Here is a 50,224-nt window from a genome sequence, read left to right as displayed (position 1 = left end):
GCGACGAACATCCCTTAATCGCTTTGACCAGCTTGTGCACCCCGTACTGCGGGTCGACTTCGACGAGAAGGTGAACGTGGTCCGGCATCGTTTCCAGCTCCACCAGCCACGCCCCCTTCTCCTCGACGACTTCCCGGATGAGCTGCTTCAAGCGTTCTTCCATCCGGCCACCGATGACCCGGCGCCGGTATTTCGGGCACCACACGACGTGGAACGCGCACTGAAAGGTGATGTTCGCGTTCGATCGCAGCGTGACGGCCATACCCAGCACTATACAGCGCCGAGCTATCTAACGTTGGCAGGATTACCGCTGGGCACGTCAGCATCGCACTTGACGTGCTAACCCCACGGATAAATCCGGGAGTCTGCGCACTACGTCTACCTGATCACACCTGAGGCATCAGCAGGAGCCAGCGCGCGCCGAAGACGAGGGCGGCCAGGCCGATGAGGACCCAGCAGGCCAGCCACAGCGCGGCGGGTAGCCCCGTGAGCCTCGCGAGCTGGTCGGCGTCGGAGTTCGGTGCGCGGCCGCCGGCGCGCTTGCGGCGCAGCTCGGCGATCGGACGCAGGCCGCCGAACAGCAGGAACCAGCTGAACAGCGCGCAGCACAGCGCCTGCCACGCCGGGGTCGCGAACCAGGACACGGCGAAGATCACGCCACCGGTGACCACGATCGACAGCACGCCGTAGGCGTTGCGGATCGCCAGCAGCATCGCTGCGAGCAGCGCGACGCACGCCCAGAGCATCACCTGGGCCAGGTCCACGGTGACCAGCCACGCGCCGCCGAGCCCCAGCAGCGACACCGCCGGATAACCCGCCACCAGGGTGAACACCATGCCCGGCCCGGTCGGCTTGCCGGTCGAGACGGTCAGCCCCGAAGTGTCGGAGTGCAGCCGGATGCCGTTGAGCTTGCGCCCGCTGAGCAGCGCGACACCCGCGTGGCCGCCCTCGTGGGCGATAGTCACGACGTTGCGCAGCAGCAGCCAGGTGTTCCGGCCGAGCACCAGCACCAGCGAGATCACGCCGGCGATCAGCGCGGCGACGTTGCCGGAATCCAGCAGCTGCGCGGTCCATTCCCGCACTAAATCGTCCACAATAGACATCCAGGGCTTCGGGGACAGGCCGCCGCCAGCCTAGCCGGAGGCGCGCACCACGAGTTCCGGGGCGATGGCGATCCGCCTGGGCACGGTCTCGTCCCCGGAGACGCGGGCGCCCAGCATCCGGACCGCTTCGGCCGCGATCTGCTCCTGCGGCTGCCGCACCGTCGTCAGAGCCGGCTGGGCCAGCTCGGCGTACGGGAGGTCGTCGAAGCCCGTGACCCGGACGTCCTCCGGCACTCGCACCCTGCGCCGCGCCAGTTCGTCCAGCACGCCCAGGGCGATCGTGTCGTTGCCACACACGATGCCCTCCGGCAGCAAGGCCCGTGTCAGCAGCTCCTTCCCGGCCTGCTGGCCCCATTGCTTGCCGACGTCGCCGAGCAGCACATCGCCGCCGTCGCCCGCAGCTCGCCGGTAACCGTCCAGCCGGGCTTGCGCGGACGAGTCCGCCGGCTTCGACCCGACGAACACCAGGCGCCGCGCGCCGCGGCCGAGCAGATGCCGCACGACCTGGCTCATCCCCGCCTCGTTGTCGACCCCGACCCAGCTGCCCGCGAAGCCGTCCACCCGCAGGCCGAGCTGGATGACGGGAACCCGCGCGGCGGCTGCGGCCAGCACTTCGCCGCTGCGCTCGCGGTGGCAGGGGATCACGATCAGCGCATCGACGCGGCGGTCCAGCAGCGCGCGGACCTGGCGCCGCTCGGTCTCCGGCTCGTGGTGCGAGTTGGCCAGCAACAGGCTGCGCTGCCCGTATTGCAGCTGCTTCTCCACCGACTCGACGAGCGTGGCGAACAACGGGTTGCCGATGCGGGGCACGACCATGCCCATGGTGTGCGTGGTGCGGCTGCGCAGGGACGCGGCGACGACGTTCGGCTCGTAGTCGAGCTCGCGGGCCGCCGCGAGCACCTTATCCCGGTTCTCCGCCCGCACGCCGCGCTGACCGGACATCGCGCGTGAGGCGGTCGCCACCGACACCCCGGCCCGCGCCGCCACGTCGTGGATCGTGACGCCCACGCCACCTCCTCCGTCTCCTGCCACCCGAGTGTAATCGTTTTCTAGTACATTTCCGACCTTTGGCGGACTTCTCGCGCCGAATGACGAGCCGAACCGGAAACCGATTACATCGCGGGCGGCTGTCAGTCGAAGTAGGTGGCGACGTCCAGGGCGCCGCCTACGGCCTGGAATTCGGCCCGGACCGCTTGGCGGAGGTCCGCGTCGACCAGGTAGTCCACTGTGGTCAGTGCCAGGCCGATGGCGCCGTCGAGGACCGCTCGGTCACCCGCCGGAGAGCCCGCCGCGGCGGCGAATTCCTCGGTGTGCAACGAGAGGTTCGGGTCGCCGAGGCCGATCATCGGGTGGATGGCCGGGAGCCGGTAGCTGAGGTTGCCGAGGTCCGTCGAGCCGGTGAGGTACTCCGGCACGACTCCGCACGGCAAGGACGTCCGACCCCGGCGGGCCTGGTGCTCGGCCCAGCGGGCCGCCAGCACGTCGTTGTGCCGAATGGGCAGGTAGGCGGGGTTGTTGTCCCAGCACAGCTCCACACCGCAGCCCGTCATCGAGGCCGCGCCGTGCGCGATCGCTTCGATCCGGGCGGCGAGGTCCCGCAACGACCCGGGCTCGGCGGAACGCACGTAGAACAGCGCCGCGGCGCGGGCGGGCACGACGTTGGGGCGCTTGCCTCCGTCGGTGATGATCCCGTGCACGCGGTCCGTTGACGGCATGTGCTGCCGCATCGCCGCAACGCCCTGGTAGGTCGCCACGACCGCGTCGAGCGCGTTGCGGCCCATGAACGGCTGTGCGGCGGCATGCGCGGCCACACCGTGGAAGATCACCTCGACCTGGCGCCGCCCCAGGAACGGGTGGACGGCGATGTCGTGCGAGAACGGGTGCAGCATCACGACCGCGTCGACATCGTCGAAAAGCCCAGCCCTGGCGAGGTGCTCCTTGCCTCCGCCGCCCTCCTCTGCAGGGGTGCCGAACAAGCTCACCCGGCCACCGGTGGCCGACACCACGGTGGCCGCGGCGAGGAACCCGCCGACCGCCGCCGAGCAGATGATGTTGTGCCCGCAGCCGTGCCCGATGCCCGGCAGCGCGTCGTACTCCGCCAGCACCGCGACGTGCGGGCCGTCGCCACCGCTCTCGGCGCGCAACGCCGTGTCCAGCCCGCCGACTCCCACCTCGACATCGTGCCCGTGGGACCGCAGCAGCTCGGCGGCCCGAGCCGCCGAGCGGTGCTCGGCGAACGCCTCCTCCGGGTGCGCGTGCAGATCCCGGCTCAACGCAACGAGGTCCTCGGCGTGACCGTCCACCCACCGCTGCACGTCGGCGCGCAGCGCCTCGTCGGCCCCGGCGAAATCGGAGTGGATCGGCTCGGCCACGGCCACCGCCCGCTCGGTGGCCGCGGAGACGGCACGCAGGTAGGAGTCATCGGGCTGCACTGGCTGTGTCGGCTGTGTCACAACACCGACTCTAGGCCGGACGAGTTACCCCACGGATCACCGCTGCGTAACGCCGTCCTGCCGGGGAACCGGCCCCAACACCCGGTGCGCGAGCAACGTGCCGCCGACCACGGCCGACGGGATCACCACGAGCTGCGCGACCGGGATCAGGCACAGCAGGTAGGTCGGCAGCCCGAACCCGAACACCACGGCCCGGTGCCGCCGCAGCGCCCTGCGCCGGTCGGCGAAGCGCAGGCCGCGCCGCTGGAACACCAGCCCGACCATCTCCAAGGTGACCAGCCACGACCCGAACAGAGCGCCCAGCACCAGAGCCGCGATCTGCCCGACCACCGGGATGAATCCGATGGCGAACAGCACGATCGCGCCGGCCAGCGCGACGCCCACCAGCTTCAGCGAGTCCCGCAGACCGCGGCCGAACTGGCGCGTGAAACCGGCGCCGTCGTCGGAGGTGTCCAACCCGAGCCGCTGCTCCGTCTGCTCGGCGATGTGCTCGTAGAACGGGCCACCGATGAGCAACGTGACTGCGATGAACGAAACCGACGCCAGCAGCCCGGCGGCGGCGACCACCGCCACGCCCACCAGGATGCGCACCGCCTGGCGGACGGCATCGACCCAGCCGTCGGCGAACGGCGTCATCCAGGTGACCAGGTCCGGGCTGAAGTAGATCAGCGATCCCATGCCGCCCAGCAGCAGCACGGCGCTGATCAGCGCCGGCAGCGCGCCGAGGAGCAGCAGCTTCGGGCTGCGCAGGAGGATGCCGAAACCGGTGCCAAGCGTGCGGACTCCGACGAAGAACGAACTCATCAGGATTGGTCTCCCGTGCGGTGGCGATCAACACCCACCGTATCGGCCGCAGCCTCACCACCGGGCGGGAAACCGGCGGATCAGCGCACCACCCGGTACCTGTTGCGCCGCGGATGCGGCACCGACCTGGGCGTCCGCCCGCCGGACGGCCCGCGGTTGCGGCGCTCCTCCTGGCGGTTCGCATGCAGTTCCAGCAGCAGCACGTCCGGGCTCTCCCCGGCGTGGCTGCGCCAGAGCATCCTCAGCAGCTCGTCCTCCGCGAGCACCCAGCGACGGCCGAACACGTCATCGTCACTCATCGCGACTCCAGCATCCCGGCAGCTTGATCACGCATGGTGCCTGTGCGATCTCTCCCGATTCACCATACCCCCGCGAGCGACCGGCGTGATCCGCCTCACGAGGCGCTCGACGTCGTTTGTGCACCTGGAGCCGCGCCGAACCGCTACGGCGCGGCGGGGCTCAAGTCCGCGCCGCAGCGCATCGCCGCGCATCACCGACCATGACGTGCTGCTTCCGCTGGGCGTGATCCCGGCCGCGCTGCTGAACAACCTGCCGGCTGCCAAGCGCGGCGCGCTGGTGCTGCTAGACGACTACGACCTGATCATGGCGCTGGGCTCGGCCACGGTCTCCAGCATCCCGTTCGCGCTAGACCGGCTGACCCGAGCTGGTCGACGCCCCGAGCTGAAGCCGATCCACAGTGGACGGTCGCCTTTGCTGGCCGCCTTCGTGTTCGCCGCGATACCGATATCCCCGGCTGCCGCGCAGGAACGCGCCGGGCGGTGGCTGGCCCACCCCTAGAAGGCCAGCCACCGCGACATCCGTCCGACGCGGTGGAACGGCGATCCGCTCCCGTTTTCCCAGATCTCTTCGCAGCCGCACACGATCGGTGCATGAAGAAGGCCCCCTCCGCGAGAGTCGAGGTCGTCGCGGAAGGGGCCCGAGTCGCCGATCGTCAGGCGATGATGCGGATCGGGTCCTCCAGGAGCCCGGTCAGCAGCTGCAGGAACGCCGCGCCGACCGCGCCGTCCACCGCCCGGTGGTCCGCCGACAGCGTCGCCCGCAGGATCTTGCGCGCCACGAACTCGCCGTCGCGCACCTGCACCTCGTCGCGGGCCGCGCCGACCGCCAAGATCGCCGCCTCCGGCGGGTTGATCACCGCGCTGAACTGCTCGATGCCGAACATGCCCAGGTTGGAGATCGAGAAGGTGCCGCCGGACATCTCGGCAAGCTTCAGCTTGCCCTCGCGGGCCCGCCCGGCCAGCTCCCGGCTCTCCGCGGCGATCTCCGAGACGCTCTTGCGGTCGGCGTCCTTGATCACCGGCACGACCAGGCCGTTGTCGATGGCCACCGCGACGCCGAGGTTGATGCGCTTGTGCTGCAGCATCTTGTCGCCGGCGAACGAGACGTTCACCGCCGGATTGGCACGCAAGGCCGTGGCCACCGCCTTGACGATCAGGTCGTTGACGCTGACCTTCGGGCCGCCCGCGGCCTGCAGGCGCTCGTTGAGGGTCGCCCGGAAGGCCATCAGGTCGGTGACGTCGATGGCGCTGGTCAGGTAGAAGTGCGGGGCCTGCTGCTTGCTCTCCGTGAGGCGCTTCGCGGTCACCTTCCGGATGTTGCTGAGCGGGATCTCCTCGACGTCCTCGCTGGAGACCGCCACCGGGGCAGCCGGAGCGGCGGCAGCCGGAACAGCAGCGGCCGGTGCGGTCGCTGCGGTCGCTGTGGCGGCCTCGATGTCGGCGCGGATGATCCGCCCGCCGGGCCCGGTGCCCTGCACCGTCGACAGGTCGACGCCCTTCTCCTTGGCGACCGCCTTGGCCAGCGGCGACGCCTTCGGCTTCGCACCCGGCTCGGCGGGCGCAGCCACGGCGGCAGGCTCGGGCGCCGGAGCAGCGGGCTCGGCCGGGGCCGGAGCCTCGGCGGCAGCCGGGGCCGGGGCGGCGACGGGCGCAGGGGCCGGGGCGGCTTCCGCCGCGGCGCCGGAGCCGTCGCCGAGGATCGCGATCGGGGTGCCGATCGGCACCGTCGCGCCCGCCTCGACGAGGATCTTCTCCAGCACCCCGTCGTCGTAGGCCTCCAGCTCCATGACGGCCTTGTCGGTCTCGATCTCGGCCATCACTTCGCCGCGGCTGACCTGGTCGCCGACGTTCTTGTGCCAGGTCGATATAACGCCCTCCTCCATCGTGTCGGAGAGCCTCGGCATCTGAATCTCAGTCATGGTCTTCCTCGGGTGAGCACAGGCCTCAGCGGCGACGGCCGACGGCGTCCAGCGTCTGGCGGACCGCAGTCGTAAGGGACTCTGCCGACGGCAGCGCGGCGCGCTCCAGCGGCTTGGCGTAGGGCAGCGGGACCTCGGCGGCCGCGACCCGGCGCACCGGGGCGTCCAGGTAATCGAACGCACCGTCCGAAATGGACGCGGCGATTTCCGCGCCGATGCCATAGGTCAGCCAGTCGTCCTCGGCGATCACGGCGCAGCCGGTCTTGCGCACCGACTGCACGACCGTCTCGCGGTCCAACGGCCGCAGGCTGCGCAGGTCGACGACCTCGGCGTTGATGCCATCTTCCGCCTGCAGCTTCTCCGCGACCTGCTGGGCGACCATCGCCATCCGCGAATAACCGATGATGGTGACGTCGGTGCCTTGCTTGGTCACCTTCGCCTTCCCGATCTCGGCGGGCTCTACGACGTCCGGGACCTCGCCTTTGGTGTTGTACAGCGCGAGGTTCTCCAGGAACAGCACCGGGTCGTTGTCCCGGATGGACGCGAGCAGCAGCGCCTTGGCGTCGGCCGGCGTGCTCGGTGCGACGACCTTCAGGCCCGGCACGAACGCGTAGTACAGCTCGATGTTCTGCGAGTGGGTGGCGCCCAGCTGCTGACCGCCGCCGCCCGGGGTGCGCAGCACCATCGGCACGCTGGTCTGGCCGCCGAACATGCCGTAGATCTTGGCCGCGTGGTTGACGATCTGGTCCAGTGCGATCAACGAGAAGTTGATCGTCATCAGTTCCACGACCGGCCGCAGGCCCAGCATGGCCGCGCCGATCGCGGCACCGACGAAGCCCTCTTCGGCAATCGGGGTGTCGCGCACCCGCTTCTCGCCGAATTCCTTCAGCAGCCCGGCGGTGATCTTGTAGGAGCCTTCGAAGACCCCGATTTCCTCGCCGATGAGGAAGACGTCCTCATCGCGCAGCATTTCGTCACGAAGCGTGTCGTGCAACGCTTGGCGATACGTGATGACGGCCAACGGTGTTTCTCCTGCACAAAAGCATTGGGGGGATCCCGTGGATCTCTCGAATTGGCGTCGCAGAGATCCACGGGCCTCAGTGGCGGGGTGTCGCTAGATCGCGGGCGGGTGCCTCAGAAGACCGGGTCGGCCGGCAGGCGCCGCGAGTCGTTGGCCACCGGGGTGGCGTAGGTGTAGTCGAACAGCGTCGAGGGGTCCGGGTGCGGGCTGTCGTCGGCGAACGCGACCGCCGCGTCGACCTCGGCCTGGGCCTTGCGCTCGATCTCCACGGCGGCGTCCTCGTCCAGGACGCCCGCCTCGATCAACTCGGCCCGGAAGTTCGCCACCGGGTCGGCCTGCTTGGCCTGCTCGACCGACTCCTCGCTGCGGTACTTCGCCGGGTCGACCACCGAGTGGCCCTTCAGCCGCTCGCTGACCGCCTCCAGCAGCGCCGGGCGACCGGTCTCGCGGGCCTGCTCGACCAGCCGGGTCGCCGCGTCGCGGACGGCCAGCACGTCGTTGCCGTCCACTCGCTCGCTGTGCATCCGGTAGGCCGCGGCACGCTTGTACAGCTCCGGCTCGGCGGAGGCCTTGTCGACCGTCGTGCCCATCCCGAGCTGGTTGTTGATCACCACGTACACCACCGGCAGGTTCCACAACGCGGCGATGTTCAGCGCCTCGTGGAAGGCGCCGATGTTGGTCGTGCCGTCGCCCATCTGACACATCACGACCTGGTCGCCGCCGCGGTAGTCGATGGCCAGCGCGGCACCGGTGGCCAGCGGGATCTGGCCGCCGACGATGCCGTAGCCGCCGAGCAGCCCGGCCTCCACGTCGAACATGTGCATCGATCCGCCCCAGCCCTTGGAAGTGCCGGTGGTACGGCCGTACAGTTCGGCCATCACGCGGCCGGGCTCGATGCCCTTGGCGATCGCGTAGCCGTGCTCGCGGTAGCCGGCGAACAGCAGGTCGCTCTTGCGCAGCGAACGCATCAGGCCGACGATGGTGGCTTCCTCACCGAGGTTGAGGTGGCAGTAGCCGCCGATCTTGGCCTGGGTGTAGCCCTGCGCCGCGCGCTCCTCGAAGCGGCGGATCAGGGTCATCTCGTAGAAGTAGTCCTTCAGGAGCTCCGGCGACTCACCGGCGAACCGTCCGACGCCGGAGCGGCGTACCGAGCCGCTGCGGCGCGACTTGGTGGCGCGCGTGGCCGGTTTGGTGCGGGTAACAGTCTGTGCCATCACAGATCCCCTCTTCGGTTGGCCGTTTCAGAAGCGGCGGCAGCCGCTTGCGGTGTGGGACTCAACTCGCACCGCCGCAGGTTCTCAGGCTGGTCCCACCCCGCTGGGATTCTCTGCGAGGACCTGCCTCGACGTGGTGAATTGGCATTCATGATGTCGGGGATCCCGGAGCGAGACGGCGTCCGAGGTTGCGCTTGTGGCACCGCTACGCAAACTTCTGAAACACTCATTGGTCTTCGCTCAGCGCTTCTTCGGCGGCGCGACGTGGATCGGCAGGCCCAGCGCGGCCATCGCCGCCTCCATGCCGATCTCGCCAAGGGTCGGGTGCGCGTGGATGGTCTCGGCGAGTTCGTCGAGGGTGGCTTCCAGCGCCATGGCCAGGGCCCCCTCGGTGATCAGGTCGCTGGCGGAGTGCCCGATGATGTGCACGCCCAGGACCTCGCCGTACTTCTTGCCGGCGACGATCTTCAGGAAGCCCTCGGTGTCGCCGTAGCTCTGCGCGCGACCGAGCGCGGCGAACGGGAACTTGGCGGCGACCACTTCGTGGCCGGCCTCGATCGCCTTGGCCTCGGTGAGCCCGACGCTGGCGATCTCCGGGTGGGTGAAAGTGGCGGCCGGGATGACGTTGTAGTCGATCGCGGCATGGTGCCCGGCGATCGTCTCGGCCGCGACCACGCCCTGGTGCGACGCGACGTGCGCGAGCAGCGCCTTGCCGGTGACGTCACCGATCGCGTAGACGTGCTCGACGTTGGTGCGCAGCTTGTCGTCGACGGTGATGAAGCCGCGCTCGTTGGTGGCGACGCCGGCCTTGTCCAGGTCCAGGCTGGCGGTGTTGGGCTTGCGGCCCACGCCGACCAGGACGACGTCGGCGTCGATCTGCGTGTCGGTCTGCTGCGTCTTGGCACTACCGACAGTCACTCGCAGGCCGTCGGCGGCCTGGTCGACGCGGGACACGGTCGCCTCGGTGAGGACCTTGATGCCGCGCTTGGTGAACGAGCGGCCCAGCGCCTTGCCGACCTCGACGTCCTCGGCGGGTACCAGGGTCTTCTGCATCTCGATGATGCTGACCTCGCTGCCGAGGGTGGCGAACAGCGTCGCCCACTCGGCGCCGACCGCACTGCCGCCGATGATCGCGATGCGCTTGGGCACATCGGTGAGGCCGAAGGCGCCGTCGGAGGTGATCACGCCGGGCAGGTCCGCGCCGGGCAGCGGCAGCTGCACGGGGACCGAGCCGGTGGCGATGATCACGTCGCGGGCCTTGACCTGTTCGATCGGCTGCGCGCCGGCCGGTTCGGCGGCGTAGCGGGGGCCGTCGGCACCCAGCGGCGACTCACCGGTGGCGTAGACGTCCACGGTGGTCGGGCCGGTGAACCGGGCGTGTCCGTTGATGACGGTGACACCGTTGCCCTTCAGCAGGCCCGCAACACCGTCGGTGAGGCCCTTGACGACGCTGCTCTTGCGGCGCGTGATCGTGTCGTAATCGATGGTGACGTTCTCGACGTTCACCCCGAAATCGGCCGCGTGCAGCACGGTTTCGTACACCTCGGCCGAGCGAAGCATCGCCTTGGTCGGGATGCAGCCCCAGTTCAAGCAGACCCCGCCGGGCCGCTCCTTTTCCACCACGCCGACCGCGAGGCCACGCTGCGCGGCCCGGATCGCGGCGACGTATCCACCGGGACCGCCGCCCACCACGAGAAGGTCGAACTCCTGCACTTCGCTGTGCTCCTTTGACTGCACGCGCCGGTTACGGAAAGCCCGGATCGAGTGGGCAATTCTTACCCTGAGTGTCGTGAGCACGACCACTTCTGCGCTATGCCCGCTCGCCCAGACTTCTTTCAACGCAGATGTGCAAACCGCACATTTCTGGGCGTGACGCACACAACATGTAACGAGAAAGTCACCCAGCGTGTTCTAGGCGGCCGCCACAGGGCCACAGGCACACCTAGGCACGAAACCGCAAGATGACGGTGCCGGTTCGACCCCGGCACCGCCCCGCGAAGCGTGAAACGATCAAGTTGTCCGAATGACGCCTTTGCACAGCCGCTCGGCTCCCTAGTCCCGCAGGCCGTCGCGGAGCCGCAGCGCGGACAGCGCCAGCGACAGGGAGACGTAGGCCGTTCGGCCGTAGAGGGATTGGCCGATCAGGGACGTGATGCGGTGCAGGCGGTTGAGGACCGTGTTGCGGTGGCAGTGGAGCCGGACCGCCGCGTTAGCCGTCGAGCAGTTCTCCTCCAGCCAGGCCGTCAGGGTTTCCAGGAGCATGTCGCGCTCCTTGACCGGCAGCTCCAGGATCGGGCCGAGCTGGGACTCCAGCAGCCGCTGCGCCAGGTCGGACGAGTGCACCAACAGCGCCTCCGGGAACCGCTCCTCCAAGGTCACCAGCTCCGCCGCCCCGTACGACGAGGTGCCGAGCGTGGTGAGGGCGAGCTGGTGGGCGACGCCCACCTCCGCGAGGCCGCGCACCGACGGCGACACCGCGACCCGGCCCCGCGCCAGCGGCCGCAGCGCGTCCAGCGCGAGGTCCTTCTTCCCCTGCTCCAGCGCAACCAGCCCAACCAGCGAATCGGCACGCACCTGCCACACCGAGCGGAAGTGCAAGGCAGTCAAGGTGTCCTGGTGCCCGCGCAGCGCGAAACTGCCGTCGTTGGACATCTCGGCGACGATCACCAGGTACAAGCCACCGGTGGGCAGGTCAAGCTCCTTCGCGGTGCGTTGCGCGAAGGCGGTGTCGCGCGCGCGGCCCGCGAGCAGGTCCTCCACCAGGGCGTGGCGCCGCTGGTCGTCCCGGCGCAGCCGGTCCAGCTCGGTGTTTCGGTACGACGTCGACAGCGTCGAGGACAACCCGTCGATCACGGTCCACACCGAGGTGGCCACGCTCAACATCGAGTCCGGGTCGGCGCCGTCCTGGTGCGCCTGATCGACCAGCGCCTCCCAGGCGATCCGGCCGCCCAGCCGGAACGTCCGCAGCATCACCTCCAGCGGCACGCCCTGCTCGGCGCGGCGGCGGCCGATGGCAGCGGCCACGTCGTCGCCATCGGGCCCGGGCACCTCGCCGCTGAGTATCTGCAGGATGCGTTCGAGGTACTGGCGACAGCCCTCCCAGAGGTCCTCCTTGGGAACCGGGCTGTAGTCGGTCCACTCCGGGTTGTCGGTGAAGATCGCGGCCATCAGCCGCTCGGTGAGGGCGGGCACGTCCGCGAGGCGAGCTCTGGCCAGCGCATGCGTGACTTCGGCGGCGGAGTCGGCAGGATCAGCTACCACGCCCAGGACGATACCGGCCTGACAACCCTCCCGAGCCCGGAAACTAGTCCGCTCACCGCTGGATGCGCAGCAGTCTTTCCTGCGCGACGGTCGCGACGTGGCGGCCGGAACGGTCGAAGACGTTGCCGCCTCCAAGCACCCGCCCGCCGCAACCGGGCAGTCCTGGTCGTAGAGGAGCCACTCGTCGGCGCGGAGGTCTTCGTGGAACCACATCGCGTGATCCAGGCTGGCCAGCTGCAGATCCTCGGCGTGGCGGTCGACGCCGTACAGCAGGAACACCGGCTCCAGCAGCGTCATGTCCGAGGCGTAGGCCAGCGCGCAGGCGTGCAACAGCGGGTCGTCCGGCAGTTTCTCCGGGGCGCGCATCCACACCAGGTGGCGGGAGTTGTCGCAGGGTTGCACCGGCGGCGGGTACGGGGGGTCGTCGACGTGGCAGAGTTCGATCGCGCGGGGCTTGCGCCACCAGTCCGGGATCGGCACGTCGGTGTCGGCGAACCGCTCGTGCAGCGGCAGCAGCTCCTCCGGCGCGGTGGCCGGCGAGAACTCAGCCTGGTGCCGCGGGCCGTCGCCGCCGCGCCGGAAGGAGACCAGCGCGCTGAACACCTCGACGCCGCTTGGCAGGCGATCACCCGCCGCGCAGAAGTCGCCCCGCCGTCGCGAATCCTGTCCACTGTGTACTCGATGAGGTCGGTCGGGTCGGCGGCCCGCACGAACAGCGCGTGCATCGAGTGCACCGGCCGTCGGCGACCGTGCGACCGGCGGCGGCGATCGACTGGGCGAGCAGCAGCCCACCGAACAGGCGGCGCTTCGACACCGGCTGGGTGCGGCCGGAGGAACCGGTCTGCGTCCTGCTCGACGAGGTCGAGCAGGTCCTCCAGGCGGGGAACGTCCATGACCAGAACCGACTACTCCCGGCAGGTGGTATCAAGTTGCACGTGACAGGCGACACAACCGGTACATCGACGTCGCGCGGGGCGGCGCAGCGATGATCGACGCGGCGATGCGGGCACGCTCCCCCCGGCTTCCCGACGAGCTCGCCGGTCGGCTGCGGGAACAGATCATGACTGGCCAGCTGCGGCAGGGCGAGCACCTGCACCTGGAACGCCTCGCCGAACAACTCGGCGTCAGCGTCACCCCGGTGCGGGAGGCGCTGCTGGCACTGCGCGGCGAGGGCTTCGTCGACCTCGAACCACGCCGCGGGTTCACCGTGGCGTCGCTGAGCCGGCAGGACTTCGAGGACGCCCACCGGCTGCAGGCCACCATCGCGGGCGAGCTCGCGGCCCGCGCGGCGCACCAGATCGACGCCGAATGGCTCGCCGAACTCGGTGCGCTGCAAGAGGAAATCGAGACCGCTTGCCAGTTCGCACTGCTCGACATGGGCGAGCTGGTGACCCGCTTCCACGCCGTGCTCTGGATGGCCGCGGATTCGCCGAAACTGGCCTGGTTCCTCGGAATCGCGATGCACTACACGCCGCGCAGCACCACCGTCGACGTGCCGGGCTGGCGGGAGATGGCCGCGACCGACCACCAGGCGCTGCTGGCCGCGTTGCGGCTGCGGGACCCGGCAGGATCACGCGCCGCGATGCACCAGCACGTCACCCGTACCGGACAGTTGCTGATCCATCACCTGCAGCAACGGGGAATGTGGGCCGCACCGCCCGAAAACGACCCGCACCAGGGAGTTCCGCATCACACCGGGAACATGGACCCGGTCGCTAACGTTGGCCCCCCGCGTGGCGACACCCAGAGTGGAACGCCTGAGTGACGTTCGCCGCATTCGCCTTTTTCCTGAGCGAGAAATCGGGGGCACTTGCCATGCAGAGCAACAGCCGCACCTTCGTGTCGGTTGTCGGAACGGTATTGATGGTCGTGACGACCGTTGCGCTCTCGACGTGGAACCCCCCGCAATCGGAAACCTCGGTGCAGCCGGCGGCCAACCAAATGCTCATCACAAGCGTCAACCGCTAGGCCTCGCGGACCACGTCCAGCGGACGTTTGTCGTTGCGCAGCCCCGAGAAGCGGGGATGCCGCAGCTTGCCGTCGCCGGTCCACTCGGTGAAGCCGACCTGCGCTACCAGTTCCGGCGTCACCCAGTGCACGTCGCGCTCGACCACCGGGTCGGCGAACGGTGAGCTGTCGCGGGCCAGCTCGTCGAGCTTGCCGCGCAGATCGCGCAGCGTCCGCTCGTCGTAGCCGGTCCCGACCTTACCCGCGTAGCGCAGCCGCGAATCCGCGTAGTAGCCGACCAGCAACGCTCCGAAACCGAACCGGGAGCCCTTGGGGTCGGTGTAGCCGCCGATGACGAATTCCTGGTCGGCGACGCACTTGAACTTCAACCAGTCGCGGCTGCGCCCGCCGCGGTAGGGCCGGTCCGCGCACTTGGCGATAAGGCCCTCCCAGCCGCGGCGGCACGCTTCGCGGTAGAACTCCTCGCCGTTGCCGGCCCGATGCGCGCTGAACCGCAGCGGATCGGTGAAGTCGAAGCACTCGCGCAACATGCGTTTGCGGGTGCGCAGCGACAGGTCCGTCAGGTCCACGCCGCCGAAGGCGATCAGGTCGAACACGTAGTAGTAGACCGCCACGCCGGTGCGGCGGGCCGCGCGCGGATCGGTGAGGTTGATGCGCTTCTGCAACCGGGCGCAGCTCGTCTGGTCGCCCTCGAAAGCGACCATCTCGCCGTCCAGCACGAACCGGTCGGCGCCCTGCTCGGCAAGCGCGTCGATGATCTCCGGATACGCGGCGTCGACCCGCTTGTGGTTGCGCGACCACAGCAGCGGCCGGCCCCCGTCGCAACCGGCGATCACCCGCGCCCCGTCGAGCTTGCGCTCGAAGATCCAGTCCGGGGCGGAGAACCGGTGGTGGGTCAGCGTCGCCAGCGCGGGCTCGTGCCAGGTTCCGCCGGACCAGGACCGCAGTTCACCGCGTTCGGCGTCGTCGAGCAGGCGCAAGGGGTCGTTCATCGATTGATGAATACCCGTTCTTCTCGATCGGGCAAACCAGCCGAGCTGAGAACGAGCTGTGAACGGCCTGTGAGTTTCGCCCCCGCCAGAATCCCCGTTCGGGTTAATGCGAGAAACTGGATTTGCCGTCCCCACCGCGCGAGCGGGCCCGAACGCCGAAGGTGAAGAGCACGCCATGTCGAAGAACAAGAATCCGGTGACCCAGAAAAGCGGGCTGTCCACGAACGTGATCCTCACCATCGTGGTCGGGGTCGTCGCCGTGGTGGTGATCGGCGGCGTCCTGCTGTTCAGCCGCGGCGGCGCGGACAACAACTCCGCCAATCCCTCCGGCGGCGGGAACGCGGTGGCCGCCGAGATTCTGCGCAAGCCGGAGAGCAACGTGCTGACGTCGGCGCCTGACAGCCGGGTCACCGTCGTCGAGTTCCTCGACTACCAGTGCCCGGCCTGCCACCAGTACTACGAGGCGCTGACCAAGCAGGTCGAGAAGGACTACGCGGGCAAGATCACCTTCGTCGTCCGGAACTTCCCGCTCAACATGCACCCGCTGGCCCGGCCCGCCGCGCAGGCCGCCGAGGCCGCCGCGCTGCAGGGCAAGTTCAACGAGATGTACCACGCCCTCTACGACAACTACGACGCCTGGGCCCTCGCCGCCGACGGCCAGAACGTCAGCACCGACGAGGCCAAGGCCCGCGGGCTGTTCGACCAGTACGCCGAGCAGATCGGCCTGGACCTGGACAAGTTCCACCAGGACATGAATTCGCCTCAGGTCAACACCAAGATCGATGCGGACGCCGCTGACGGCAACAAGGCCGGGGTACAGGGCACGCCGACGATCTTCGTCAACGGCAAGGAGTTCGACGCGGGCAACGTCAAGACCTACCAGGAGCTCAACAACGCCTTCCGCAGCGAGCTCGACAAGGAGCTCGTGAAGTGACCGCCGCCCACGCCGTGGAACCGGCCCCTGCCGGGACGCCCAAGTCGAACGGTATCCCGCGCGGCCTCGGCTGGCTGTACGTCGTGGGTGGGGTGATCGGGTTCGCGGGTTCGTTCGCGCTGACCTTGGAGAAGCTGCAGAAGCTGGCCGATCCCGGCTACGTGCCGACCTGCAGCATCAACCCGATCATCTCGTGCGGCTCGGTGATGGACAGCGCCCAAGCAGCGGTGTTCGGGTTCCCGAACCCGCTGATCGGGGTGGCGTCGTTTCCGGTCGTGGTCACAGCCGGGGTGGTGGGGCTCGCCGGATTCCGGCCGCCTCGCTGGTTCTGGCTGGGCATGCAGCTCGGCACCATCCTCGCGGTCGCCTTCATCCACTGGCTGGTGGTGCAGAGCCTCTACGAGATCGGCGCACTGTGCCCGTACTGCATGATCGTGTGGGTCGTGACGATCGCGTTGTTCTGGTACACGACGCTGCACAACCTCGAAGCCGGCAACTTCGGCGGCGGCAAGTCCCTCGGCGCGGCGCTGCGCCAGTTCCACAGCGTGGTGCTCGCGGTGTGGTATCTGATGATCGTGGTCCTGATCCTTCAGGCGTTCTGGGACTACTGGACCACCCTGGTGTAGTCGCGCGGGCGTCCGTTTGTTCGGTGCGGGCCTCGGGTACCAGGTGACTGTGAGTGAGGTGTGCCTTGCACCGACCGAGACGAGGTGGCCCGGGATGAGCGTGGAACGCGAGCTCGCGCACGTCGAGCCGGAGACAGCCGCGACGAACCTGGTCGAGGTCCGCATCGCCGCTGAAGCCGCTCAGATGGCGGTGATGCGAGCCGTCGTAGGTGATCTCGCGATGCGCGCCGACTACGACGTCGACTCGATCGCCGACCTGCGGTTGGCCGTGGACGAAGCGTGCTCGTCGCTGGTCCGGCTGGCCGCCCCGGAGGCGACGCTGGTCTGCAGGTTCCGCACCGACGACGACCGGCTGTCGGTCACCGCGGAAGTGATCAGCGACGATGCGTTCGGACCCCGCAAGGACACCTTCAGCTGGCGTGTGCTGAGCGCATTGGCCGACGTTGTGTCAACCTCGGTCGAGTCGGATCCAGCTGCCAACGGCAGCCACCTGGTGCGGATCGAGTTGACCAAGGGACGGACGGCCCACGTGTGAAACGAGCGGAATCCAAGCCGACCACGCATTCGCGCAACGAGCGCTACGACCGGCTGGCGCCGCTGTTCCGCGAGCTCGCGAAGCTCGGCAAGCAGGATCCGCGGCGTTCCGAGCTCCGCGAAACGCTGGTCACCGAGCACCTGCCGGTGGCCGAGCACATCGCCCGGCGCTTCAGCCACCGCGGCGAGGCCCAGGAGGACCTCACCCAGGTCGCGACGCTGGGCCTGATCAACGCGGTGGACCGGTTCGACCCGGAGCGCGGGGTGGACTTCCTCTCCTACGCGGTGCCGACGATCATGGGCGAGGTCCGCAGGCACTTCCGGGACACCGGCTGGGCGGTGCGGATGCCGCGCCGGTTGCAGGAGCTGCACTTGTCGGTGTCGGCGGCGATCGCCCGGCTGTCGCAGGAGCTGGGCCGGGCGCCGACGCCGAGCGAACTCGCCAAGCACCTGGGTATCAGCACCGACGACGTCTACCGCGGCCTGGAGGCGGGCAACGCCTACCGCAGCGCCTCGCTGGACGAACTGCTCACCGACACCGACGAGATCCCGCTCGGCGACGCGATCGGCTCCGACGACGCGGAGCTGGCCGAGGTGGAGAACCGCGAGATGGTCCGGCCGCTGCTGGAGGACCTGCCGGACCGCGAGCGCCGGATCCTGGTGATGCGGTTCTTCCGCGGCATGACCCAGACGCAGATAGCCGAGCAGATCGGCATCTCCCAGATGCACGTGTCCCGGCTGCTGGCCCGGACCCTCGGCTGGCTCCGCCAACGCCTCGAAGAGGAACAAGCCACCGAGAAGGTCGGCAAGAGCTAGCTAGGACTGCCTGGACTGGATGTTAAAAAAAAGCCGCCCGGGGCCCGTCGGGGGTTTCGGGTCCCGGGCGGCCGCTTGGGGTTACACCTCGATGCCGCGCTCGTTCAGCCAGGGCACCGGGTCGATCTTGGTGCCGTTCTTGATCACCTCGAAGTGCAGGTGCGGGCCGGTGGTCTGGCCGCGGTTGCCCATCGTGGCGATCTTGTCGCCCGCACCGACCTGCTGGCCGACGCTGACCTCGATGGTGTTGATGTGGCCGTAGACGGTGATCGTGCCGTCGTTGTGCTGCACCCGGATCCACAGCCCGAAGCCGCTGGCCGGGCCGGCGTCGATGACCTTGCCGGCGGCCACCGACCGGATCGGGGTGCCGATTTTGTTGGCGATGTCGATGCCCCTGTGGCTGGTGCCCCACCGCGCGCCGAAGCCGGAGGTGAAGGTGCCTTCGGCGGGCTTGACGAAGCCGCTTGCCTTCCGCTCCCGCTCCTCGGCCGCTCGCTTGGCCTCGGCCGCGGCCCGGTCGGCCGCCGCTCGGGCAGCTCGCTCGGCCGCCACGCGGGCGGCTTCGCGGGCCTGCTCGATCGCCTTGCTCTTCTGGACCTTCTGCGCCTCGGCATACGAGTCGGTCGCGGTCTCGCTGCCGAGCAGCCGGACAATGGCCGGGCTCGTGTCGGTCCCGGTGACGGCCAGGCTCAGGTTCTTCGAGTTGGCCAGCGGGTGTACGGGCAGCTCTTGCTCAGGATCGGCGGTTGCCAGCGGCTGACCGACCGCGGCGAAGGCTCCGCCGGCGACCACCGTCGCGACGACCTTGTTGCGGACCAGGAGGGCGGCCTTCGGGGGATGGCCGCCCTCCTTGCGGTGCTTGCCCATCTTCACCTTCCGTCTCGGGGGATCCGGTCGCTTCCCGCCGGGGGATTGCGGGTGATGCCTCTCGGGGGCGAGACATCGACGTGACCGAACCGTGACGTACTAGCGCGAAAGTAGCTGAGGGTTATCGACAGACGCAACCTCTAACTCGTTTAGGGGAAAAAAGGCCCACGATATCCGCCCGAAACGTCACTCTGGGTGCTTAATGAAGATGGCTCGCAAATAACGCCGCCCGGAAAGATCCGCTGCGCGGCCGAGCGCAGCCGACGGCCCGGCCGGGAATCTCCGCAAACGATCGAGACGCGTGCCGTTTTCGCTGGTCCGAAATAGCAACGAGCAGGCGTGGCGCCCCGCCTCAGCCGACGCCGACGCCGCTGCGGCCACCCGAGACGTACCCAATGGCCCCCGCGGCGAGCCGGCACCTGATCGCGCCGATCACACCACCGGCGAGGTCGATCCGCCCCGAAAGTGGCCTTCGGCACACACTGCGCGAGACCGCGCCGGGGCCTTCCCGCACTCTGGGAGCCGATGCCGCTCGATCGCGGATCTGTTTCACTGTTTCCCATGACGCCTGGTGATCAGTGGGGGCTGCTGGTGCAGCGCCTCCACGTCGACCTGCTCCGCGTCACCTCCGCAGGGTGTCGGCGAGCGCCGTAAGACCGCTCCCGCCCAACCTCTTCTCCCCACCCGGTTTCGATGCCGGGCTGGGCGGTGCCGCGCCGCGGTTCGTCGCGCGCCGGTTTTCCGGCACCCCACGCACCTACGGAGACATCGTGCAAGCTTTCCTGATCTTCGCGATCGGTGGTTTCGTCGCAAAGCTGGTCGACGGCTCACTCGGCATGGCCTTCGGGGTGACCTCGACGACGATCCTGCTCACCGCGGGCTTGACCCCGGCCCTGGCGTCGGCGTCGGTGCACCTCGCCGAGCTCGGCACCTCGGTCGCCTCCGGGCTGTCGCACTGGAAGTTCGGCAACGTGGACTGGAAAGTGGTGCTCACCCTCGGCGTGCCGGGAGCCGTCGGCGCGTTCCTCGGCGCCACCGCGCTGAGCAGCATCTCCACCGAGGCCGCCGGGCCGTGGATGTCCACGATCCTGCTCGCCCTCGGCATCTACGTGCTGCTGCGGTTCGCGATCCGCCCGCTGCGGCGCCGCCAGCTCACCGGCGTCAGCCCGAAACTGCTGGCCCCGCTCGGCCTGGTGGCCGGGTTCGTGGACGCCACCGGGGGCGGCGGCTGGGGCTCGGTGGCGACGCCGACGCTGCTGAGCACCGGCAGGGTCGAGCCGCGCAAGGTGGTCGGCTCGGTGGACACCAGCGAGTTCCTGATCGCCGCCGCGGCGAGCCTGGGCTTCCTGACGTCGCTGTCGCACCAGCAGCTGTCCTGGACCACGGTGGGTGCACTGCTGGTGGGCGGCGTGATCGCCGCGCCGCTGGCGGCCTACCTGGTGCGCATCGTGCCGATGCGGCTGATCGGGGTCGGGGCCGGCGGGTTGATCGTGCTGACCAATGCCCGGACGCTGATCAAGAACTTCGACCTGCCCACCCCGTTGCCGACCGTCATCTACGCGGTGATCGTCGTGGCTTGGGGGGCGGCGCTGGCCTACGCGGTGGGCGTGATCTTGGCGGAACGCCGCGAGCTGCACAAGCTGGACGAGGTGGACGAGCAATCCGCCGAAGCGGTCGGAAGCTGACGCACCGCGAAGATTACCCACGTGCCGTATCGCAGGGATCAACCGAACGAGTTACTGTTCGGTAGACCGTGTGGAAGCCCCCCGACACACGGTAGGTGCCCCGGGTGCGGAGTTCACGCTCCGTGCCCGGGGCACCGCTCCCCGAATACCACGACCGACGGCGGTGACCGCGGCGTTGGTCCAAGTGTGCCTAACCTTGTTGGTATATTCCATCCGCCACGCGGCGCAGTGTTGGATGCAATTGCAGCACTGCTGCGATCGGTCAGCGGTCCTCACGCAACGGGCTGGTGGCCTGGCGCCAGTTGACGGTGGGCCGTAGCGCGGCGAGGTCGACCCGCTCCTTGTACTTGTCCGCCACCCGGAACAACGACTCGATGAGCGTGTTCGACAGCAGGTGCGGCCGCAGCCCCAGCTCCACCAGGCCGGTGTGCTTGACGTTGTAGTAATGCTCGCCCTGCTCGACCCGCGGGTTGTCCAGGTACTCGATCTCGACCGACCCCGTGAAGCTGTTGGCCACGATCTTGGCGATCTCCCCCACCGAGTACTTCTCGGTCATCTGGTTGAACACCCGGAACTCGCCGCGGTCGGCCGGGTTCTCCGCGGCCAGCCGGATGCACTCGACGGTGTCGCGAATGTCGATCAGGCCGCGGGTCTGCCCGCCCGTGCCGTACACCGTCAGCGGGTGGCCGAGCACGGCCTGGATGACGAACCGGTTTAGCACGGTGCCGAAGATCGCGTCGTAGTCGAACCTGGTCGCCAGCCGGATGTCTTGCGCGGTCTGCGGGGTTTCCTGGCCGTAGACGACGCCCTGGTTGAGGTCGGTGGCGCGCAACCCCCAGACCCGGCAGGCGAACTCGATGTTGTGGCTGTCGTGCACCTTGCTCAGGTGGTAGAACGAGCCCGGCTTCTTCGGATACAGCATGCGGTCGGTCCGCCCGTTGTGGGTGACCTCCAGCCAGCCTTCCTCGATGTCGATGTTCGGCGTGCCGTACTCGCCCATCGTGCCGAGCTTGACCAGGTGGATGTCCGGGTCGACCTGCTGGATCGCGAACAGCACGTTGAGGTTGCCGATCACGTTGTTCTGCTGGGTGTACACCGCGTGTCGGCGGTCGATCATCGAGTACGGCGCGGCCCGCTGCTCGGCGAAGTGCACGATCGCGTCGGGCCGGAAGCCGGCGATCATCTCCGCGGTGAACTCGCCGTCGACCAGGTCGCCGTAGTAGGACTTGATCGACTTGCCGGAGACCTCCCGCCAGGCGTCCAGGCGGACCTGCATCGGCTCGATCGGCACCAGGCTTTCCACGCCGAGCTCGTGGTCGTAGCCGCGGCGGGCGTAGTTGTCGGCAACGGCGACATCGTGGCCGCAGTCGGACAAGTGCACAGCGGTCGGCCATCCGAGGTAGCCGTCTCCTCCGAGTACGAGGATTCGCACGCCTTCACTCCCCTGTATTCACTCGTTGGATACAAACATCCGGCATGATCTCATCCCGCGACCATTTCACGTCGGGCTACCCTTTTCCTTTCCCCACACTGAGAATTTGCTGAGACCGGACTCTGTATGGTGCGTCGGGAGCAAACCGCGACATCCGGAAACGGAGACGGCATGGCGAAAAGGGCCAACGAGAGCACCAGCGCTGGGCGCCGCTATTGGCGGCTGTTCAGCCGTTTCGCGGCAGCTTCCGCGGTGGCCACCGGAGTCAGCCAACTCGTTTTCCTGCTGTCGTACTCGCTCGGCGCCACACCGGTGCTGGCCACCGTGCTGGCCTGGCTGGCCGGTGCGATTCCGAACTTCGTGCTAAACCGGCGGACCTGGGGCGGCGGCGGCCCGGCCGCGCTGCGTGGCGAAATCCTGCGCTATGGCGCGATCTCGGTGGGCACCGCGCTGCTGGCCGCGCTAGCCACGCACAACGCAGAAGCCCTCGCCCACGCGCTGTTCCCGGCGGCCCGGGCGGCGCAGGTCGTCGTGGTCTGGGGCGCTTTTCTCGGTACTTACGCGGTGATGTTCGTGGTCAAGTTCTTCCTGGTCGACCGGTTGGTGTTCACCGGCCGGCGTTCCCGCCACCAGGTCTCGAGCACGACCCGCGCGTAGCGGTAGCCGTAGCGGAAGTTGTTGCCCTTCTTGCTGACACCGGCGGTGCGCGCCAGCATCCGCATCGGCTGCTCCCGCACCCGGTAACCGCGGCTGAGCACACCGACCAGCAGCTCGGAGGACTGGTACTGCGGCTGCTCCAGGATCACCGAGTTTGGTACCTCGGCCAGCATCCCGCGGAACCCGAAGGACGTGTCCGTGATGCGCTGCCCGGTCAACGCGCTGACCAGCCAGGCGAAAACGTGGGTGCCGACGCGGCGGATCAGCTGGGGGCGCTCGTTGCTGCCGAGCACACGGGAGCCGCTGACGAAGTCGGCGTCGCCGTCGATCAGCGGACGCAGCAGCTTCGGCAGTTCGGTGATGTCGTACTGGCCGTCTGCGTCGGTGGTGATGATGTAGTGCGCACCGCGCTCAGCGGCCAGGTGGTACCCGAGCCTCAAGGCGGCCCCCTGGCCCCGGTTCGTGGCAGCGATGCAGGTCCGCGCGCCGTGCTTCAGCGCGATCTTGGCGGTGTCATCGGTCGCGCCGTCGACGACCACCAGCTTGTCGACGTCCAGGTCGCAGCTGCGGGCAGGAATGCTGTCGAGCACCTCGCCGATCGACTCCTCCTCGTTGTAGGCGGCGATGAGCACGACGACCGGGGCGAACCGGTGGTCACCGCAGCGCTCGGCGTACTCCGCCAGCGCCGCCCGGTCCACCTCGCTCGATAAGGTCATGGGCATTTCAACTCTCCTTCGGGGATGTCGTTCGTTCGCCGGCGGCGTCCTGTCACCGCGGTCACGCCGAGTGCGCCCGCGATCGGGATCAGGACCAGGCCGGGCAACTGGTAGCGCCAGGAGAATTCCATCGCCGCCGCGGTTGCCAGCACGGTGGTCGCCACCCCGGCCGGGAGCAGGCACACCGCGCGCAGCCCGGAACTGCGGGCGCGGCCGACGCCGAGCACCGCCAGCGCGGCCACCACCAGCGCGCCGCCCAGGACGATGCCCGGCGTGTAGCCGCCACCGAGCTGGTAGGCGCGCAGGAACGCGGCGAGGCCCGGATCGACCGAGAACGTGCCATCGTCGTAGCGCTCCGTCCACTCCGCGACGTACCAGTCGGGAGCGAACATCGGGTACTGCAGCTGGAACTGCCAGCGGTCCAGCGGCACGTCACCGGGGGTTTGGGTGCGGGTCGGGGCGAATCCCTTGAGGAAATCCGCGACCATCCCGCCGACGATGTCCAGCGGCTGGCGCAGCACAACCTTGCGCGTGAACGAGCCCTGCGCGGCTGAGACGTCCATGTCCGCCGGCAAGAACTTGTCGACGTTCTCCTGGACGTGCCAGAAGTGGATGTAGAAATCGATGCCGTTGGCGGCGCGGCGCTCGATCGGTTCGGCCGGGCAGACCAGCTTCTCCTGCGACGTCAGGTTTAGGTGCTCGCAGTCGGCGACCACGGCCGCGCGGCCGTAGAGAGCGCCGCCGCCCGAGCCGCCGAGGTCCGGCGAACCGGTCCACACCAGGTTGTAGAGCGAGTAGCCGAACACGCCGACCGCGAACCCGCCGACCAGCGCACCAGCTGCGATCAGGCGCCGGAACCAGCCGTCGCGCGGCCGCCAACCGGTGGCCAGCAGCACGAACACCACCGCCGGAACCACCAGCGTCACTCCCACGACGCGAACCACCACCGCCGCGGCAAGCACGATCCCGGCCAGCGCGGCGAGCCTGGCGCCGGGCGCGCCCCACCAGGTCAGCACGTAGATCGCGGCCAGCAACAACACCTGGAACAGCAGATCGGACATGATGTTCTGCTCGATCTGCAGCTGGTAGGCATCCAGCAGCACGGGCGCGGCGGCCAGCGCCGCGATCCAGGTCCGGACCTCGAAACGACGCAGCAGCGCGTAGATTCCGACGCCGAGCCCGAGGCCCAGCAGGTGCTGCACCGCCGCCACACCGGTCAGGCTCCCCACCGCCAGCAGCGGCCACAGGAAGATCTCGTAGCCGATCGGGTTGATGCCGCTAGGGAAGAACGCGCCGACGTCGTCGAGGTAGCGGAACGAGTCGATGTAGAGCAGCGCGGGCCGGTAGGCCAGCTGCGCCACGATCCGCAGGGCCCCTCCGGCGAGCAGCAGCAGCGCCAGCAGCCAGTGCAGGCGGAGGACGCGCGTGAGCGCGGTGCTCATCGCGCCCCGCGGAAGTCCGCCCAGACGGTGCGCAACCCCTCGGTGAGCTCGACGTTCGGGGCGTAGCCGAGTTCGCGGCGCGCCTTGGTCACGTCCACGATCACGGCGGGCATCTCGCCGTTCTTGGCCGGCACGTGGGTGACCGGCACGGCTTCGCCGGTGGCCGAGCGGACCGCGTCGAGGAGCTCCAGCACGGAGATCGACCGCCCGGAGCCGATGACCGCGGTGCCGCTGTACTGCTTGTCCCACGCGGCGAGGACGCCCTGCACCACGTCGTCGATGTGCACGAAGTCGCGGGACTGCGAGCCGTCGCCGTAGACCTCGACGCCGCTGCCCGCTAGCGCGGCGCGCATCAGCCTCGGGATGAAACTGTCCTTGTGGCCCATGCCGGGCCCGTAGATGTTGGTGAAGCGCAGCGCGCAGGTGGCCAGCCCGTAAGCGCCGGCGTAGCCGGAGAGCAGCATCTCGCACGCCGCCTTGGTGGCGCCGTAGGGCGTGAGCGGGCGCAGCGCAAGCGCCTCGGAGATCGTGCCGCGGCCGATGTCGCCGACCACCGCGTTGGTGGAGGCCAGCACGAACCGGCAGACGCCGCGGGCGCGGGCCAGTTCGAGGAGCTCCTGGGTTACCGCAACGTTGTTGGCATAGGTCTCGGCGGGCTGGTCCACCGAGCGCAGCACCGAGGTGATCGCCGCCAGGTGGATGATCCCGGCCGAGTCCGCCAAGACCGCGGCCTCCCGGACCGCGGCGTCCCGCAGGTCGCCTTCGACGTGAGTCACCAGGTCACAACGCAGTTCGGCGGGCGGGGCCTGGGTGTCCACGACGATCACCCGGGTGCCACGCTCCAGGAAGGCACGAACCATTGCTCTGCCGACGAAACCGGAACCACCCGTGATGGTGACGGTGTCTGCTGCGTTAGCTGCATTTGCGACGGACGGATTAACGCTGCTTGGCACGCGCCGACTCTAACCGCCGACGAATTCGCTCCGGTTCACGCCCGTCCCGTCCGGATTAAACGCCCAGGTGCTCCCGGAGTCCGTTCAGCCCGGTCCGGTAAACGCCTTTTGCGAAGGTCATGTCCATCTTCTCCTCGTCAGCGGCATCGGCGTCCCAGTGCGAAAACCATTCGACGAAGCTGTGCCCGGTGTCGGTGATCGGCACGATCCGGATGGTGGAGCGGTAGCTGCGCACAGGGAACGGGCTTTCCACGAATTCGTAGGTGTAGCTGCGCTCGGTGTCATTCAGCGCCACCAGCCGCTCCCGGACCACCCCGCCGTCGGCGAGCGTCAGGTGCCGGACGCAGCCCACCGCATCGGCCGCGCCGCCGCCCTCGATCTCGCTGCGCTCGATCACCGGGTGCCACGTCGGCAATCCGTTGAAGTCGCGCACCGCCTGCCAGACCTGCTCGGCCGACGCCTCGATGACCGTGCTCGTGTAGGACTTCGCCACCGCTTGCCTCCTGCTTCAGAACCTGAGTTTCGTGAACGCCCTGGTCTGTTTGGTCATTGCTTGTTCGGTGGGCAACCGCTCCATGCTGCTCGCACCGTAGAACCCGTGGCAACGCTTGGTCCGCGAAAGCACGTACGAGGCATCTTCCGGCATCGAGATCGGCCCGCCGTGGCAGAGCACCAGCACGTCCTCGCGAACCTCGGTCGCCGCCTGCGACCACTCGTCGATCAGCGCCACGCAGTCGTCCAGCGACTTGGCGCTCTCGGCGCCGATCGCGCCGCCGGTCGTCAGCCCCAGGTGGCACACGATGATGTCGGCGCCGGCCTCGGTCATCGACCGGGCGTCGGCGCTGGAGAACACGTACGGCGTGGTCAGCAGGTCGGCTTCGCGGGCGGCGGCGACGAGTTCGACCTCCAGGCCGTAGCCCATGCCGGTCTCCTCCAGGTTCGCCCGGAAGGTGCCGTCGATGAGCCCGACGGTCGGGAAGTTCTGGATCCCGGCGAACCCGAGGTCGCGCAGCTCGCGGAGGAACCGGTCGCGCAGCATGAACGGGTCGGTGCCGTTGACGCCGGCCAGCACCGGGGTGTGCCGCACCACCGGCAGCACCTCGCGGGCCATCTCCACCACGATGTCGTTGGCGTTTCCGTAGGCCAGCAGCCCGGCCAGCGAACCGCGCCCGGCCATCCGGTAGCGGCCCGAGTTGTAGATGACGATCAGGTCGATGCCGCCGGCCTCTTCGCACTTGGCGGACAGGCCGGTGCCCGCGCCACCGCCGACGATCGGCTCGCCGCGCTCGACCTTGGCGCGGAACCGGCGCATCAGTTCGGCGCGGTCGAATCGGCTCATCGTGCCTCCTGCCTGGTTCTCTCGGCGAATCCGGTGATCTCCCGGAACGCCGCGAACAGCGCGGCGGCGAACTCGGGATCGTTGATGTTGTGCGGCACCCGCTCGACGCGCCGGTCGGCGGTCTGCCGCACCTGGCTCTCCAGCGTCTCGAAGAGGACCGCGTCCGCGTCGGGATCGTAGAAAGGCTGCCCCGGTGAGTCCAACATGGACACTCCGCCGGTCGGGAGCAAGAACCGCACCGGACCATCGCAGGCATTGAGCTTGCCGGCGATGAACACCGCTATCCGGCGGCATTCCCCGGCGGACGTGCGCATCAGCGTGACCTGCGGGTTGTGCACGTACAGGTTTCGGTCCCGGTACTGCGGCGCAACGGTTTCCAGCGCGCCGAAGTTCACCATGTCCAGGGCGCCGCACGAGCCGACGTAGGGCACTCGGGTCCGGGCGATGGCGTCCAAGCGCTGCTCCCCCGCGCTCATCACGCCGCCGGCGATCAGGTCGCAGACCTCGGTGGTGGTGATGTCCACAACGGCACGCACCAGGCCGTCGTCGACAAGCTTCTCCATTGCCCGGCCGCCGGTTCCGGTCGCGTGGAACACCAGCGGGTCGTGGTCGGCGGCCAGCTGCTCGGCCACCGCGGTCACGCACGGCGTGGTGACGCCGAACATGGACAGCGCGACGGCGGGCTTGGTCTCGGCCGCTGACACCGGGTGGGTCACCGCACCCAGCAGCGCGTGCGCGGCGTTTCCCAATACCTGGCGGGAAAGCCGGTTCAGCCCGGCGACATCGGTGACCGACGGGAACATCGCGATGTCGGTGGCGTCCACGTAGGACGAAACATCGCCGGAGGCCACCGTGGACACCATGACCTTGGGCACGCCGACCGGCAGCGCGCGCATAGCGGGCGTGATCAGCGCGGTGCCGCCCGAGCCGCCGAGCCCGATGATCCCGTCGACGTCCTGCGCGACCAGGAAACGCTCGAACGCCGCGGCCATCGCGGTGACGGCCGATCCCCGGTCACCGGTGAACACCGCGTCCGCCCCGTCCGGGTGGTGGGCGGCGACCTCGGCGGCCGACACGTCGGCATCGGAGCTCCCACCGGCGGTGGACAGGTCCACGGTGATCACGGGGTGCCCGCCGGCGATCAGCCCGGCGACGTAGTGCAACTCAGCTGCCTTGGTGTCGAACGTCCCGGCGACGTAAGCGCTGCCCACTACTGCTCCAGCCGCTTCTGCGCCTCGGCGAGGTTCTTGGTGACTTTCTCGATCGCCCGCTCGAACCCGTCGCTGAGCCGGTCCAGCTCGGTCTCGAAGGCTCGCATCGCGCGGTCCGGCTTCCGGGCGGCGTCGTCATGGGCGGAGTTGACCGCCTCCCGGACCGCGTCCGCGATGGCCGCCACGCCGCTGCCCAGCAACCGCGGCTCCAGGCGCAGCTCGTCGATCCGCCCATCGGCGTCGACGGTCACCCGAACCGCGCCCCCGGCAGCAGTGCCCTCGCCACGGACCTCGTTCGCCATACCGCGCCTCCCAAGCTGGAACTCGCCACGACCATCCCACAAGAGCCACGCGCTGCAACGCGTTTCGGTTCCGCCTACCTGCAAAAGGTCGACAACCCAGAAGCGGAGCACCTCGGCGAGACGATCGGCATCGTGCTTCCCCACCGCGACATCACGGATCAACGCATCGGCAGTCCGCGCATCCGAGGCCTCGAGGTCCCGTCCGTTGTACGCGCAGAAGATCCCCGAGGCCAGCCAGGCGAGCCTCTTGTTGCCATTGAGTATCTCGTGGTATCAGCTGATACCACTTGCCATCGGGACACGAGAAGGCCCCCGGAATCCGCCCCGCCGGGCACCGGGGGCATTCCTCGGTTTCCCGGTCAGTGGCTCTTGTCGCCCTTGCCGAAGAACTTGTTCTTGACCTGGTCGATCTTCTCCTTGTTCTTCGGGTCGGAGGCGTACTTCTTGGCCTGGTCGATCACCTTGCGGCCCTGCGGGCTGCTGGCGAAGTCGGCGACCTTCTTGAACAGAGACATCGTCGCTCCCGGCGATTCGGAGTCACGTCTGCTCCCAGGCTACCGACAAAACGGATGCGGATCAGCCGAGCACGCCGCTGACGGACGCGTGCCCCTTCAGGAGGTTGCGGGCGACGGTGCGGCGCTGGATCTCGTCGGTCCCCTCGAAGATGCGCAGTAGCCGCAGGTCGCGGTACCAGCGCTCGACCGGCAGGTCCTTCGTGTAGCCCATGCCGCCGTGCATCTGCAGCACCCTGTCGACGATCTCGTTGGCGCGGGTGGCGCCGAAAAGCTTGGCCACCGACTGCGCATGCCGGGAGTCCATGCCCTGGTCCACCTGCCAGGCCGCCTGCAGCACCAGCCAGCGCAGCGCCTCGATCTCCACGGCGGAGTCGGCGATCATCCACTGGATGGCCTGGCGCTCGGCGATCGGCTTGCCGAACGTCTCGCGGGTCTTGGCGTACTCCATGCCCATCTCGACGAGCCGTTCGCAGGCTCCGAGGGCGCGGGCGGGCAGCAGGTAGCGGCCGCGGCCGATCCACTGCATGGCGAGCTTGAAGCCGTGGCCGACCTCACCGAGCACGTTGCGCTCCGGAACGCGCACGTTGTCGAACACCAGCGCGGCGGGCTGCCGCTCCCACGGGCCCATGATGGCGATCGGCTCGGACTTCCAGCCCGCGGCCCGGTCGGCCAGGAAGCAGGTGACCCCGCCGTTGGCGCCCTTCTCCTTGTCCGTGACGGCGAAGACCATCACGAAGTCGGCGTCGATGCCGCCGGTGATGAACGTCTTCTCGCCGTTGATCACCCACTCGTCGCCGTCCTTGACGGCGGTGGTGCGCAGGTTCTTGGCGTCGGAGCCAGCGTCCGGCTCGGTGATCGCGAAGCACGACTTGCGGGTGCCCTCGATCGTCGGGAGCAGGTAGCGCTCCTTCTGCTCGTCGTTGGCGTAGTACAGGATGTTGTCCGCGTAGCCGCCGAAGCGAAACGGCACGAACGTGCGACCGAGCTCAACCTCGATGAGCGCCGTCATCACGGCCGACAGGCCCATGCCGCCGTACTCCTCGGGCGTCTGCACGCCCCAGAACCCGGCCTGCTTCGCCTTGTCCTGCAGTTCCCGCTGCTCGTCCTTGGTCAGGCCACGTTCCCCGCCCCGCTCACGCCGCAGCACCTCGGGCTCCAGCGGCACCAGCTCGCGCTGGACGAAGTTGCGCACCCAGTCGCGGATGTCACGCTCTGTGTCGGACAGCGAGAAGTCGACCATCGCCGAATTCCTTTCGGTGCAACCACCTAACTAACGTCGTCCCTTATGGCAGCCTAAGACCGCCCCGACGACGTGAGCGCTACGCGACCGATGATCGAACGCCTCGCGAAGTACCTCGGTGCTCCGGCTCGGCGATGGGTCCTCCAGCCGCGGCTTCCCGGACGACGCCGGCCTGGAGAAGCAGCACCGCGAGCTTGCCGAATGAGATCACTGCGCCCCCCGGTTGACTCCGGTCACGTTCGGTTCGTAGCGTCGGCGTTCGCACAACCGAATACCGCGCCGATGACGTCGTGCGGGAGAGACTCCAACCCCGAGCTACCTCGGAGAGCGGAGCGCCGAAGGAGCAATTACTCCCCAGCAAACTCTCAGGCACCGGCACCGCACGACACCAGGCGAACACGGAGAAAAGCAGGAGCAACGCGCTTCTCGCCCACGGTGCAAGCTGCCCCTCGCGGGGTGGCGAAACTCTCAGGCCAATGACTCCGGGGAGACCGCCCGACCAGCGCAAGCCCGCGCAGGCCGGGGTCGAGGTGCCCCCGATAAGGTTGGGTGCAGTGAGCTGACCGGCCCTCGACTGCCGACCGGCGCCCACCAGGAGGAGTCTCACCATGTCGTCGCCACGACAGACGCCCTTGCACCGAGTGCACGAAGCCCTCGGGGCGACGTTCACCGAGTTCGCCGGTTGGCGGATGCCGCTGCGCTACTCCGGCGACACCGCCGAGCACAACGCGGTGCGCAACAACGCCGGCCTGTTCGACCTGACCCACATGGGTGAGATCCGGATCAGCGGCCCGCAGGCCGCCGAGGCGCTGGACTACGCGCTGGTCGCCAACGCCTCCGCGATCAAGCCCGGTCGCGCTCGCTACACGATGATCTGCAACGCCACCGGCGGCGTGCTGGACGACCTGATCGTCTACCGGCTCGACGAGCAGGAGTTCCTGGTGGTGGCCAACGCGGCGAACGCCGCCGTGGTCTCCGCCGAACTGACCGAGCGACTCGACGGCTTCGACGCCGAGCACCAGGACGTCTCCGACGACTACGCGCTGATCGCCGTGCAGGGCCCGAACGCGGTCGCCATCCTCGCCCCGCTGACCGACACCGACCTCGCCGAGGTCAAGTACTACGCGGGCTACCGCAGCCAGGTCGCCGGCAAGGACGTGCTGCTGGCGCGAACCGGCTACACCGGCGAGGACGGCTTCGAGCTGTTCACCGCGCCCGGCGACGCCGAGGCCGTCTGGCAGGCGCTGACCGAGTCCGGCGCGCAGCACGGCCTGCAGCCCGCCGGGTTGTCCTGCCGCGACACGCTGCGGCTGGAGGCGGGCATGCCGCTGTACGGCAACGAGCTGTCCACCGACCTCACGCCCTTCCACGCCAACCTCGACCGGGTGGTCAAGCTGGACAAGCCCGGCGACTTCGTCGGCAAGGACGCGCTGGCCGCCGCTGCGGAGAAGCCCACCGAGCGCACGCTGGTCGGGCTGAGGACCGACCAACGCCGGGCGCCCCGGCACGGCTACCGCGTGCTGGACGCCGACGGTGCCGAGATCGGCGTCGTGACCAGCGGTGCCCCGTCGCCGACCCTCGGCCACCCGATCGGCATGGCCTACGTCGACCGCGCGCACAGCGAACCCGGCACCCAACTGCAGGTCGACATCCGCGGCAAAAACGTCGCGGTGCAGGTCGTCGAGCTGCCGTTCTACCGCCGCAATGCCTGACGAGATCGAACCAGGAGGCAACACAATGTCGACACCGGACCTGTTTAACGACCAGCTGGCCGCGGTGGACCCCGAGGTGGCAGCGGCGGTCGGCGCCGAGCTCAACCGCCAGCAGACCACGCTGGAGATGATCGCCTCGGAGAACTTCGCACCGCAGGCGGTCCTGGAGGCGCAGGGCTCGGTGCTGACCAACAAGTACGCCGAGGGCTACCCGGGGCGCCGCTACTATGGTGGTTGCGAGCACGTCGACGTCGTCGAGCAGCTGGCCATCGACCGCGTCAAGGAGCTGTTTGGGGCCTCCTTCGCCAACGTGCAGCCGCACTCCGGGGCGCAGGCCAACGCGGCGGCGATGTTCGCGTTGCTCAAGCCCGGCGACACGATCATGGGCCTGGACCTGGCCCACGGCGGTCACCTCACGCACGGCATGCGGATCAACTTCTCCGGCAAGCTCTACAACGTGGTGCCCTACCACGTGCGCGCGGATGACCACCGCGTGGACATGGACGAGGTCGCCCGGCTGGCGCGGGAGAACAAGCCGCAGCTGATCATCGCCGGCTGGTCGGCGTACCCTCGGCAGCTGGACTTCAAGCGGTTCCGGGAGATCGCCGACGAGGTCGGCGCCTACCTGATGGTCGACATGGCGCACTTCGCCGGTCTGGTGGCCGCCGGGCTGCACCCGAACCCGGTGCCGCACGCGCATGTCGTCACCACTACCACGCACAAGACCCTGGGCGGCCCGCGCGGTGGCGTGATCCTGTCCTCGGACTCGGAGTTCACGAAGAAGTTCAACTCGGCGGTGTTCCCCGGCCAGCAGGGCGGGCCGTTGGAGCACGTGATCGCCGGCAAGGCGGTGGCGTTCAAGATCGCCGCCGGTGAGGAGTTCGCCGACCGGCAGCGCCGCACCGTGGAGGGCGCGCAGATCCTGGCGGAGCGACTGCTGGCCGACGACGCCGCCAAGGCCGGTGTTCAGCTGGTCTCCGGCGGCACCGACGTGCACCTGGTGCTGGTGGACCTGCGCGACTCCGAGCTGGACGGCAAGCAGGCCGAGGACCGACTGCACGAGATCGGCATCACGGTCAACCGCAACGCGGTGCCCAACGACCCGCGGCCGCCGATGGTGACCTCCGGTCTGCGCATCGGCACCCCGGCCCTGGCCACCCGCGGCTTCGGCAAGGACGACTTCACCGAGGTCGCCGACATCATCGCCGAGGCCCTCAAGCCCGGCTTCGACGAAGCCGCCGGCGGCGAGCTGCGAGCCCGCGTCGAAGCCCTCGCCACCTTGCACCCGCTGTACGCGAACCTCTGACCAGAAAGCCCCCGGGAGAACAACGCCGCATTTCGGCAACAATGGCCGAAATGCGGCGTTCTCCTGTTTGAAATCCTAAGTGGACTATGTTGGAACTGGAAAAACGCCGTATTTCAACTGGTTCAAACCACTTGCGGGCCCTCGCCGGATGCCGGATTATCTGCGCAGTTTCAGCGAAACACGCTGGCGAGTAAGGAGTCCACTTCGATGAGCCAACCAGTGACCGAGGAGTACCGGAAGGATCTGAGTACCCGGCACATCAACATGATCGCGATCGGCGGGGCGATCGGGGTCGGTCTGTTCCTTGGTTCCGGCAAGGCCCTGCACCAGGTCGGCCCCGGCCTGATCCTGATCTACGCGATCGCCGGGCTGATGATCTTCTTCGTGATGCGGGCGCTCGGCGAGTTGTTGATGTACCGCCCGGTCAGCGGGTCGTTCGCGGAGTACGCGGGCGAATTCGTCGGTCCGTGGGCGAAGTTCGCGGTCGGCTGGGGCTACTGGCTGGTGTGGATCGTCACCGGCATGGCCGAGATCACCGCGGTCGGCAAGTACTTCCAGTTCTGGTTCCCGACGATCCCGCAGTGGATCCCCGCGCTGGGAGCACTGATCGTGCTCAGCGGGGTGAACCTGATCGCGGTGAAGCTCTTCGGCGAGTTCGAGTTCTGGTTCGCCCTCATCAAGGTGCTGGCCATCATCGGGCTGATCGTGCTGGCCGCAGCGATCCTGGTGTTCGGCTTCAGCGACCTCGGCGACACCGCGTCGCTGAGCAACATCTGGTCCCACGGCGGGCTGTTCCCCAACGGCATGGCCTCGTCGCTGCTGGCGTTCCAGATCGTCATGTTCGCCTTCGTCGGCGTCGAGATGGTCGGCCAGACCGCCAGCGAGAGCAAGAACCCGCAGAAGGTGCTGCCGCGGGCGATCAACTCGGTGATGTGGCGGATTCTGATCTTCTACGTGGGCGCGCTGATCGCGCTGACCGCGCTGGTCCCTTGGTTCCAGTTCCCGACCAGCGGTAGCCCGTTCGTCCACGCGTTCACCCTGATCGGCATCCCGGCGGCGGCCGGTGTGATCAACTTCGTGGTCACCACCGCCGCGCTGTCGTCGTGCAACAGCGGCATCTACTCCACCGCGCGGATGCTGCGCACGCTGTCCGAGGACAGCCAGGCGCCGCGCTCGGTAGGTGTGCTCAGCGTCCGGGCGGTGCCCTCGCGGGCCATCGGCGTCACGTTCGGCGCGATGCTGATCGGCGTAGCGCTCAACTACCTCGTGCCGGAGCAGGCGTTCACCTACATCACCAGCGCCAGCACCGCCGGCGCCATCTTCACCTGGGCGATGATCCTGATCGCGCACCTGGGCTACCGGCGCAAGGTCGCCCGTGGCGAACTGCTGGCCGGACCGTTCCGGATGCCGCTCGCACCGTACTCGAACTACGTGGTGCTGGCCTTCCTCGCGTTCGTCGTGGTCCTGCTGGCCTTCGACGCCGAAACGCGCATCGCGCTGTACATCACACCCGTGCTCGCGATCGCGTTTGTGATCGGCTACCTGGCTGCGCGCAACAAGCAGCCTCAGCGCGAAGTCACGCGCACTTGATGCCCCCATCGCGGGTCGGCGAGGCTCTTGCCACGACGATCTCGGAGCGCGCCGACCCGCGATGAGGCACTCGCCCCACAGGTGGGCACGGGCCGATTCCTAGCGTGCTAGGCGTGAATCTGCTTGCATAACAACAAGTCCTGCCGTCGCCGGATTCGCCGCCAGCCGATCTTCCGCAGTTTCATCTCGTTGCCTGCCGGGGTGGAGCGCGCGCGAGGCCCAGGTGTGAATCAGAGCTCCAGCCGGCTGCGCAACCAGTCGTGGAACTCGCCGATGTGGTGTTCGGAGGGCACCAGGACGCCGCCGTCGGCGTAGGCGCGCGAGCTCATCGCCGGTTGGCAGCGTTCGCAGGCATCGAAGTCCTGCTGGTTGACGCGGTGGAACAGCTCGACGGACCGCGACACGTCCCGGCCAGCCTCGACCACCTCCGGCGCGTAGAGCCAGTCGCACTCGACCAGCGTGCGGTCGGCGGCGAGCGGGAACATCCGGTGCACGATCACGTGGTCCGGCACCAGGTTCAGGAACACCTGGGGCCGGACGGTGATCGCGTAGTACCGGCGGTCGTGCTCGTCGCTGACACCGGCTAGCCGCTCGAACCCGCCGCTGCCGTCCACCGTGAACCCGTCGACGTCCGAGCCGAACTCGGCGCCGTGGCCGACGTAGTACTGTGCGGCGTAGCCGTCGGCGAACTCCGGCAGGACCTCGGTGAGCTCCGGGTGGATCGTGGCGCAGTGGTAGCACTCCATGAAATTCTCGATGATCAGCTTCCAGTTGGCGCGCACGTCGTAGCTGATCCGGCGGCCGAGCGCGAGCCCGTCGACACCGTAGCCGCCGATCACGTCGGCGCCGCCGAGCCGCCCGGACACGGCCTCGACGACGGTGTCCTCGAACGACGGCGGCTCGTCGGCCAGGCACACCCACGCGTAGCCGAGCCATTCGCGCAGGGCGACCGGGATCAGCCCGAACTGCGTCCGGTCGACGTCCGGCATCGAGGTGAGGTTCGGCGCCGCGACCAGCTTGCCATCGGTGCCGTAAGTCCAGGCGTGGTAGCGGCATTGGAAGGCGCGCTTGACCTGCCCGGTGTCTTCGACGCACAACCGCGCACCCCGGTGGCGGCAGATGTTCAGGAATGCCCGCAGGGCGCCGTCGCGGCCCCTGGTGATCAACACGCTCTCCCGCCCCACCTGCACGGTCCGGAACTGCCCGGCCTCGGCGAGATCGGCGACACGCACGGCGCAGAACCACATCGCGCCGAAAATCCGGTCCTGCTCCAGGGAGAACAGCTCGGGGTCGGTGTAGTAGTGGCCGGGCAGCGTCGAGATAAGGCTGGACGCCTGGTCGGTGCTCGTCAATGTGGTCCCTAATGAGTCGTGAGTCGGCCGTCGGGCGGACTCGGGTCTGGTAGCCGCCGGCAGGTGAGCACTCTGTGGTCCTGGACGTTTGAGTCCTGATGAAAGAGCGTGCCCCCGCTGGTTGGCCGGAGAGTTGATCACTTTCAGCTGCGCAGACGCTTCATCTCGGGGTCGAACAACGGCTCCTCGGCGACCACGGCGGGCACCTTCTCGCCGAAGTACTCGATCTCCACGGTGGTGCCGGGCACGGCGACCGGGCTGGGCAGCCAGGCGTACGCGATGCTCTCGCCAATGGTGCAGCCGTAGGCGGCGCTGGTGACGTAACCGACCGGCGCACCGCGGACGTACACGGGCTCGGAACCCATGACCACGGACTTCCGGTCCTTGATCAGCAGCGGACTGAGCCTGCGTCGTGCCTCGCGGTGCTCCAGCGCCGCCCGGCCGAGGAAGTCTTTGTCCATCCGGACGGCGAAGCCAACACCGGCCTCGAACGGATCGTGCTCGGTGGTCATGTCCGCGCCCCACGAGCGATAGCCCTTCTCCAGGCGGAGGCTGTTGAAGGCGCTGCGACCGGCAGCGATGATCCCGTGCTGCTGCCCGGCGTCCCACAGCACGTCCCAGAGCTTGCGTCCCTGGTCGGCGTCGGTGTAGAGCTCCCAGCCGAGCTCGCCCACATAGGACAGTCGCATGGCGGTCACCGGGACGCCGCCGACGAACGCGGGCTTGTTCTTGAAGAACCCGAAGCCCTTGTGCGAGAAGTCGGTGCGGGTCAGCGGCTGCACCAGGGCACGCGCTAGCGGCCCCCAAACGCCGATGCAGCAGGTCCCGCCGGTGATGTCGCGAACCTGCACGCTGCCGTCGTCGGGCAGGTGCCGCCGCAGCCAGGCCAGGTCGAGATTCCCGTTGGCGCCCACCTGGAAGCGCTGCTCGGACAACCGAGCCACGGTGAGATCGCTGCGCACCCCGCCGGCGGCGTCCAGCGACAGCGTGTAGGTCACCGAGCCGGGTTTCTTCGCGAGCTGATTGGTGGTCAGCCACTGCAGGAATCCGAGCGCCCCAGGCCCGGCCACCTCCAGCCGCTTGAGCGGTGTCATGTCGAACAGCGCGACCCGCTTGCGGGTGACCAGCGCCTCGGCCCCGGCGATCGGCGAGAAGAACCGCGAGGCCCAGTCGCCCCGGCCGGGCACCTCGCCGATCTCCGGCAACCCGGCGTTGGCGGCGTACCAGTGCGGGCGCTCCCAGCCGGCGGCTTCGAGGAACTCCGCCCCGAGCTCTTGCTGCCGCTCGTAGAACGGGCTGGTCCGCAACGGTCGCGGCTCCTGCCCGGGTTCGAGCGGGTGCAGGATGTCGTAGACCTCGACGAAGCTGCGGCAGCTGCGCACGTGCACGTACTCGGGGCTGCGCTGCGCCGTCTCGAACCGGTTGAGGTCGCAGGAGTGCAGCGACTCCTCCGGCTGCCCGTCGACGAGCCACTGCGCCATAGCCCGGGCAACCCCGGCTGAGTGCGTGATCCAAACAGCCTCGGCCACCCAGAACCCCCGGAGGTCGGGGTGCTCGCCGAGCAACGGCATGCCGTCCGAGGTGAAGGAGAACAGCCCGTTGATGCCCTCGGTGACCTCGGTGCCGGCCAACGCGGGAAGCAGCGAAACGGCCTCGTCCCAACCCGGCTGGAAGTCCTCGGCGGTGAACGGCTCGATCGATGGCATCACCGCAGACCCGGGCGCGCGGATCTCCTCGGGATCTACGGGCATGGGGCGGTGCCCGTAGTACCCGATGCCGATGCGGTCGCCGTGCTCCCGGAAGTACAGGTCGCCGTCCTGGTGCCGCAGGATCGGCAACCTCGCCTCGGACCGCTCGTCGTTGTGCCCAGCTATGGCGGCCAGCGGCCCGGTCTTGGCGTACTGGTGCGCCATCGGCACCAACGGGATGTCGAGGTCCACCAACGCGCCGATGCGCGGCCCCCACATGCCGACGCAGGAGATGACGACGTCGGCTGGAAACCGGTCCTCTTCGGTGACGACGGCGCTCACCCGCCCGCCGCCGCGCTCGACGGCAACGACGCGCTGCCCGGCCAGGAACTGCGCGCCCCGCGCCATCGCACGCCGCGCCTGCGCCTCGGCGGCGCGCACCGGCTTGGCCAGACCATCGGTGGGAATGTGCAGTCCGCCGAAGATCCGGGCCGGATCCACCAGCGGGTGCAGCTTCGCGCACTCGTCGGGGCCACGCAGGTGGCTTTCGACGCCCCAAGAGGTGAGCCAGCCGTGCCGCCGCTTGACCTCGTCCCACCGCGCCGCCGAACCGGCGACCTCAAGCCCGCCGAGCTGCCGGAAGCACCACTCGCCGTCGAGGTCGAGGTCGCGGTACTTCGCCGCGGTGTAGGCGGCGAACCGGGTCATGGTCCGGCAGGAATTTGCCTGGAACACCAGGCCGGGAGCGTGCGAGGTGGAGCCACCGGTGGCGAACAGCGGGCCCTGTTCGAGGACGGTGACGTCGGTCCAGCCGCGTTCGGTGAGCTCGTCGGCGAGGGCGCAGCCGACGATCCCGGCGCCGATGACGACCACGCGGGGTTGGGTGCCCATAAGGCCTCCTGGGGTGCGTCGATGCCGGCAGCACGGGGCACCGGCTCCAGAAGCAGCGGGAAGGTTGTTGCGCGATACGCGCCAGGTTTCGATGTGAGCAACACAGTCGCCGGAAACCCCGGGGTCAGTCAAGAGCGCGCGGCCGGTTTTTTCGCCGTGTAACACGTATGGCGGCTGGTCCGAAAAAGACCAGCGAACCCCTTGACGAGCCAGGGGCCAGAGCCGCACATTGTTGCGCAGTGCACTCCGTGTTTTGGATAGCGCAACGGAGGTCCCGAATGTTTCAAGCCTGCCCGATTTCCGATCTGCCACCCGGCGAGTCCGTCCGCATCGAAGCGCACGTCCCGATCGCGGTTTTCAACGTCGATGGCGACCTGTACGCGATCGACGACACCTGCACCCACCAGGACGCCTCCCTGTCGGACGGCTGGGTGGAGGACTGCCGGGTCGAGTGCCCGCTGCACGCGGCGGCGTTCGACCTGCGCACAGGCCTGCCGTGCGGGTTGCCGGCGAAGCGACCCGTCCGGACCTACCCGGTCCAGGTCGCGGAGGGGATGGTCTACGTCGAGACCGAAGTGCAGGTAGTCGCATGAGGACGATCGCGGTGGTCGGCGCGTCCCTGTCCGGCTGGCGATCGGCGCAGGAACTGCGCGCGCAGGGCTTCGATGGCCGGATCGAGCTGATCGGCGAGGAGACCCACCGGCCCTACGACAGGCCACCGCTGTCGAAGGACTTCCTGTCGGGCAAGGTCGAAGCGCATGACCTCGCGCTGGCCGAGGAAACGGACTTCGCCGCCGTGGAAGCTACCTGGCGCCTAGGCCGACGTGCTGTAGCGCTAGCACCAGGGGACGGTGCAATCGAGCTCGACGACGGCACCCGCTGCCGGGCAGACGGCGTGGTGATCGCAACCGGTGCGACTCCGAAGACGCTGCCAGCCACCCCACCAGGCGTGCACACGCTGCGAACGCTGGACGACGCGATTGCCCTGCGCTCGGATTTGCGCCCGGGAGCGCGAGCGGTGATCATCGGCGCCGGATTCGTGGGAGCCGAAGTCGCGTCGACATGCAGAGCGCTCGGTCTCGAAGTCACGGTGGTGGAAGCGCTCGAAGTTCCACTGGCGCCCGTCATCGGCCCAGAACTGGGCGCGGTGTGCGCTGCTCTGCACACCGACCACGACGTGCGACTGCTCTGCGGAGCGGGTGTCGAGCGCCTGCACGGCGAACACCGGGTCACAGCGGTCGAGCTGACCGACGGCACCCTACTTCCAGCCGACGTGGTGGTGATCGGCATCGGCGCCCGCCCGAACACCGACTGGCTGCGCGGCTCGGGCCTGACGATGTCGAACGGCGTGCAGTGCGACGCCGGAGGCGTCACCGACCTGCGGAACGTGGTGGCGGTGGGCGACGTGGCCAGCTATCGCACTCCGAACGGAGCGCAGCGGTTCGAGCACTGGACAACGGCAATGGAACAACCGGCAACCGCGATCCACAACCTCCTCGCCGGGCATTCGGCAGCGAACTTCACGACGGTGCCGTATTTCTGGTCGGAGCAGTACGGAGTGCGAATCCAGTTCGCCGGACACGCGAGCCCGACCGACCGGATCGCGATCGTCGACGGCGCACCGGACGACCGCCGCTTCGTAGCGACGTTCCACCGCGAGGACAAAACCACCGGAGTCCTAGCGATGAACACCCCAAAGCTGTTCACCAAGCACCGCAGACAACTGACCGCGAGACCCGCAGCACCGGTCAGCTGAACCCAACGCACCACCACCCCAACCTGGGCGTCATGGTTCGCCCGTCCGGTGCCGTGGTGTGAGGATGAGGTCCCGGAGGTATGCGCGGTGTTCGGCGGGTAGTGCGCGGCCACCTGGTCGTGGTGTGCTTCTGGGGTCCACTGTGGCCGGCCGGATGGCACCCTTTGCTGGTCTCGTATTTTGGTTTCCCATCGCTGGTTGTGCAGGGTGCGGTGATGGTGACCGCAGAGCATGACCATGTTGCCCAACTCGGTCGCCCCACCGTCGGCCCAGTGCTCGACATGCTGCGCTTCCGGGGTTCCCGGTGGCCGGTCGCATCCCGGGAACGCACACACCCCGTCCCGCTGCAGTAGTGCGGCACGGATCTGGGCGGGTGCGGTTCGCCTCGCCTGCGGTTCGCTTCGCCCGCCCCACGCCCAGCGGGAGACTGTCCCCGCCGAGAACCACCGGCAGCACCCTGGCGTCGCAGGCGATGCGGCGGGCGTTTTCGGCGGTGATGGCCCGGTCGGTGTTGAGGTGCCGGGCATCCCCGTCTCGACGGCGACGAACCCGAGCCCCTTCTTCAAATCCTCGAAATCGATAGAGATGCTCATGTGCCGACGGTGCCCACCGGTACGCGCAAACCTCATCATGATCCAGCGCCAGGTCCAGGATCGCGGCGAAGCCGTCAGCGTTGCGCTGCCCCACCGTGCGCAGATCCTTCTCCCCGTCCACCTCCGGCCGAGGACCAGCCAGAGGCTGCGCCAGCGCGGCGAACTTCGCCCCAGCCTCGCGGTCGAGGCGCGCTTTGATGACAGCTCCAAACGCGCAAGACCCTCAAGCCGCGGACTCAACGTCCTCCAACGCACCGCCAGCGCGCTCCTGCTCTACAACGGCCCGCCGCGCCCGGTTCCGCCGGAGCAACCAGACCCCAACCCCAACAGCTACGACGAGCACGATCAAAACCCAACTGGCCCGCCCCAACATCTCCTCGATGTACTTGGCCGAAGCGCCGGCGGCCCATCCGATGCTCACGTGCGTCACGGACCAAGCAACAGCCCCAGCCAACGACGAGATGAACAACCGCCCGTAGGACATCCCGCTGGCCCCGGCGGCAGCGGGCATCAAGGTCCGAACCACGGGCAAGGACCGGGCCACCACAACGGCTCCGATACCCCACCGGCGCAACAACGTCCCGGCCCGATCCCAATGCTGCTGACCAAGCTTGCGCACAACCTTGGTCTCGCGCATCTTCAGCCGAGACCGACGCCCCAACCAGAACCCGATGTTGTCGCCGACAGCCGCGCAAACCGCGACTACCGAAGCCAGCACTATGAAAAACCACACATCGGTCACCGCGGCAGAGGCGACCAGCAGACCGCTCTCCCCGGGCACCAGGAAGCCTAGCCCGATGGTGCATTCGCCGAGCACCAATGCCCCCGTCACCAGTACCAATAGCGGCTTCGGCAAGCCTCCGACGACTGCCAGAACGTCGCTGATGAAGGTCACGGGCGGGCTCCTAGGCTAGCGTTCCGGCTGGACGACTTCACGCTCCCGGCGTAACCGCGCGCCGGTCTCCGGCAATACCCCTTGGCCTCCCCTGAAGCTGGGATCACACGGGCCCGTAGGGTCAGCAGGCGTTCACCCACGAGCATTCGAGGGTGGTTTCGTCCACCCGCGTGCTCGGATCGTCGACGTGCTTGCGCGACTGCGGGACGTGCACCCGGCCGCGCGGCTGGTCGTCGGCGCCGTTGTACTCGGCCAGCCGGATCGCGATCGCGTCTTCCAGGTCCTTCGGCGAGCTCGTGAGGAAGTTGTTGAACACCACCGAGAAGACCAGTTCGCGGCCGTTTGCGGTGGTGACGTAACCGGACAGCGACGTGACTCCGGTCAGCGAGCCGGTCTTTGCGTGCACGTTGTTCTCAGCCGCCGTTCTAGCCATCCGGTTGCGGAGCGTGCCGCCGACCATGCGGTCCGCGACCCCGGCCACCGGCAACGCGTCGTACCAGGCCCGAAACCAGGGCCGCCCGCGCGCGTTGTCCAGCAGCACCGTCAGCTGTTCCGGCGTTACCTGGTCCATCGTGGACAGTCCCGAGCCGTCCACCATGCGCAGTACCGCGGGGTCCACGCCCAGACCGCTCAGCTTGTCGGTCAGCACTTCGAGCCCGGCCGGCCAGCTGCCGTCACCGCGAACCTCCCGCCCCATCGCCTTCACCAGGACTTCCGCGTGCCCGTTGTTGCTCAGCTTCAGGAACGCAACGAGGAGTTCCCGCAACGGGATCGACTGCCTCGAAGCGAGCTCCCGCCCACCAGCAGGCGCGGTGCCCTCCCCCGTTCCCAGGATCGTCACGCCGTGCGCGGACAGTGCACGCGCGAAGACGTCCGCGGCATACCCGGCGGGGTCCGCAACCGTGGTGAAGTCCTCGAACGGCTGCGCGCCGGCCGGAACGGTCCCGCTCACGACCACCCGGGAACCGCCGTGCTCGCGCTCCACGGTCACATCGGGTTCGCCATCCGCGGCGGAGGTGGTGGCCCGGTTGTCGATCTGCACCACCGCGGTCGCCGGTTCCAGTTGCACCGCTGCGGGCCGGCCTTCGGCACTCGGGCTGACCCGCACGATCGCGGTTCCGGCATCGAAATCGGCGTTCGGCGCCACCGTCAGCGCCGAGACCGGGGCGGCGTAATAGTACGGCTCGTCGTCCCAGGCCCAGCCCGTGCCCAGCGGCACGCCGTCGAACCAGCTGGAGTCGGTCAGCAACCTCCCACGCACCAGCCGGATCCCGGACGCCGCAACCTTTTCCGCGAGCCGGTCGTAGTCGGCCGCGAGCAGCGTCGGGTCACCGGTTCCGCGCAAGTAGAGGTCGCCGCCGAGCACCGGCCCCAGCTGCGGAGCATCGGTCACGACATCGGTTCGGAACCGGTATTGCGGCCCCAGGGCTTCCAGCGCCGCGGCAGAGGTGAGTAGCTTCGCGTTCGACGCCGGAGTCGCGCGGTCCGTCGCCTGCCGGCTGTAGAGCACCTCGTCGGTGGCCGGGTCACGCACCACTACGCCGGCGTGCGCGCCGTTTAGCCGCTGGTCCGCGAGGATGTCGTCGAGGTCGACGCGGAGCGCGTCCGGCCCGCTGGGCGCAGCACCGGATGGCGCCACGAGGACGACCGATGCCCCCAGGGCCACTGCAAGTCCGAACGCCACTCCCCACCGTCGACGCATCGCGGGAGCTCCCTCGGCTCGCCCGACCAGAGCATGCAGCGTAGGCATTGGCATCACGGACAGTCAACAGGTTTGCACGCACGGTGGGTAAACGGGGTCGGCGCCAAGCGGAAACGGGCCTCAGCCGACGGCGATCGCGGTCGCCATAGCTAGCAGCGCCCCTCCGCAGCACCGCTCGAAGGCCTTGCGGCGACGCGGATCCGCCAGGAACGCGGACAGCCAGCGCACCGAGGGCACCACGGCCAGCCACCACGCCGCGAACGCGGACACCGCGACGCCGCTGAGCAGCGCGGCCTGCGTCACCGGCTCCGCCGCCGGGTCCATGGCCTGTGGCAGCAGCGTCAGGAAGGTCAGCATGACCTTGGGGTTGAGCACGTCGGTCAGCAGCCCGCGCAGGAAAACCGCACCGCCGGAGCGCGGCACGTCGACCTCGGGTCCAGCCGACACCACGCCGGACTTCCGAAGGATCTGCAGGCCCATCCAGGCCAGGTAGGCGACGCCGATCACCTTCACCACCAGCAGCGCCGCGGGCACGGTCACGACCAGCGCGGACAGTCCTGCGGTCGCCGCCGTCGCGTGCAGCAGCAGCCCGCAGGTCACACCGGCCGCCGCGAGCCAGCCCCAGCGCGCGCCGTTCGCGGCGTTGCGGGTCACCAGCACGAAGTCCGGCCCCGGTACCAGGACGATCACCAGCAGCGCCAGCAGGAACGACCCCCAGGCGATGTGCACGACGGCTCCTTCGATTCAAATCAGCGGTGGGATGCCGAAATTTTGCGATATCCGTTCGTCGTACCGCCAGTCGCGCCGTAGCATGTTCGGTTGTGCAGGAATCTGTAGAACTCGATTCGGTGGACTGGCGGATCCTGGAGGAATTGCAGAACGACGCGACCTTGGCGAACCGGGTGCTCGCCGAGCGGGTCGGGTTGGCGGCGTCCAGCTGCCTGCAACGGGTTCGGAGGTTGCGGGAACACGGCGTGATCACCGGGTCGCACATCGACGTCAACCCGGCCGCGACGGGGCTGGCGCTAGAGGCTGTGGTGGCGATCAACGTCCGCCCGCACACCCGCGAAGTCGTCGACATGTTCCGGGAATTCGTGATGGCACAACCGGAAACCCGCTCCCTGCTGCACGTCAGCGGGCAGGCCGACTTCCTGCTGCACGTTGCGGTCGCCGACACCAAGCACCTGCAGGAGTTCCTGGTGGACAAGCTCGCGTCCCGCACCGAAGTCCGGCACTTCACCAGCTCGATCGTGCTGGAGCAGCTGCACACCCGGGCCTTGACGCCGCCGCAGCACCTGCGCCCGAAGCGCCGCCGCCGGTCCGGCGAGGCGTGATCAGTTGCGTACGCGGAGCAGGCCTTCCTGCACGACGGTCGCGACGAGTTGGCCGTCGCGGGAGAAGAACCGGCCGGTGGCCAGGCCGCGAGCGCCGGAGGCACTGGGCGAAGCGCAGTCGTAGAGCAGCCACTCGTCGGCGCGGAAGCGCCGATGGAACCACATCGCGTGGTCCAGGCTCGCGCCGTTGACCTTGTCCAGGCCCCAATACACGCCGTGCCGCGCCAGCACCGCGTCGAGCAGCGTCATGTCGGAGGCGAAGGCCGCGATGCACACGTGCAGCAGGTCGTCGTCGGGCAGCACGCCGTCGGCGCGCATCCACACCTGGCTGCGGGCCTCGCGCGGGCCGCGGTCGCGGCTCACCCACGGCGGCTCAGTCACGTAGCGCACGTCGATCGGCCTCGGCTGGGCACGTCCGAGCTTCTCGAGCATCAGACCGATCTGCTCGCCGTAGGTCGGTAGCGTCTCGGGATCCGGCACCTCGGGCATCGGCTCGGCGTGGTCGATGCCGTCCTCGTCCACCTGGAAGGACGCGGACAGCGAGAAGATCGTCTTGCCGCGCTGCACGGCGACCACGCGGCGGGTGGTGAACGACCGGCCGTCGCGGGTGCGGTCGACCTCGTAGACGATCGGGATGCTCGGGTCGCCGGGCCGGATGAAGTAGGCGTGCAGCGAGTGCACCCGCCGCTGCGGCGGCACGGTGCGACCAGCGGCGACCAGCGCTTGGCCCGCGACCTGGCCACCGAACACGCGGACCGGCGAGGATGCTGGGCTGACGCCGCGGAAGATGTTCTCCTCGATGCGTTCGAGGTCGAGCAGCGCGACCAGGCTGTCGAGCACCGGTTGGCCGTGCGCCATGCCGTTGACATCGCGCGGGACCTCGCCCTGCAGGCGGGTTCCCGCGGGATCGGCCGCGGCGGCTCGGGCAGCTTCGGTCACTGCGCGCTCCTCGGATTAGTACGCCGGATCGCCGGACGGGAGCGCCGGGTGGCCCCCGTCCGAGAACGCGGATCAGACGTGGTCTTCCTCGCCAAGCCGGTGCACGCGGATGAGGTTGGTGGAACCGACCGTGCCGGGCGGCGAGCCTGCAACGACGACGACCATGTCGCCGCGCTGCGACCGGCCGATCGACAGCATCGCCTGATCCACCTGCCGCACCATCTGGTCCGTGGTGTCCACCTTAGGGACCAAGAACGTCTCCGTCCCCCAAGTGAGAGCGAGCTGACTCCGCACGGATTCCTCGGGGGTGAACGCCAGCAGCGGCAGCCTGGTGTGCAACCGGGCCAACCGGCGCACGGTGTCGCCGGACTGCGTGAAGGCGACGAGCGCCTTGGCGTTGAGGCGTTCGCCGATGTCGCGCGCCGCGTAGGAGATGACGCCGCGCTTGGTGCGCGGGACATGGCTCAGCGGCGGCGGTGCCGTCGATCCCGCCTCGACCGCTTCGACGATGCGTGCCATCGTTTGCACGGTCTCGATCGGGTAGCGGCCGACGCTGGTCTCGCCGGAGAGCATCACCGCATCGGTGCCGTCGAGCACCGCGTTGGCGACATCGGAGGTCTCCGCCCGCGTCGGGCGCGAGTTGTTGATCATGGAGTCGAGCATCTGGGTCGCGACGATGACCGGCTTCGCGTTCTCCCGCGCGATCCGGATCGCCTTCTTCTGCACCAGCGGCACGTGCTCGAGCGGCAACTCGACGCCGAGGTCACCGCGGGCGACCATGACGCCGTCGAAGGCCAGCACGATGGCCTCCAGGTTGTCGACCGCCTCCGGCTTCTCCAGCTTGGCGATCACCGGGATGCGGCGGCCGACCCGGTCCATCACCTGGTGCACCAGGTCGATGTCGGCCGGGCTGCGAACGAAGGACAGCGCGATGAAGTCCACGCCCAGCTCGAGCGCGAATTCCAGATCCTGAATGTCCTTCTCGGACAGTGCGGGCACCGAAACATCCATACCCGGCAAGGAAATTCCCTTGTGATCCGAGACCGGGCCACCCTCCGTCACCTCGCAGATGACGTCGGTGTCCTCGACGCCGGTGACGATCAGCCCTACCTTGCCGTCGTCGACCAGCAACCGGTCGCCGACCTTGGCATCGCTGGCGAGGCCCTTGTACGTGGTGGACACTCGGTCGTGGGTGCCCTGGACGTCGTCGACCGTGATGCGCACGGTGTCGCCGGTTCGCCACTCGACCGGCCCGGCGGCGAACTTGCCGAGGCGGATCTTCGGCCCCTGCAAGTCTCCGAGGATGCCGACGGCGCGGCCGGTCTCCTTGGCCGCGGCCCGCACCATCTCGTAGACCTGCTGGTGGTCGGCGTGGCTGCCGTGGCTGAAGTTCAGCCGGGCGACGTCCATTCCGCTGCTGACGAGCTCGGCCACCTTCTCCGGCGTGGCGGTGGCTGGGCCCATGGTACAAACGATCTTGGCTCGTCGACTCACGTTATGCCAGCGTAGTCTGTCGACCGACGCGCGCAGCATTCAGCCATGCCTGTTGACGCCGATCGGGGAGATCATTGCTGGATCATTACAGAACGCAGCTCACCCGGATACCGTTCGGGATCGCGGCGCTGGCCAGCCTGGTGATCATCTTCATGCCGGCCTCGGGTGTGCCGACCGCGCCGCCGGGCACCGACAAGGTGGTGCACTTCGTGCTGTTCGGTGCGCTGGCGGCCACCGGCCGCATCGCCGGATTCCGGACGACGAGGCTGCTTCCCGGCCTGGTGGGCTATGCGGCCGCCTCGGAGATCCTGCAGGGGCTGCTGCCGATCGGCCGCAGCTGCGAGGTGGCCGACGGGCTCGTCGACGTGGCGGGGGCGCTGGCGGGTTGGGCGGTCGTGGCGGCCGTGCGGCAGGTCAGCGGCGCTTCTTCTCGGTGACTCCGATATGGTCGGCGCACCACTGGTTCAGTTCGCGCACCGCGACCCAGGACTGCCGAACCCGGTCCAGGCAAGCGCGCTCGTAGAGGATGTCGTCGGAGTCCCAGGCGCGGAACGCGTAGAGCGTGCGGTGCCGCAGCAGGACCAGCCGGGGGTGGTCGGCTTCGAAGCCGCGCGGCCGGCTTCTGAGGGTCTCCCCCGCGATCTCCCACCCCTGCCCGACGAGCGCGGCAAGCAACGCCCGCAGCCGCTCGCCGTGGATGTCGGTGTCGACAGCGGCGCGGAACCTGGCCAGCTGGTCGGACTCGGTGTGGTAGCAGCCCCCGGCGACGAGCATCCCGTCCGCGCCGACCTCGACGTAGTAGGCGCCGCTCCCGCGCCCCTGCTCGATCACGGCGCCGCAGTGCGTCTTGTAGGGCGACTTGTCGGCGCTGAAACGTACGTCCCGGTAAGGCCGGAAAACCTTGCCCTTCCCGAACCCGGGCGCGAACTCGGGCTCCAGCTCGGCAAGCAACGCCTCCATCGGAGCCCGAACGTGCTCCCGGTAAAAAGCGAGGTGCTCACCCCAGTAAGCCTTGGAGTTGTCGGCCCGGAGGCCGTCGAAGAACTCCAGCGCACCATCCCCGAAACCTTCGAACCGCACGCCTGCACCCTATGACCGGCGGATGGCAGAACGCGCAGCGGTGTGCGGAAAACCCGCATGACTGCGGCGTTGGTTTCGATGCGTGGACGAAGATTTCGAGGCGGTCATCGGCAGCGAGCTCGCTTTGCTCACCCTGCTGCAGGCGGTGGTCGCACCATCGGGCTGTCGGCCGCCGACGACCAGTGGCGGCACAACCCACGCATCGGGCTCGCCGGACTCCTGGAAACCGGCGCCCGGACCAAGATCCCAGGTCAGGCACCGCACAGCGGGTTAAGCTCGAAGCGTGGTCTCCACAGCGCGAGCCCGTGTGCGGGAGCCAGCGGGCAACCTCCCGGCCGACGTCACGAGCTTCGTCGGCCGACGCCGCGAGATCACCGTCACCAAGCGACTGCTGGCCGAATCCCGGGTCGTGACCCTCACCGGCCCCGGCGGCGTGGGCAAGACCCGCCTGGCGATGCGGGTCGCGGGCAACATTCGCCGATCCTTCCGCGGGAAGGCGTGGTGCGTCGAACTGGAGGACATCCGGGACGGCTCGTTGGTCGTCGACGCGGTCATCGAGCAGCTCGGCATCGGCGGCCCGTCCGGAGGGGAGGACATCGACACCGTCATCGAGCAGCTCAAGTCCCGCGAGATGCTGCTCGTGCTGGACAACTGCGAGCACGTGATCGAGGACGTCGCGCTGCTGGTGGACGCGGTGGTGCGCTGGTGCCCCGGCGTACGGGTGCTGGCCACCAGCAGGCAGTCCCTCGGCGTCGCCGGTGAGGCGACCATGGTCGTCCCGCCGCTGCAGGTGCCCGACATCGAGCACCTGCCGCCACCGGAGTCCTACGAGCAGTTCGCCTCGGTGCGGCTTTTCATCGAGCGGGCCAAGGCCGCGGTCCCCGAGTTCGAGGTCACCAGCGCCGAGAAGGCCACCGCCCTGATGCGACTGTGCCACCACCTCGACGGCAATCCGCTGGCGATAGAGCTGGCGGCGGTCCGGCTGCGGTCGCTGTCGCTGCAGCAGCTGGAAGAACGCCTGGCCGAGCGCTACGACCTGCTCACCGAAGGCCGTCGCGGCGCTCCCGCACGGCAGCAGACGCTGCGCGCGTTGATCGACTGGAGCTACGAACTGGTCACCCCCCTGGACCGGATCACGTGGGCGCGGGTGTCGGTGTTCTCCGGATCCTTCGACCTCGCGGCCGCCGAGCACGTGACTGGCAGCGGGCTGTCGGACGCCGACGTACTGGGCGCCATCCACTCGCTGGTGGACAAGTCGGTGCTGATGCGCGAGGAGGAAGGCGGCGAGGTCCGCTTCCGGCTGCCGCACACCTTGCGCGAATACGGCCAGGACAAGCTCGTCGAGTCCGGCGAGCTGGCGACCATGCGGCAGCGGCATTGCGCCTGGTACTCCGATCTGGCCGGGCGCTTCGCCGCGGAGTGGATCGGCCCGGACCAAATCGCCTGGGTCAACCGGCTGCGCAGCGACCAGGGCAACCTGCGCGTCGCGCTGCACACGGCCGCGGCGACCCCGGAAACGGCCGGGGTAGCGCTGCAGATGTGCACCGACCTCTGGCAGTACTGGGGCATCCGTGGTCTCAACGGCGAGG

At 68.8% G+C, this 50,224-nt stretch carries 50 protein-coding genes, 3 pseudogenes and 2 riboswitches (1 of these 55 running past the window's edge); of the genes and pseudogenes, 19 read left to right on the top strand and 34 right to left on the bottom strand.

The genetic code is table 11. The features are described 5' to 3' along the window. The 6 genes from tnpA to ACWDKQ_RS05650 all read right to left on the bottom strand — a co-directional run. Window positions 1–262: IS200/IS605 family transposase (gene tnpA, locus ACWDKQ_RS05675; RefSeq protein WP_450137573.1), on the bottom strand; the 262-nt coding region annotated here is incomplete at its 3' end. A 124-nt stretch (window positions 263–386) separates the two neighbouring features. Then, window positions 387–1,103 (bottom strand): M50 family metallopeptidase, encoded by a 717-nt coding sequence (locus ACWDKQ_RS05670; protein ID WP_450137572.1) that lies wholly within the window; start codon window positions 1,101–1,103, stop codon window positions 387–389. 30 nt (window positions 1,104–1,133) lie between these two features. Continuing rightward, window positions 1,134–2,111 carry a LacI family DNA-binding transcriptional regulator gene (locus tag ACWDKQ_RS05665; protein ID WP_450137571.1) on the bottom strand — a complete coding sequence of 326 codons (978 nt, stop codon included), beginning with the start codon at window positions 2,109–2,111 and terminating at the stop codon, window positions 1,134–1,136. A gap of 122 nt (window positions 2,112–2,233) precedes the next feature. Continuing rightward, window positions 2,234–3,535 carry a M20 family metallopeptidase gene (locus ACWDKQ_RS05660; RefSeq protein WP_450137570.1) on the bottom strand — a complete coding sequence of 434 codons (1,302 nt, stop codon included), beginning with the start codon at window positions 3,533–3,535 and terminating at the stop codon, window positions 2,234–2,236. A 57-nt stretch (window positions 3,536–3,592) separates the two neighbouring features. Next, window positions 3,593–4,360, bottom strand: coding sequence for an EI24 domain-containing protein (locus ACWDKQ_RS05655; RefSeq protein ID WP_450137569.1), 768 nt, complete (start codon window positions 4,358–4,360; stop codon window positions 3,593–3,595). A gap of 80 nt (window positions 4,361–4,440) precedes the next feature. Then, complete coding sequence (locus ACWDKQ_RS05650; RefSeq protein WP_450137568.1) at window positions 4,441–4,659, bottom strand: hypothetical protein; 219 nt, start codon at window positions 4,657–4,659, stop codon at window positions 4,441–4,443. An 85-nt stretch (window positions 4,660–4,744) separates the two neighbouring features. Here ACWDKQ_RS05650 and ACWDKQ_RS05645 point away from each other — a divergent pair, with 85 nt between their 5' ends. Beyond that, a complete protein-coding gene (locus tag ACWDKQ_RS05645; protein ID WP_450137567.1) occupies window positions 4,745–5,158 on the top strand; it encodes a hypothetical protein in 414 nt (137 codons plus the stop codon). A 154-nt stretch (window positions 5,159–5,312) separates the two neighbouring features. Here ACWDKQ_RS05645 and ACWDKQ_RS05640 read toward each other — a convergent pair whose 3' ends face one another. The 6 genes and pseudogenes from ACWDKQ_RS05640 to ACWDKQ_RS05615 all read right to left on the bottom strand — a co-directional run. Beyond that, window positions 5,313–6,578: a pyruvate dehydrogenase complex dihydrolipoamide acetyltransferase gene (locus tag ACWDKQ_RS05640; protein WP_450137566.1), complete on the bottom strand. Its 1,266-nt coding sequence runs from the start codon at window positions 6,576–6,578 to the stop codon at window positions 5,313–5,315. A gap of 25 nt (window positions 6,579–6,603) precedes the next feature. Next, window positions 6,604–7,599, bottom strand: coding sequence for an alpha-ketoacid dehydrogenase subunit beta (locus ACWDKQ_RS05635; protein ID WP_450137565.1), 996 nt, complete (start codon window positions 7,597–7,599; stop codon window positions 6,604–6,606). Between the two features lie 113 nt (window positions 7,600–7,712). Next, window positions 7,713–8,813: a pyruvate dehydrogenase (acetyl-transferring) E1 component subunit alpha gene (pdhA, locus tag ACWDKQ_RS05630; RefSeq protein ID WP_450137564.1), complete on the bottom strand. Its 1,101-nt coding sequence runs from the start codon at window positions 8,811–8,813 to the stop codon at window positions 7,713–7,715. Window positions 8,814–9,053: 240 nt separating this feature from the next. Continuing rightward, entirely contained in the window at window positions 9,054–10,526 is a 1,473-nt protein-coding gene (gene lpdA / locus ACWDKQ_RS05625; protein ID WP_450137563.1) for a dihydrolipoyl dehydrogenase, read from the bottom strand. A 339-nt stretch (window positions 10,527–10,865) separates the two neighbouring features. Then, window positions 10,866–12,677, bottom strand: a complete 1,812-nt coding sequence (locus ACWDKQ_RS05620) for a helix-turn-helix domain-containing protein (protein ID WP_450137562.1) — start codon at window positions 12,675–12,677, stop codon at window positions 10,866–10,868. 56 nt (window positions 12,678–12,733) lie between these two features. After that, window positions 12,734–12,799: pseudogene (locus tag ACWDKQ_RS05615) on the bottom strand (hypothetical protein); the annotation flags it as partial. Between ACWDKQ_RS05615 and ACWDKQ_RS05610 the strand changes: the two are divergent. The 3 genes from ACWDKQ_RS05610 to ACWDKQ_RS05600 are packed head-to-tail and all read left to right on the top strand — an operon-like array spanning window position 12,794 to window position 14,042. After that, the gene (locus ACWDKQ_RS05610) at window positions 12,794–13,063 is read left to right on the top strand and encodes a hypothetical protein (protein ID WP_450137576.1); all 270 of its coding nucleotides are present in this window, start codon (window positions 12,794–12,796) and stop codon (window positions 13,061–13,063) included. The pseudogene ACWDKQ_RS05615 and the gene ACWDKQ_RS05610 overlap by 6 nt on opposite strands. Further along, the gene (locus ACWDKQ_RS05605) at window positions 13,060–13,839 is read left to right on the top strand and encodes a GntR family transcriptional regulator (RefSeq protein ID WP_450137561.1); all 780 of its coding nucleotides are present in this window, start codon (window positions 13,060–13,062) and stop codon (window positions 13,837–13,839) included. The genes ACWDKQ_RS05610 and ACWDKQ_RS05605 overlap by 4 nt, the downstream gene beginning before the upstream one ends. Further along, window positions 13,836–14,042, top strand: coding sequence for a hypothetical protein (locus tag ACWDKQ_RS05600; protein WP_450137560.1), 207 nt, complete (start codon window positions 13,836–13,838; stop codon window positions 14,040–14,042). Before ACWDKQ_RS05605 ends, ACWDKQ_RS05600 begins: the two co-directional genes overlap by 4 nt. Here the strand turns inward: ACWDKQ_RS05600 and ligD are convergent. After that, window positions 14,039–15,034 (bottom strand): non-homologous end-joining DNA ligase, encoded by a 996-nt coding sequence (gene ligD / locus ACWDKQ_RS05595; protein ID WP_450137559.1) that lies wholly within the window; start codon window positions 15,032–15,034, stop codon window positions 14,039–14,041. The genes ACWDKQ_RS05600 and ligD overlap by 4 nt on opposite strands. Window positions 15,035–15,209: 175 nt before the next feature. Between ligD and ACWDKQ_RS05590 the strand changes: the two genes are divergently transcribed. The 4 genes from ACWDKQ_RS05590 to ACWDKQ_RS05575 all read left to right on the top strand — a co-directional run bounded on the left by ACWDKQ_RS05590 (window position 15,210) and on the right by ACWDKQ_RS05575 (window position 17,944). Further along, a complete protein-coding gene (locus ACWDKQ_RS05590; protein WP_450137558.1) occupies window positions 15,210–15,968 on the top strand; it encodes a DsbA family protein in 759 nt (252 codons plus the stop codon). Further along, complete coding sequence (locus ACWDKQ_RS05585) at window positions 15,965–16,594, top strand: vitamin K epoxide reductase family protein (RefSeq protein ID WP_450137557.1); 630 nt, start codon at window positions 15,965–15,967, stop codon at window positions 16,592–16,594. Before ACWDKQ_RS05590 ends, ACWDKQ_RS05585 begins: the two co-directional genes overlap by 4 nt. A 94-nt stretch (window positions 16,595–16,688) precedes the next feature. Beyond that, a complete protein-coding gene (locus ACWDKQ_RS05580) occupies window positions 16,689–17,129 on the top strand; it encodes an ATP-binding protein (protein ID WP_450137556.1) in 441 nt (146 codons plus the stop codon). Continuing rightward, a complete protein-coding gene (locus ACWDKQ_RS05575; RefSeq protein ID WP_450137555.1) occupies window positions 17,126–17,944 on the top strand; it encodes a SigB/SigF/SigG family RNA polymerase sigma factor in 819 nt (272 codons plus the stop codon). Before ACWDKQ_RS05580 ends, ACWDKQ_RS05575 begins: the two co-directional genes overlap by 4 nt. An 81-nt stretch (window positions 17,945–18,025) precedes the next feature. Here ACWDKQ_RS05575 and ACWDKQ_RS05570 read toward each other — a convergent pair whose 3' ends face one another. After that, on the bottom strand, window positions 18,026–18,811 hold the full coding sequence (locus tag ACWDKQ_RS05570) for a M23 family metallopeptidase (RefSeq protein WP_450137554.1): 786 nt from the start codon (window positions 18,809–18,811) through the stop codon (window positions 18,026–18,028). 525 nt (window positions 18,812–19,336) lie between these two features. Here ACWDKQ_RS05570 and ACWDKQ_RS05565 point away from each other — a divergent pair. Both ACWDKQ_RS05565 and ACWDKQ_RS05560 read left to right on the top strand, forming a co-directional pair. Continuing rightward, window positions 19,337–19,465 (top strand): putative leader peptide, encoded by a 129-nt coding sequence (locus ACWDKQ_RS05565; RefSeq protein ID WP_450137553.1) that lies wholly within the window; start codon window positions 19,337–19,339, stop codon window positions 19,463–19,465. Between the two features lie 116 nt (window positions 19,466–19,581). Next, a complete protein-coding gene (locus tag ACWDKQ_RS05560) occupies window positions 19,582–20,496 on the top strand; it encodes a sulfite exporter TauE/SafE family protein (protein WP_450137552.1) in 915 nt (304 codons plus the stop codon). Between the two features lie 262 nt (window positions 20,497–20,758). On the opposite strand, the gene ACWDKQ_RS05555 is transcribed toward ACWDKQ_RS05560, so the two are convergent. Beyond that, window positions 20,759–21,928 carry an NAD-dependent epimerase/dehydratase family protein gene (locus ACWDKQ_RS05555; protein WP_450137551.1) on the bottom strand — a complete coding sequence of 390 codons (1,170 nt, stop codon included), beginning with the start codon at window positions 21,926–21,928 and terminating at the stop codon, window positions 20,759–20,761. A gap of 171 nt (window positions 21,929–22,099) precedes the next feature. Between ACWDKQ_RS05555 and ACWDKQ_RS05550 the strand changes: the two genes are divergently transcribed. Beyond that, the gene (locus tag ACWDKQ_RS05550; protein ID WP_450137550.1) at window positions 22,100–22,585 is read left to right on the top strand and encodes a GtrA family protein; all 486 of its coding nucleotides are present in this window, start codon (window positions 22,100–22,102) and stop codon (window positions 22,583–22,585) included. Here ACWDKQ_RS05550 and ACWDKQ_RS05545 read toward each other — a convergent pair. The 9 genes from ACWDKQ_RS05545 to ACWDKQ_RS05505 all read right to left on the bottom strand — a co-directional run bounded on the left by ACWDKQ_RS05545 (window position 22,486) and on the right by ACWDKQ_RS05505 (window position 30,303). Next, entirely contained in the window at window positions 22,486–23,301 is an 816-nt protein-coding gene (locus tag ACWDKQ_RS05545; RefSeq protein ID WP_450137549.1) for a glycosyltransferase family 2 protein, read from the bottom strand. The genes ACWDKQ_RS05550 and ACWDKQ_RS05545 overlap by 100 nt on opposite strands. After that, complete coding sequence (locus ACWDKQ_RS05540; protein ID WP_450137548.1) at window positions 23,298–24,743, bottom strand: phospholipid carrier-dependent glycosyltransferase; 1,446 nt, start codon at window positions 24,741–24,743, stop codon at window positions 23,298–23,300. Before ACWDKQ_RS05540 ends, ACWDKQ_RS05545 begins: the two co-directional genes overlap by 4 nt. Next, window positions 24,740–25,696 (bottom strand): NAD-dependent epimerase/dehydratase family protein, encoded by a 957-nt coding sequence (locus tag ACWDKQ_RS05535; protein WP_450137547.1) that lies wholly within the window; start codon window positions 25,694–25,696, stop codon window positions 24,740–24,742. Before ACWDKQ_RS05535 ends, ACWDKQ_RS05540 begins: the two co-directional genes overlap by 4 nt. 55 nt (window positions 25,697–25,751) lie before the next feature. Then, window positions 25,752–26,189 carry an SRPBCC family protein gene (locus ACWDKQ_RS05530; RefSeq protein WP_450137546.1) on the bottom strand — a complete coding sequence of 146 codons (438 nt, stop codon included), beginning with the start codon at window positions 26,187–26,189 and terminating at the stop codon, window positions 25,752–25,754. Between the two features lie 15 nt (window positions 26,190–26,204). Then, a complete protein-coding gene (locus ACWDKQ_RS05525; RefSeq protein WP_450137545.1) occupies window positions 26,205–27,035 on the bottom strand; it encodes a phosphoenolpyruvate hydrolase family protein in 831 nt (276 codons plus the stop codon). Next, complete coding sequence (locus ACWDKQ_RS05520; RefSeq protein WP_450137544.1) at window positions 27,032–28,246, bottom strand: Tm-1-like ATP-binding domain-containing protein; 1,215 nt, start codon at window positions 28,244–28,246, stop codon at window positions 27,032–27,034. Before ACWDKQ_RS05520 ends, ACWDKQ_RS05525 begins: the two co-directional genes overlap by 4 nt. Next, entirely contained in the window at window positions 28,246–28,548 is a 303-nt protein-coding gene (locus ACWDKQ_RS05515) for a YbaB/EbfC family nucleoid-associated protein (RefSeq protein ID WP_450137543.1), read from the bottom strand. Before ACWDKQ_RS05515 ends, ACWDKQ_RS05520 begins: the two co-directional genes overlap by 1 nt. A gap of 359 nt (window positions 28,549–28,907) precedes the next feature. Next, window positions 28,908–29,063, bottom strand: a complete 156-nt coding sequence (locus ACWDKQ_RS05510; RefSeq protein WP_450137542.1) for a hypothetical protein — start codon at window positions 29,061–29,063, stop codon at window positions 28,908–28,910. Window positions 29,064–29,124: 61 nt separating this feature from the next. Next, window positions 29,125–30,303: an acyl-CoA dehydrogenase family protein gene (locus ACWDKQ_RS05505; protein WP_450137541.1), complete on the bottom strand. Its 1,179-nt coding sequence runs from the start codon at window positions 30,301–30,303 to the stop codon at window positions 29,125–29,127. Between the two features lie 283 nt (window positions 30,304–30,586). Continuing rightward, window positions 30,587–30,694, top strand: a riboswitch (glycine riboswitch). Next, a riboswitch (glycine riboswitch) is annotated at window positions 30,695–30,796 on the top strand. 115 nt (window positions 30,797–30,911) lie between these two features. On the opposite strand from ACWDKQ_RS05505, the gene gcvT reads away from it, so the two are divergent. From gcvT to ACWDKQ_RS05490, 3 genes are all read left to right on the top strand, one after another. Beyond that, window positions 30,912–32,015, top strand: a complete 1,104-nt coding sequence (gene gcvT, locus ACWDKQ_RS05500; RefSeq protein WP_450137540.1) for a glycine cleavage system aminomethyltransferase GcvT — start codon at window positions 30,912–30,914, stop codon at window positions 32,013–32,015. A 25-nt stretch (window positions 32,016–32,040) separates the two neighbouring features. Then, on the top strand, window positions 32,041–33,321 hold the full coding sequence (glyA, locus tag ACWDKQ_RS05495) for a serine hydroxymethyltransferase (RefSeq protein WP_450137539.1): 1,281 nt from the start codon (window positions 32,041–32,043) through the stop codon (window positions 33,319–33,321). A gap of 207 nt (window positions 33,322–33,528) precedes the next feature. Beyond that, window positions 33,529–34,911 (top strand): amino acid permease, encoded by a 1,383-nt coding sequence (locus tag ACWDKQ_RS05490; protein WP_450137538.1) that lies wholly within the window; start codon window positions 33,529–33,531, stop codon window positions 34,909–34,911. Window positions 34,912–35,141: 230 nt separating this feature from the next. Here the strand turns inward: ACWDKQ_RS05490 and ACWDKQ_RS05485 are convergent, their stop codons facing one another. Both ACWDKQ_RS05485 and ACWDKQ_RS05480 read right to left on the bottom strand, forming a co-directional pair. Next, window positions 35,142–36,263, bottom strand: coding sequence for an aromatic ring-hydroxylating oxygenase subunit alpha (locus ACWDKQ_RS05485; RefSeq protein WP_450137537.1), 1,122 nt, complete (start codon window positions 36,261–36,263; stop codon window positions 35,142–35,144). 143 nt (window positions 36,264–36,406) lie between these two features. Continuing rightward, window positions 36,407–38,842 (bottom strand): GcvT family protein, encoded by a 2,436-nt coding sequence (locus ACWDKQ_RS05480; protein ID WP_450137536.1) that lies wholly within the window; start codon window positions 38,840–38,842, stop codon window positions 36,407–36,409. A 278-nt stretch (window positions 38,843–39,120) separates the two neighbouring features. Here ACWDKQ_RS05480 and ACWDKQ_RS05475 point away from each other — a divergent pair, with 278 nt between their 5' ends. Beyond that, on the top strand, window positions 39,121–39,435 hold the full coding sequence (locus ACWDKQ_RS05475) for a bifunctional 3-phenylpropionate/cinnamic acid dioxygenase ferredoxin subunit (RefSeq protein WP_450137535.1): 315 nt from the start codon (window positions 39,121–39,123) through the stop codon (window positions 39,433–39,435). After that, window positions 39,432–40,598: an NAD(P)/FAD-dependent oxidoreductase gene (locus ACWDKQ_RS05470; RefSeq protein WP_450137534.1), complete on the top strand. Its 1,167-nt coding sequence runs from the start codon at window positions 39,432–39,434 to the stop codon at window positions 40,596–40,598. The genes ACWDKQ_RS05475 and ACWDKQ_RS05470 overlap by 4 nt, the downstream gene beginning before the upstream one ends. Before the next feature lie 239 nt (window positions 40,599–40,837). Here ACWDKQ_RS05470 and ACWDKQ_RS05465 read toward each other — a convergent pair. From ACWDKQ_RS05465 to ACWDKQ_RS05445, 5 genes and pseudogenes are all read right to left on the bottom strand, one after another. Continuing rightward, window positions 40,838–40,933: pseudogene (locus ACWDKQ_RS05465) on the bottom strand (HNH endonuclease signature motif containing protein); the annotation flags it as partial. A gap of 55 nt (window positions 40,934–40,988) precedes the next feature. Then, window positions 40,989–41,390 (bottom strand): annotated as a pseudogene (locus tag ACWDKQ_RS05460) (DUF222 domain-containing protein); the annotation flags it as partial. A gap of 24 nt (window positions 41,391–41,414) precedes the next feature. Then, window positions 41,415–42,086 (bottom strand): DedA family protein, encoded by a 672-nt coding sequence (locus tag ACWDKQ_RS05455; protein WP_450137533.1) that lies wholly within the window; start codon window positions 42,084–42,086, stop codon window positions 41,415–41,417. A gap of 121 nt (window positions 42,087–42,207) precedes the next feature. Beyond that, entirely contained in the window at window positions 42,208–43,770 is a 1,563-nt protein-coding gene (gene dacB / locus ACWDKQ_RS05450; protein ID WP_450137532.1) for a D-alanyl-D-alanine carboxypeptidase/D-alanyl-D-alanine endopeptidase, read from the bottom strand. A gap of 138 nt (window positions 43,771–43,908) precedes the next feature. Beyond that, window positions 43,909–44,517: a LysE family translocator gene (locus ACWDKQ_RS05445; RefSeq protein WP_450137531.1), complete on the bottom strand. Its 609-nt coding sequence runs from the start codon at window positions 44,515–44,517 to the stop codon at window positions 43,909–43,911. Window positions 44,518–44,609: 92 nt separating this feature from the next. On the opposite strand from ACWDKQ_RS05445, the gene ACWDKQ_RS05440 reads away from it, so the two are divergent. After that, a complete protein-coding gene (locus tag ACWDKQ_RS05440; RefSeq protein ID WP_450137530.1) occupies window positions 44,610–45,122 on the top strand; it encodes an Lrp/AsnC family transcriptional regulator in 513 nt (170 codons plus the stop codon). Here the strand turns inward: ACWDKQ_RS05440 and tesB are convergent, their stop codons facing one another. Together tesB and pyk are read right to left on the bottom strand one after the other, a co-directional pair. Then, a complete protein-coding gene (tesB, locus tag ACWDKQ_RS05435) occupies window positions 45,123–46,061 on the bottom strand; it encodes an acyl-CoA thioesterase II (protein ID WP_450137529.1) in 939 nt (312 codons plus the stop codon). Window positions 46,062–46,133: 72 nt separating this feature from the next. Continuing rightward, the gene (gene pyk / locus ACWDKQ_RS05430) at window positions 46,134–47,555 is read right to left on the bottom strand and encodes a pyruvate kinase (RefSeq protein ID WP_450137528.1); all 1,422 of its coding nucleotides are present in this window, start codon (window positions 47,553–47,555) and stop codon (window positions 46,134–46,136) included. A gap of 74 nt (window positions 47,556–47,629) precedes the next feature. Here pyk and ACWDKQ_RS05425 point away from each other — a divergent pair, with 74 nt between their 5' ends. Further along, window positions 47,630–47,992 carry a VanZ family protein gene (locus ACWDKQ_RS05425; RefSeq protein WP_450137527.1) on the top strand — a complete coding sequence of 121 codons (363 nt, stop codon included), beginning with the start codon at window positions 47,630–47,632 and terminating at the stop codon, window positions 47,990–47,992. On the opposite strand, the gene ACWDKQ_RS05420 is transcribed toward ACWDKQ_RS05425, so the two are convergent. Further along, the gene (locus tag ACWDKQ_RS05420) at window positions 47,970–48,635 is read right to left on the bottom strand and encodes a DUF2461 domain-containing protein (RefSeq protein WP_450137526.1); all 666 of its coding nucleotides are present in this window, start codon (window positions 48,633–48,635) and stop codon (window positions 47,970–47,972) included. The genes ACWDKQ_RS05425 and ACWDKQ_RS05420 overlap by 23 nt on opposite strands. 307 nt (window positions 48,636–48,942) lie before the next feature. Between ACWDKQ_RS05420 and ACWDKQ_RS05415 the strand changes: the two genes are divergently transcribed. After that, window positions 48,943–50,224: the 5' portion of a LuxR C-terminal-related transcriptional regulator gene (locus ACWDKQ_RS05415; RefSeq protein WP_450137525.1), read on the top strand. Its footprint extends 1,052 nt past the window's final position; only the first 1,282 of its 2,334 coding nucleotides appear in the window; its start codon is at window positions 48,943–48,945; the stop codon falls past the right edge of the window.

The organism is Saccharopolyspora sp. NPDC000995 (assembly GCF_053599315.1).
Note: the sequence above shows the minus strand (reverse complement) of the source record. Positions and strands in the feature narration are given on the sequence as shown.

Bases quoted from the DNA above. Each gene is read 5' to 3' on its own strand.
- ACWDKQ_RS05670 (WP_450137572.1), bottom strand. From the start codon at position 1,103: ATGTCTATTGTGGACGATTTAGTGCGGGAATGGACCGCGCAGCTGCTG.
- ACWDKQ_RS05655 (WP_450137569.1), bottom strand. From the start codon at position 4,360: ATGAGTTCGTTCTTCGTCGGAGTCCGCACGCTTGGCACCGGTTTCGGC.
- ACWDKQ_RS05650 (WP_450137568.1), bottom strand. From the start codon at position 4,659: ATGAGTGACGATGACGTGTTCGGCCGTCGCTGGGTGCTCGCGGAGGAC.
- ACWDKQ_RS05640 (WP_450137566.1), bottom strand. From the start codon at position 6,578: ATGACTGAGATTCAGATGCCGAGGCTCTCCGACACGATGGAGGAGGGC.
- pdhA (WP_450137564.1), bottom strand. From the start codon at position 8,813: ATGGCACAGACTGTTACCCGCACCAAACCGGCCACGCGCGCCACCAAG.
- ACWDKQ_RS05605 (WP_450137561.1), top strand. From the start codon at position 13,060: ATGATCGACGCGGCGATGCGGGCACGCTCCCCCCGGCTTCCCGACGAG.
- ligD (WP_450137559.1), bottom strand. From the start codon at position 15,034: ATGAACGACCCCTTGCGCCTGCTCGACGACGCCGAACGCGGTGAACTG.
- ACWDKQ_RS05590 (WP_450137558.1), top strand. From the start codon at position 15,210: ATGTCGAAGAACAAGAATCCGGTGACCCAGAAAAGCGGGCTGTCCACG.
- ACWDKQ_RS05580 (WP_450137556.1), top strand. From the start codon at position 16,689: ATGAGCGTGGAACGCGAGCTCGCGCACGTCGAGCCGGAGACAGCCGCG.
- ACWDKQ_RS05570 (WP_450137554.1), bottom strand. From the start codon at position 18,811: ATGGGCAAGCACCGCAAGGAGGGCGGCCATCCCCCGAAGGCCGCCCTC.
- ACWDKQ_RS05565 (WP_450137553.1), top strand. From the start codon at position 19,337: ATGCCGCTCGATCGCGGATCTGTTTCACTGTTTCCCATGACGCCTGGT.
- ACWDKQ_RS05550 (WP_450137550.1), top strand. From the start codon at position 22,100: ATGGCGAAAAGGGCCAACGAGAGCACCAGCGCTGGGCGCCGCTATTGG.
- ACWDKQ_RS05545 (WP_450137549.1), bottom strand. From the start codon at position 23,301: ATGACCTTATCGAGCGAGGTGGACCGGGCGGCGCTGGCGGAGTACGCC.
- ACWDKQ_RS05540 (WP_450137548.1), bottom strand. From the start codon at position 24,743: ATGAGCACCGCGCTCACGCGCGTCCTCCGCCTGCACTGGCTGCTGGCG.
- ACWDKQ_RS05525 (WP_450137545.1), bottom strand. From the start codon at position 27,035: ATGAGCCGATTCGACCGCGCCGAACTGATGCGCCGGTTCCGCGCCAAG.
- ACWDKQ_RS05515 (WP_450137543.1), bottom strand. From the start codon at position 28,548: ATGGCGAACGAGGTCCGTGGCGAGGGCACTGCTGCCGGGGGCGCGGTT.
- ACWDKQ_RS05510 (WP_450137542.1), bottom strand. From the start codon at position 29,063: ATGTCTCTGTTCAAGAAGGTCGCCGACTTCGCCAGCAGCCCGCAGGGC.
- ACWDKQ_RS05505 (WP_450137541.1), bottom strand. From the start codon at position 30,303: ATGGTCGACTTCTCGCTGTCCGACACAGAGCGTGACATCCGCGACTGG.
- gcvT (WP_450137540.1), top strand. From the start codon at position 30,912: ATGTCGTCGCCACGACAGACGCCCTTGCACCGAGTGCACGAAGCCCTC.
- glyA (WP_450137539.1), top strand. From the start codon at position 32,041: ATGTCGACACCGGACCTGTTTAACGACCAGCTGGCCGCGGTGGACCCC.
- ACWDKQ_RS05490 (WP_450137538.1), top strand. From the start codon at position 33,529: ATGAGCCAACCAGTGACCGAGGAGTACCGGAAGGATCTGAGTACCCGG.
- ACWDKQ_RS05480 (WP_450137536.1), bottom strand. From the start codon at position 38,842: ATGGGCACCCAACCCCGCGTGGTCGTCATCGGCGCCGGGATCGTCGGC.
- ACWDKQ_RS05475 (WP_450137535.1), top strand. From the start codon at position 39,121: ATGTTTCAAGCCTGCCCGATTTCCGATCTGCCACCCGGCGAGTCCGTC.
- ACWDKQ_RS05470 (WP_450137534.1), top strand. From the start codon at position 39,432: ATGAGGACGATCGCGGTGGTCGGCGCGTCCCTGTCCGGCTGGCGATCG.